This window comes from Desulforhopalus sp. IMCC35007 (assembly GCF_005116575.1).
Lineage (GTDB): Bacteria > Desulfobacterota > Desulfobulbia > Desulfobulbales > Desulfocapsaceae > Desulforhopalus_A.
This window is the reverse complement of the sequence record NZ_SWCN01000002.1, coordinates 115,343-173,013: the sequence shown is the minus strand read 5'-3', so window position 1 is coordinate 173,013 and position 57,671 is coordinate 115,343. Positions and strand designations below refer to the sequence as shown.

Annotated in this window: 52 protein-coding genes (2 of these 52 running past the window's edge); 34 read left to right on the top strand and 18 right to left on the bottom strand. The window is 46.6% G+C overall.

Features of this window, described 5'->3' with window-relative positions:
* The 6 genes in view from FCL48_RS02625 to FCL48_RS02600 are tightly spaced (at most 43 nt apart) and all read right to left on the bottom strand, a layout consistent with a single transcriptional unit that may run on beyond the window.
* A protein-coding gene (locus FCL48_RS02625) for a nitroreductase family protein (RefSeq protein ID WP_136870683.1) crosses the window boundary here: on the bottom strand, positions 1–751 show its 5' portion. The gene continues 77 nt to the left of window position 1, outside the view; 751 of the gene's 828 nt are visible here — the first part of the coding sequence; the start codon lies at positions 749–751; the stop codon falls past the left edge of the window.
* 17 nt (positions 752–768) lie between these two features.
* Positions 769–1,581 carry an enoyl-ACP reductase gene (locus tag FCL48_RS02620; RefSeq protein ID WP_136870682.1) on the bottom strand — a complete coding sequence of 271 codons (813 nt, stop codon included), beginning with the start codon at positions 1,579–1,581 and terminating at the stop codon, positions 769–771.
* A 43-nt stretch (positions 1,582–1,624) separates the two neighbouring features.
* Positions 1,625–2,524: a 1,4-dihydroxy-2-naphthoate polyprenyltransferase gene (locus tag FCL48_RS02615; RefSeq protein WP_136870681.1), complete on the bottom strand. Its 900-nt coding sequence runs from the start codon at positions 2,522–2,524 to the stop codon at positions 1,625–1,627.
* Between the two features lie 25 nt (positions 2,525–2,549).
* Positions 2,550–3,302 carry an ABC transporter permease gene (locus FCL48_RS02610; protein ID WP_136870680.1) on the bottom strand — a complete coding sequence of 251 codons (753 nt, stop codon included), beginning with the start codon at positions 3,300–3,302 and terminating at the stop codon, positions 2,550–2,552.
* Positions 3,299–4,105, bottom strand: a complete 807-nt coding sequence (locus FCL48_RS02605) for an ABC transporter ATP-binding protein (protein WP_136870679.1) — start codon at positions 4,103–4,105, stop codon at positions 3,299–3,301. Before FCL48_RS02605 ends, FCL48_RS02610 begins: the two co-directional genes overlap by 4 nt.
* 20 nt (positions 4,106–4,125) lie before the next feature.
* Positions 4,126–5,043 (bottom strand): ABC transporter substrate-binding protein, encoded by a 918-nt coding sequence (locus FCL48_RS02600; protein ID WP_169309046.1) that lies wholly within the window; start codon positions 5,041–5,043, stop codon positions 4,126–4,128.
* A 197-nt stretch (positions 5,044–5,240) separates the two neighbouring features.
* Between FCL48_RS02600 and FCL48_RS02595 the strand changes: the two genes are divergently transcribed.
* The 4 genes from FCL48_RS02595 (at position 5,241) to FCL48_RS02580 (ending at position 10,647) form a co-directional block, all read left to right on the top strand.
* Positions 5,241–6,914 (top strand): hydantoinase/oxoprolinase N-terminal domain-containing protein, encoded by a 1,674-nt coding sequence (locus FCL48_RS02595; protein WP_136870677.1) that lies wholly within the window; start codon positions 5,241–5,243, stop codon positions 6,912–6,914.
* Entirely contained in the window at positions 6,892–7,485 is a 594-nt protein-coding gene (locus FCL48_RS02590; protein ID WP_136870676.1) for a metallophosphoesterase, read from the top strand. Before FCL48_RS02595 ends, FCL48_RS02590 begins: the two co-directional genes overlap by 23 nt.
* Complete coding sequence (locus FCL48_RS02585) at positions 7,460–8,578, top strand: ParB N-terminal domain-containing protein (protein ID WP_136870675.1); 1,119 nt, start codon at positions 7,460–7,462, stop codon at positions 8,576–8,578. The genes FCL48_RS02590 and FCL48_RS02585 overlap by 26 nt, the downstream gene beginning before the upstream one ends.
* Positions 8,579–8,796: 218 nt before the next feature.
* Positions 8,797–10,647: an SLC13 family permease gene (locus FCL48_RS02580; protein ID WP_205747623.1), complete on the top strand. Its 1,851-nt coding sequence runs from the start codon at positions 8,797–8,799 to the stop codon at positions 10,645–10,647.
* 118 nt (positions 10,648–10,765) lie between these two features.
* On the opposite strand, the gene FCL48_RS02575 is transcribed toward FCL48_RS02580, so the two are convergent.
* Positions 10,766–11,719 carry a universal stress protein gene (locus FCL48_RS02575; RefSeq protein WP_136870674.1) on the bottom strand — a complete coding sequence of 318 codons (954 nt, stop codon included), beginning with the start codon at positions 11,717–11,719 and terminating at the stop codon, positions 10,766–10,768.
* A 117-nt stretch (positions 11,720–11,836) separates the two neighbouring features.
* Entirely contained in the window at positions 11,837–13,678 is a 1,842-nt protein-coding gene (locus tag FCL48_RS02570; RefSeq protein WP_240744722.1) for an ArsB/NhaD family transporter, read from the bottom strand.
* Positions 13,679–13,938: 260 nt separating this feature from the next.
* On the opposite strand from FCL48_RS02570, the gene FCL48_RS02565 reads away from it, so the two are divergent.
* From FCL48_RS02565 to FCL48_RS02520, 10 genes are all read left to right on the top strand, one after another.
* Positions 13,939–15,408 carry a HAMP domain-containing sensor histidine kinase gene (locus tag FCL48_RS02565; RefSeq protein WP_136870673.1) on the top strand — a complete coding sequence of 490 codons (1,470 nt, stop codon included), beginning with the start codon at positions 13,939–13,941 and terminating at the stop codon, positions 15,406–15,408.
* Positions 15,405–16,763 carry a sigma-54 dependent transcriptional regulator gene (locus FCL48_RS02560; RefSeq protein ID WP_136870672.1) on the top strand — a complete coding sequence of 453 codons (1,359 nt, stop codon included), beginning with the start codon at positions 15,405–15,407 and terminating at the stop codon, positions 16,761–16,763. Before FCL48_RS02565 ends, FCL48_RS02560 begins: the two co-directional genes overlap by 4 nt.
* 503 nt (positions 16,764–17,266) lie before the next feature.
* Positions 17,267–17,536 carry a hypothetical protein gene (locus FCL48_RS02555; RefSeq protein ID WP_136870671.1) on the top strand — a complete coding sequence of 90 codons (270 nt, stop codon included), beginning with the start codon at positions 17,267–17,269 and terminating at the stop codon, positions 17,534–17,536.
* Between the two features lie 229 nt (positions 17,537–17,765).
* Positions 17,766–19,676: a proton-conducting transporter membrane subunit gene (locus FCL48_RS02550; RefSeq protein ID WP_240744721.1), complete on the top strand. Its 1,911-nt coding sequence runs from the start codon at positions 17,766–17,768 to the stop codon at positions 19,674–19,676.
* A gap of 8 nt (positions 19,677–19,684) precedes the next feature.
* On the top strand, positions 19,685–20,602 hold the full coding sequence (locus tag FCL48_RS02545) for a respiratory chain complex I subunit 1 family protein (protein ID WP_136870669.1): 918 nt from the start codon (positions 19,685–19,687) through the stop codon (positions 20,600–20,602).
* Entirely contained in the window at positions 20,599–21,252 is a 654-nt protein-coding gene (locus tag FCL48_RS02540; protein ID WP_136870668.1) for a hydrogenase, read from the top strand. The genes FCL48_RS02545 and FCL48_RS02540 overlap by 4 nt, the downstream gene beginning before the upstream one ends.
* Before the next feature lie 4 nt (positions 21,253–21,256).
* Positions 21,257–22,684, top strand: coding sequence for a proton-conducting transporter membrane subunit (locus FCL48_RS02535; protein ID WP_136870667.1), 1,428 nt, complete (start codon positions 21,257–21,259; stop codon positions 22,682–22,684).
* Complete coding sequence (locus tag FCL48_RS02530; protein WP_136870666.1) at positions 22,677–24,197, top strand: hydrogenase; 1,521 nt, start codon at positions 22,677–22,679, stop codon at positions 24,195–24,197. Before FCL48_RS02535 ends, FCL48_RS02530 begins: the two co-directional genes overlap by 8 nt.
* A gap of 63 nt (positions 24,198–24,260) precedes the next feature.
* A complete protein-coding gene (locus tag FCL48_RS02525; protein ID WP_136870665.1) occupies positions 24,261–25,004 on the top strand; it encodes a hydrogenase in 744 nt (247 codons plus the stop codon).
* 246 nt (positions 25,005–25,250) lie between these two features.
* The gene (locus FCL48_RS02520; protein ID WP_136870664.1) at positions 25,251–26,093 is read left to right on the top strand and encodes an AAA family ATPase; all 843 of its coding nucleotides are present in this window, start codon (positions 25,251–25,253) and stop codon (positions 26,091–26,093) included.
* A gap of 722 nt (positions 26,094–26,815) precedes the next feature.
* Here FCL48_RS02520 and FCL48_RS02515 read toward each other — a convergent pair.
* Positions 26,816–27,939, bottom strand: a protein-coding gene (locus tag FCL48_RS02515; RefSeq protein WP_371418651.1) for an IS3 family transposase whose coding sequence is annotated in 2 segments (ribosomal slippage) — positions 26,816–27,657 and positions 27,657–27,939 — 1,125 coding nt in all. Because the reading frame shifts where the segments join, the coding sequence is not laid out codon by codon here.
* Positions 27,940–28,203: 264 nt separating this feature from the next.
* Here FCL48_RS02515 and FCL48_RS02510 point away from each other — a divergent pair.
* Positions 28,204–28,908 (top strand): DUF6639 family protein, encoded by a 705-nt coding sequence (locus tag FCL48_RS02510; RefSeq protein ID WP_136870662.1) that lies wholly within the window; start codon positions 28,204–28,206, stop codon positions 28,906–28,908.
* Positions 28,909–29,189: 281 nt separating this feature from the next.
* Here the strand turns inward: FCL48_RS02510 and FCL48_RS02505 are convergent, their stop codons facing one another.
* The gene (locus tag FCL48_RS02505) at positions 29,190–30,149 is read right to left on the bottom strand and encodes a succinylglutamate desuccinylase/aspartoacylase family protein (RefSeq protein WP_136870661.1); all 960 of its coding nucleotides are present in this window, start codon (positions 30,147–30,149) and stop codon (positions 29,190–29,192) included.
* Positions 30,150–30,546: 397 nt separating this feature from the next.
* Between FCL48_RS02505 and FCL48_RS02500 the strand changes: the two genes are divergently transcribed.
* Both FCL48_RS02500 and FCL48_RS02495 read left to right on the top strand, forming a co-directional pair.
* Positions 30,547–31,827: a CDP-alcohol phosphatidyltransferase family protein gene (locus FCL48_RS02500; RefSeq protein ID WP_136870660.1), complete on the top strand. Its 1,281-nt coding sequence runs from the start codon at positions 30,547–30,549 to the stop codon at positions 31,825–31,827.
* The gene (locus FCL48_RS02495; RefSeq protein WP_136870659.1) at positions 31,815–32,771 is read left to right on the top strand and encodes a homocysteine S-methyltransferase family protein; all 957 of its coding nucleotides are present in this window, start codon (positions 31,815–31,817) and stop codon (positions 32,769–32,771) included. Before FCL48_RS02500 ends, FCL48_RS02495 begins: the two co-directional genes overlap by 13 nt.
* Positions 32,772–32,813: 42 nt before the next feature.
* Here the strand turns inward: FCL48_RS02495 and FCL48_RS02490 are convergent, their stop codons facing one another.
* Positions 32,814–33,959, bottom strand: coding sequence for a glycosyltransferase family 10 domain-containing protein (locus tag FCL48_RS02490; RefSeq protein WP_205747622.1), 1,146 nt, complete (start codon positions 33,957–33,959; stop codon positions 32,814–32,816).
* Between the two features lie 353 nt (positions 33,960–34,312).
* Here FCL48_RS02490 and FCL48_RS02485 point away from each other — a divergent pair, with 353 nt between their 5' ends.
* Positions 34,313–36,088, top strand: a complete 1,776-nt coding sequence (locus tag FCL48_RS02485) for an SLC13 family permease (protein ID WP_136870658.1) — start codon at positions 34,313–34,315, stop codon at positions 36,086–36,088.
* 53 nt (positions 36,089–36,141) lie between these two features.
* Here FCL48_RS02485 and FCL48_RS02480 read toward each other — a convergent pair whose 3' ends face one another.
* Positions 36,142–36,987: a neutral zinc metallopeptidase gene (locus FCL48_RS02480; RefSeq protein WP_136870657.1), complete on the bottom strand. Its 846-nt coding sequence runs from the start codon at positions 36,985–36,987 to the stop codon at positions 36,142–36,144.
* Between the two features lie 27 nt (positions 36,988–37,014).
* Complete coding sequence (locus FCL48_RS02475; RefSeq protein ID WP_136870656.1) at positions 37,015–37,674, bottom strand: DUF2959 domain-containing protein; 660 nt, start codon at positions 37,672–37,674, stop codon at positions 37,015–37,017.
* A 193-nt stretch (positions 37,675–37,867) separates the two neighbouring features.
* On the opposite strand from FCL48_RS02475, the gene FCL48_RS02470 reads away from it, so the two are divergent.
* The 3 genes from FCL48_RS02470 to ybaK all read left to right on the top strand — a co-directional run bounded on the left by FCL48_RS02470 (position 37,868) and on the right by ybaK (position 41,479).
* On the top strand, positions 37,868–38,077 hold the full coding sequence (locus tag FCL48_RS02470) for a hypothetical protein (protein WP_136870655.1): 210 nt from the start codon (positions 37,868–37,870) through the stop codon (positions 38,075–38,077).
* A gap of 87 nt (positions 38,078–38,164) precedes the next feature.
* Complete coding sequence (locus FCL48_RS02465) at positions 38,165–40,999, top strand: PAS domain S-box protein (RefSeq protein ID WP_136870654.1); 2,835 nt, start codon at positions 38,165–38,167, stop codon at positions 40,997–40,999.
* 9 nt (positions 41,000–41,008) lie between these two features.
* Positions 41,009–41,479, top strand: coding sequence for a Cys-tRNA(Pro) deacylase (ybaK, locus tag FCL48_RS02460; protein WP_136870653.1), 471 nt, complete (start codon positions 41,009–41,011; stop codon positions 41,477–41,479).
* 66 nt (positions 41,480–41,545) lie between these two features.
* On the opposite strand, the gene FCL48_RS02455 is transcribed toward ybaK, so the two are convergent.
* Positions 41,546–42,778 (bottom strand): lytic murein transglycosylase, encoded by a 1,233-nt coding sequence (locus FCL48_RS02455; RefSeq protein ID WP_136870652.1) that lies wholly within the window; start codon positions 42,776–42,778, stop codon positions 41,546–41,548.
* A gap of 198 nt (positions 42,779–42,976) precedes the next feature.
* Here FCL48_RS02455 and FCL48_RS02450 point away from each other — a divergent pair, with 198 nt between their 5' ends.
* The gene (locus FCL48_RS02450; protein ID WP_136870651.1) at positions 42,977–43,435 is read left to right on the top strand and encodes a YqaA family protein; all 459 of its coding nucleotides are present in this window, start codon (positions 42,977–42,979) and stop codon (positions 43,433–43,435) included.
* A 99-nt stretch (positions 43,436–43,534) separates the two neighbouring features.
* On the top strand, positions 43,535–44,254 hold the full coding sequence (locus FCL48_RS02445; RefSeq protein ID WP_136870650.1) for a YkgJ family cysteine cluster protein: 720 nt from the start codon (positions 43,535–43,537) through the stop codon (positions 44,252–44,254).
* A gap of 231 nt (positions 44,255–44,485) precedes the next feature.
* On the opposite strand, the gene msrB is transcribed toward FCL48_RS02445, so the two are convergent.
* Positions 44,486–45,535: a peptide-methionine (R)-S-oxide reductase MsrB gene (msrB, locus tag FCL48_RS02440; protein ID WP_136870649.1), complete on the bottom strand. Its 1,050-nt coding sequence runs from the start codon at positions 45,533–45,535 to the stop codon at positions 44,486–44,488.
* A gap of 182 nt (positions 45,536–45,717) precedes the next feature.
* Here msrB and FCL48_RS02435 point away from each other — a divergent pair, with 182 nt between their 5' ends.
* Genes FCL48_RS02435 through lptC form a run of 4 tightly spaced genes read left to right on the top strand, consistent with a single transcriptional unit; the run spans position 45,718 to position 49,435 of the window.
* Complete coding sequence (locus FCL48_RS02435) at positions 45,718–47,373, top strand: CTP synthase (RefSeq protein WP_136870648.1); 1,656 nt, start codon at positions 45,718–45,720, stop codon at positions 47,371–47,373.
* A 6-nt stretch (positions 47,374–47,379) separates the two neighbouring features.
* The gene (kdsA, locus tag FCL48_RS02430; protein ID WP_136870647.1) at positions 47,380–48,219 is read left to right on the top strand and encodes a 3-deoxy-8-phosphooctulonate synthase; all 840 of its coding nucleotides are present in this window, start codon (positions 47,380–47,382) and stop codon (positions 48,217–48,219) included.
* Positions 48,219–48,857: an HAD family hydrolase gene (locus FCL48_RS02425; RefSeq protein ID WP_136870646.1), complete on the top strand. Its 639-nt coding sequence runs from the start codon at positions 48,219–48,221 to the stop codon at positions 48,855–48,857. The genes kdsA and FCL48_RS02425 overlap by 1 nt, the downstream gene beginning before the upstream one ends.
* On the top strand, positions 48,854–49,435 hold the full coding sequence (gene lptC / locus FCL48_RS02420; protein ID WP_136870645.1) for an LPS export ABC transporter periplasmic protein LptC: 582 nt from the start codon (positions 48,854–48,856) through the stop codon (positions 49,433–49,435). The genes FCL48_RS02425 and lptC overlap by 4 nt, the downstream gene beginning before the upstream one ends.
* Before the next feature lie 2 nt (positions 49,436–49,437).
* Here the strand turns inward: lptC and tsaA are convergent, their stop codons facing one another.
* Complete coding sequence (gene tsaA, locus FCL48_RS02415) at positions 49,438–50,160, bottom strand: tRNA (N6-threonylcarbamoyladenosine(37)-N6)-methyltransferase TrmO (RefSeq protein ID WP_240744720.1); 723 nt, start codon at positions 50,158–50,160, stop codon at positions 49,438–49,440.
* Positions 50,161–50,313: 153 nt separating this feature from the next.
* Here tsaA and cbiM point away from each other — a divergent pair, with 153 nt between their 5' ends.
* The 7 genes from cbiM (at position 50,314) to FCL48_RS02380 (ending at position 56,088) form a co-directional block, all read left to right on the top strand.
* Positions 50,314–50,916, top strand: a complete 603-nt coding sequence (cbiM, locus tag FCL48_RS02410; RefSeq protein ID WP_136870644.1) for a cobalt transporter CbiM — start codon at positions 50,314–50,316, stop codon at positions 50,914–50,916.
* 1 nt (position 50,917) lies between these two features.
* Complete coding sequence (locus FCL48_RS02405; protein ID WP_136870643.1) at positions 50,918–51,502, top strand: DUF4198 domain-containing protein; 585 nt, start codon at positions 50,918–50,920, stop codon at positions 51,500–51,502.
* Positions 51,503–51,516: 14 nt separating this feature from the next.
* The gene (locus tag FCL48_RS02400; RefSeq protein WP_136870844.1) at positions 51,517–52,308 is read left to right on the top strand and encodes a DUF4198 domain-containing protein; all 792 of its coding nucleotides are present in this window, start codon (positions 51,517–51,519) and stop codon (positions 52,306–52,308) included.
* Between the two features lie 76 nt (positions 52,309–52,384).
* Positions 52,385–53,134: a cobalt ECF transporter T component CbiQ gene (gene cbiQ, locus FCL48_RS02395; RefSeq protein ID WP_136870642.1), complete on the top strand. Its 750-nt coding sequence runs from the start codon at positions 52,385–52,387 to the stop codon at positions 53,132–53,134.
* A gap of 95 nt (positions 53,135–53,229) precedes the next feature.
* Positions 53,230–54,303, top strand: a complete 1,074-nt coding sequence (locus tag FCL48_RS02390) for a DUF933 domain-containing protein (protein ID WP_240744718.1) — start codon at positions 53,230–53,232, stop codon at positions 54,301–54,303.
* A 72-nt stretch (positions 54,304–54,375) separates the two neighbouring features.
* Positions 54,376–55,092: an energy-coupling factor ABC transporter ATP-binding protein gene (locus tag FCL48_RS02385; RefSeq protein WP_136870641.1), complete on the top strand. Its 717-nt coding sequence runs from the start codon at positions 54,376–54,378 to the stop codon at positions 55,090–55,092.
* A gap of 468 nt (positions 55,093–55,560) precedes the next feature.
* Positions 55,561–56,088: a hypothetical protein gene (locus FCL48_RS02380; protein WP_136870640.1), complete on the top strand. Its 528-nt coding sequence runs from the start codon at positions 55,561–55,563 to the stop codon at positions 56,086–56,088.
* Between the two features lie 54 nt (positions 56,089–56,142).
* Here the strand turns inward: FCL48_RS02380 and FCL48_RS02375 are convergent, their stop codons facing one another.
* On the bottom strand, positions 56,143–57,297 hold the full coding sequence (locus tag FCL48_RS02375) for a nucleotidyltransferase family protein (protein ID WP_136870639.1): 1,155 nt from the start codon (positions 57,295–57,297) through the stop codon (positions 56,143–56,145).
* Positions 57,266–57,671, bottom strand: the final stretch of a protein-coding gene (locus FCL48_RS02370; RefSeq protein ID WP_136870638.1) for a hypothetical protein. Its footprint extends 470 nt past the window's final position; only the last 406 of its 876 coding nucleotides appear in the window; its start codon lies beyond the right edge, outside the window — the gene reads right to left on this strand; its stop codon occupies positions 57,266–57,268. Before FCL48_RS02370 ends, FCL48_RS02375 begins: the two co-directional genes overlap by 32 nt.

The following is a 57,671-nucleotide window of genomic DNA, read 5'->3' as shown; positions in this document are numbered from 1 at the left end:
TAGCGTAACCAATTTCGTGGTTGTCGGGTATCCCCAGTCGTGTTTTGAGTGAAGGCACCAGTTCAGATATAACCAGGGTCAAAAGGCCATTCCATACAGTGCCAAGCCCACAGGCCTGGGCATACAACTCAAAAGTTGTAAGAGTAATAATTGAGTCCTGTAGTGGGGCGGCACTGTCAATACCTCCTGAAACGACAAGAAGATGGGGCGCACCACGGAACAAAATGTCCTTGCCCGACGTCTTCCAGGCCTCCATGATATCAATAAACATCTCCATCCCTTCTGGAAGCTTACCGGCATCAATAAGCCGCCCCAGACCTGCAAAGGCCTCCTCCCGGAGGTCAAAAATAATTCCTTTATCGTCCACCAGAGTATAGAGGAGATCACGGTCATTATGGCCGCTGGGAGAATGGGAGGCAACTGCCACCAATTTTTCAATGAGAGCGGGATCAACATTTTCGTCCTGATAATTGCGGATGGTCCGCCGTTTCTTAATCAGCAATTCGAGTTCTTTAGGGCCTGCAACGGCTGCATTTTTCAAAGAGATGCCCTCCTCAGGCCCATAGCCCAGGATAGAGACAGCACCTTCGCTGCAGACTGCAACGCAGTGCATACAACCGATACAAAACTGTTCAAGATCTGCAGCTATGGTTGGAAGGTTTGTTTCCATACTGATAATCATGGACGGACAGTCACTGGCACATTGGCCGCAACTGATACAGATTTCTTCATTAATAGTAAAATCGAGCATTATTTCCTCAAATATTTTTAGCTGACAGTTTTAGTAACGATTTCTTTATCAAAGTAATTTACAGACATCCCTGCATCTACCACAATGGTCTGGCAATTAATCCCTGATGATCTGGTGGATAACAGAAATACAGCAGTATCAGCGGCCTCCTGGGTGGTGAGCGCTTTTTTTCTCAAAATTGCCTTTTCAGCAAAGAGATAGCTGTCAATATAGCCTGGAATTCCAGCAGAAGCAGAGGTCTTAAGCAGTGCCGGGGCAACCGCATTAAAACGAACCCGTGAAAACTCGGAAAACGATTTGGCCAAAAAGCAGAGCGATGAATCAAGCGCCGCCTTGATCGGAGCCATATAACCATAATTTTCAGCGGCCATCTTTGTCGTTGAGATGGTAATAGTGACAACCGATGCATCTTCTGCCAGAAGATCCTTGAAATGGTTGGCAATACTGATAAAGGAAAAACAGGAGATATTGACCGCCTGGAGGAAATCAGCCTGTCTGGTTTCATGGAACGGCTTCATCCCTTGCGAATAATTTGCAAAGGCTATTGAATGAACAAGACCTGCGATCTTTTCATTTTTCCTACTGTCAAGGCTCTGTTCAATCTCATTTCTTACCCGGATGATATTTGCTTCCGTCTCCACATCACAGATAAAAACGGGAGAGTCAGGGAAGAGTTTTTTCGCATTTGCCACCCGCTCCTTGGAGCGTACCACATGGATAACCTCGGCCCCCTGCTCTACAAGGGTCTTACCAATTGCGCAGGCTACCGACTTTTTATTGGCCAGGCCAAAGATGACATACTTCTTGTTTTCTACTTGAAGAAAATTCATGTTTTTAATTTATATTCCCTCACGGGATTTGTATTCATTGAGGTTAGAACCTGTACACAAGCCCGAACGAAAACATCAGACTGTATATCAACGACAACCGCGCTGTACTGGCCAGCAGTTCATTGAGGTTACTACCAAGATCACATTCCACCTTTATCATAAGTGAGCGGGCCATAGGTAGTGTAGTCAGCGGTAAAAGGATAAAAGCATCTGCCATTCCCAGAATCAGCATAACGAGCGGAACAAGATAACTGGCCCAGAGAAGAGCCTTGTACTCCATGATCGTTTGAAAACGGCCGAGCATCACCGCAAGTGTTCTCTTTCCCGCCTTTTTGTCCGTATCGATATCTCTGAGATTATTGACAACCATAATAGCGGTAATAAGAAATCCGGGGGGAATGGCCGCCATAAGAGCTATTGTCGTCAAGACCTTTGCCTGAATATAGTATGTTGCACCTACCGCTACCAGACCAAAAAAGATGAAAACAAAAATTTCTCCAAGACCATTTGAGGCAAGAGGAAACGGCCCTCCACTGTATGCCAGTGCCGCCAGAACCGAGACTATCCCGACCAGAAGAATAGGAAAACCACCCACAACCCCTAAATACAAAAACACAAGTGCTGCAAGCACAAGGGAAACAATCATTCCCCGTTTCACTTCGCTCGGAGGTATCAGGCCGCTCTGGGTCACCCGGACCGGACCCTGGCGTTCGTCGGAATCAATGTTATTTTTAAAATCGAAATAATCGTTGGCAAGATTCACCCCGATCTGCAACAGCATGGCGCCCAAAAAACATCCGAGTGCCGGCAGAAAAAGAAATGCATCGTCTGCCATGGCAACTGCTGTGCCAACTGCAACCGGCCCCACCGCTGCGGGCAGGGTTTTGGGCCGAATAGCCATCCACCAGAGTTGAAATTTCCCGAATTGTTTGTGTTGCTGCATAACCTGAGACAACCTGTACAAATATTTATTGGATAAAAAGGTGCTTACTCACCTTACGTTCAATGGAGTAGATAGCAAAATAGAGCAGCACCCCAAGAAGCCCCATTCCCATAATCCCTGCATACATTTCCTTATACAGCAGTACCTGATAGGTTTCTATGACAATATAGTAGCCCAGACCATAACTGGTCAGCGATTGCTCTGCAATAAAGAGAACGGCAACAGCCGTTCCCACAGAAACCCGCAAGGCGGTTAATACCCCAGGTAGTGAGGCGGGAAGATAGACATAGCGAAAAAGAGCTCTTCGTCCCGCACCCAATGATTTTACCGAGAGAATGAGTTCTTTCCGGAGGCCCGACGCCTCGTCTCTTACCACCACCAGAATCTGGAAAAAAATGATTATTGCAATGAGGGTGATCTTTGAAAAATCACTAATCCCCATGAGAACATAGATAACCGGCAGGAAAATAATTTTTGGAATCGGATAGATTATGGCAATAAGCGGCCCCACCACCCGGTCGATTTTGGGCATCTGGCCAAGCAGCAGGCCAAGTGGTGCCGCAAATATTGTGGCAATCAGTACCGCAGCCAGCACCCGGCCCGAGGAGGCCAGAAAATGCAGTCCTAATTCCCCGCACATATCATGGAGAAAAAGAGGTACAACTTCAAGCGGGGATGGCAGTATCGGGAGATTGACGACAAGAGAAAGCAACTGCCAGAGGACAAACAGCATCAGCACACCTGCCAGGGTTGAAAAGAGTGATCCTTTATTTTTCATTCCCGTTCCTCTGCTACATTATCCCGCTTTGTAGCGAGCAGATCGTGCAATTCCCGGCATTTTTCCCGAAACTCTGTACTGTTTCTCTTTTCCATTGCCCCGAGAAGATGATTATCCACCACCTGGGGAGCACTATTGCAATTTTCCGAGAGGACCAGGATTTTTTCTCCAAGAACCACCGCCTCTTCGATGTCATGGGTCACGGTAAGTGAGGTCAGCCCGGACTGTTTGTGAAAACTGTTCATCACCTTCTGCAGCTCTTCTCGGATGGGGGCATCAAGGGCGGAAAAAGGTTCATCCATCAGCAGGAGGTCCGGTTCCAGCACCAGGGTCCTAGCTATTGCTGCCCTTTGTCTCTGCCCCCTTGAGAGCTGGCTCGGGTACATCTCTTTTAAATGCTCAATTCCAAGCCAGCTCAGCCAGTGGTGGATCCGCTCTTCATCTCTCTCATGGTCAAAACTGATCCCTGCCGGAGAATGTTTCCCATCGGGACCGTAAAATTGTCGAATCTTCTGACCAAGTTTCGTATTGTCATAAATGGTCGCCCAGGGCAGCAGTCCATGATCCTGCAGGACCAGACCGGTAGACGGACGTGGACGACGTATTTCCTCACCACCGACCAGAATCCTTCCTGAATCAGGCATTTTCAGCCCTGCCACTAAAAACAGCAGGGTTGTCTTGCCGCAACCCGAAGGTCCGATAACTGTCCAAGCTTCACCCTGACGAATGGTGAGGGAAAAATTGTCAAAAATAATTCGACCTCCGTCACCATGAGCAAAACAGAGGTTTTCAACTGCAATCATTGCATTACCACTGAGATCGATTACTGAGGCAAGAAATCTGAAACGACAGATTCTTCATAGATGAGTGGTGCTGAAATAAGGTTTTTTTCCATCATCCAGGCCATGACATCATCCCACTGCATCTTTGATGGAATTGCCTTTAGAGGCAGAGGTGGAGTGACAAATTTTTCCTGAATATTTTTAGGAACACGGATTTTTTTCAGCACCAACTCTTTAAAGGCGGCCGGATCAGTATTGATATCTTCTGCGGCACGGTTCCAGGCAACCATAAAGTTTTTCAGAAGTTCCGCCTTACTTTCAATCGCTTCGGTGGTAAACGTGATAACACTGGCGCTCACATCTCTTCTGCTGAGATCATTGATAACCTCAACGGCCCCTGCTTCCATGGCCGCAGCCCCCAGCGGGTCAGGAAGGGTTACAGCTTTCAGCTGTCCCTGGAGGAGTAACTGCAGTCGCTCAGGTAGAACGGGGACAGACTTGTAGACAATCTGCTCTTCTTTGAGTCCACCAAAGGTGAGAAGGCGGGTTGAAATATATTCAATCACCGTATTTTTAGAAATACCGATAGGGATATCGGCAAGATCTGCAACGGATGTGATCCCACTCCCCGGTGCGGCCAGGATTCTAAACAGCGGGCTCTCGCCAATGGGAGAACGGGCAACTGAAATGATTTTAACCTGGATTTTTTCTCTATTAAAATTAGCAGCCCCTGAGATCTCGTTGATCATGCCGTCTGCCTTACCGGCCTGCATCAACTGATCGCGCTCCACCGCACTGCCAACAGGAAGCGCTTCCACCTCCACGCCCAGTTCGTCAAAATAACCCTTTTCAAGAGCCACGTAGACCGGCAGCACATCCGGAACGGGCAACAGCGCCAGCCGGAGAACACCCTTATCAGTAGCGGCAAAAACTCCCATAGGAGCGCTAATACATATCATTGACAGACACAAACATAAAAATGACAGTTTTCTTAACATATCACTCTCTCATACTCTTGGTTTAAATTGCCCAATCTAGTAAATAGAGGGGGGTGTATAATATGGCACAGGATAGTATTTCCTTCCTGTTTACGCTATGCTCAAAACACATAGCCTCTTTCATAACGATAAACTGATTATTCCTGCAACCCAAAAACATGCAAAAATTTATAATTGGCATTGATACAGGTGGAACATACACCGATGCCGTCCTCATTGATACAAATACTCAAGCCATTGTGGCCACCAGCAAAAAACCAACCACCCACTATAAGCTCTCGGTGGCAACAGGAGAAGCCCTGGCCGAACTGCTGGCAACAAGTGGTGCCACTCCTGAACAGATTGTAAAAGTCGTGGTTTCTTCTACCCTTGCAACCAACGCAGTGGTCGAAAACAGGGGGGCCAGGGTCGCAGTTATCGTGATCGGTTTTGTAAAGCACTTCCGCCTCCCCGTGAAAGCCGTGGTTTTTGTCAAGGGAGGGCACAATATCATGGGTGAAGAAGAACAACCCCTGGAACTTGATTATCTGGTCCAACTCATAGAGGGACTGAAAAATGAAGTGGATGCCTACGGCATCTGCTCGGCTATGTCGATTAAAAATCCAGCCCATGAGATGGTGGCGGAAAAAGCGATCAGCATGCTCGATCCCAAGCCGGTCTTCTGCTCCCACCGAATCAGCAATCTTACCGGCATGGAACAACGGGCGGCCACCGCCGGTCTCCACGCCAAACTCATGCCAGTTATGGAGGAATTCATCAGCGGCGTCAGGCTCGCCATGGATGGGCTCAAACTCCACGCGCCTGTAATGGTCATAGGTGGTAATGGACAACCCATTGAAGCCCAAAAAGCCACACAGGAGGCGGGGCTCACCGTTGCAAGCGGTCCCGCCTGTACAGCACATTTTGGCGCAAGTCACTGCAAAACTTCCACTGGCTGTCTGGTGATAGATGTTGGCGGTACCACCACAGATATTGCCATGATTGAAGAGGGTCATCCCCTCATGAGCAAGGAAGGCTGTCAGATCGGCCAGTGGAAAACCCATGTGGAAGCAATCGACATGCATACCGGAGGCATAGGTGGTGACAGCCATGTCTTTCTTGACGATAAGGGGGCCATGTACGTAGGCCCGTCGAGAGTTACGCCACTTGCCATTGCCAAAGATCTTCCGGCCGTTGAAACATGGCTTGGTGCTGCGGAAAATAACAAACTGATTTCACTGTATCCCGGGGTACAGAACGCTCCATGTAAAAATGAACTGACAGGGCTTCTGGCCACAAGCGGCAGCCTCACTCCCGCAGCAATCCGTGAAAAAACCGGCCTTAGCGGAATACCGCTCGACAAACAACTCGAACAGCTCACACGGCAGCAGCTTATCTTTGAATGCGGTTTCACCCCCACAGATGCCCTGCACGTTCTCGGCACAATATCCATCGGTGACCGTCAGGTCGCCTGTAAGGGGGCCGAGATACTCGGTTCCATACGGGGTGTATCAAAAGAGCAGTTTGCCCTCCAGGTACTGGATAAAACCCGCGAACAGATCGAAAATCTAATTATTGATTACGTCGTTAAACATTTCTGGGGCGACACCCTTACCTCCTTTATCTCTACGAGAAATGATCATCCGGTTCTCGGAGTCGATTTTTCTCTGAAAACTCCCCTTATTGGGATTGGCGCCGCAGCTCAATACCTGTTACCCGAGGTTGCGAAAAATCTTAAAACTACTATCTTTTTTCCAGATTTCTGCGAAGTCGGCAATGCCATTGGTGCCGCAATGATTGGAATGAAAGAAATGAAGAAAATACGTACAGATGAAAGTTCTCTGTGTCGCTGATACTGTAACCCCGGCCCTGCTCGAACCAGGGATTGACGGTCCAGCCATTGAAAATATTGATCTCATTATCGCCTGTGGCGACCTGCCGCCGGAGTATCTGACCTCTCTTCGAAACCGTTATGATACTCCGCTCTACTACGTAATGGGAAATCATGATCTCCGTTACCAGAGTTCGCCTCCCGTTGGCTGCACCCATATCGACCGACGTATTGTCAGGTTTCGTGGGTTCAGTCTTTCCGGCTTTTCCGGCTCAAGGTGGTATAATGGCGCCGTAAACCAATATACAGAAAAACAGATGAGCCTGTTTGTACGAAAGATGCGTTTTGCACTCTGGCGAAATAAAGGTGTCGATATTGTCGTGACCCATGCACCTCCGCGGTTTATTCATGACGCCGAAGATCTGTGTCACCGCGGCTTTCGTATCTTTTGCTGGTTTATTGATAAATACAGGCCACGTTATTTTCTCCACGGCCACATCCATGCTCATTTTGAAAATGACTCAGAAAGAACCACTCTGATCAACTCAACTACGGTTATAAACTGTTATGGCTACTATATTCTCGAAATTTAAGCCCCTGGAGGCCCTGAAAAAACTGGTTACAGGCGAAAAGGAAGAGAAAGAGGAAAACGTACGCAGTTTCAATGCCAGACAGGAAACGGAAAAAGCTTATGAAGCGGTTGAACGGGGAACACTCATGGTACCCCTTGACAAGATTGTCGGCAGTGTCGGACGATACCACGACTTTGACAACCAGTTCAGAACCCAGCACAAGAGTAAGGATGAGCGTCTTCAAGGAATACTTAAGGCTATGCGGGAAGGCAAAAACCTCCCCCCCATTGCTCTTTACCAGATCAAAGAAGATTTCTTCATCCTCGATGGCCACCATAGATTCAAGGCTGCAAGAGAGCTTGGCCACACCCATATCCGTTCACGGATAGTGGAACTCCTTCCCAGTAAAAACACCTTTGAGAACAATCTGTACAACGAAAAAATTCAATTTCGTGATAAAGCGGGACTTAAAAACAGCCTGGAGATTACCGAGCCAGGTCAGTTTAGCCATCTGGAATGGCAGATAGAAGAACATCAGAGATATCTCAGTACCCTGAAAAAGCAGGTGGTTACCTTCAAAGAAGCAGCTCTGGACTGGTATAACTCAATTTATCGCCCACTTTTCACTCTGATTGATAACAGCCAGCTGGTACACTCCTTTCCCAGGCGCACTGTGGACGATCTCTATCTCTATATCTCTGTACATCAATGGGAAAAAGGAAAAAAGCGGAAATACGGGATAGATATAGATAAGCTCATTCCCACTGACATGGAGGCATTCAGATCGAAAATGGCAGAACACCAAGATCAGGAATACCCCGAAATGAAAAGGGAAATTATAGTGTTTGTCCTCCTCAACATTGAAGGTAAATATGAGATGCAGATTATCGAAAAACTCCTCGCTCTGGATGAAGTCCAAGAGGTCCATGCGATCCATGGTTCCATTGACATCTTGACCAAGATAATCCTCAAGCGCGATCTCCTCTCTTCCGATGCAGAGTTGATTTCCCAATTTATTCAGTCTACCATTCGCCAATGGAAAGGTGTTGTCTCTTCGCAAACATTGATCCCTGGAATATCAAGGGTAAAAGGGGATGACCGCTGCCACCTTTAAAGGGGGGGCCTCAGGGAAAATTCATGGGGCAGAGCGCACAAGGCATGAGGGCCTGGAATATCTATACAGCCTGAACAACTCAGGGTGAAAGAGAGTAAAGATCTCCAGTTAAGTAATACATTAAATATTTAATTTGATATTTCTCTGACCTGTGAGGTATGCTACAATACTGGCATCTCAGAGATATCTATACTTTTCCTTACCGTGGAGGGAGTGCAATGGAAACGGCGGCAATTACCACCGATATGATAATCGTTTTTTGTTTGCTGGGATTGGCAATTTTCCTCTTTGTGACAGATTTACTTCGTGTAGACCTTGTCGGCTTGCTTATGATGGTTCTTCTGCCTCTCACTGGAGTGCTGACAGCCGAACAGGCAATTGCCGGTCTCAGTTCCAACGCCGTTGTTTCAATCATTGCGGTCATGATCATTGGTGCTGGCCTGAATAAGACAGGGATTATGAATGCGGTCGCATCTCAGATCATTAAGCTCGTTGGACGCAGTGAAAACAGAATCATGTCCGTAATTTCACTCACTGTTGCCATAATCTCCAGTTTCATGCAGAATATCGGTGCCGCAGCTCTCTTTATGCCTGCCACCATGCGTATCAGCAGACAGCTCAACTTTCCTGCCAGCAAAATTCTTATGCCCATGGGTTTTTGTGCCATAATCGGGGGATGCCTGACGCTGGTTGGCTCCAGCCCTCTGATCATGCTCAACGATCTTATGGAAAGCTGGTGGCAAAATAATGGTGCCAGTGTCAACAATCAACCGTTTGTTGCCTTCAAATTATTTGCTGTAACGCCCATTGGAATCGCCCTGTTGACCGTGGCAATTATCTATTTCGCTCTTCTGGGAAAACGGTTGCTGCCTGACTCGGTATGCAGTCTCGACGATGACAGCTGCATGGATAAGCGACTCCAGGACATCTATGGTGAAGAGGTTGGGCAAAGCTATGAACTTGCGGTACCAGCCTTTTACCCCAGCCACAGTCTGGAGGAGTTGGAAATTCGCCCCAAATACCATGTTACCGTGGTTGGTATTGCCAAAAAAGACGGTTATCAGAAGGAATTCGCCCCCACCAAGGATTCAATTATCGAAGCAGGGGATGCCATCTGGGTTATCAGTGCTGAAAAAAATATCCAGAAGCTGAGTGCTGATCAGGGTTGGGTTATCAAACCCGAACATGAGGTTTTTGCCGAAGAAAATTATCCAGATGAGTCAGGAGTTGTCGAAGGCGTTGTCATTCCCCATTCCAACCTGAGCCAGCACACCATGGAAGAGCTGCAGTTTAGAAGACTCTATCAAGTTAATCCCCTGGCGATCGTTCGCGGGGATCACATCATAATGGATAAAATCAACGTCACAGAGCTGCAGCAGGGAGATACCATTCTCATGCAGGGTCGCTGGAAGCAGTTCCGGCTTCTCACCAGCCAAATGGATATTGCCCTGCTCGACGACATACAGGGTGAAGAACTCAAACCGGAACGAACCCGTTGTGCGGTCTTTTTCCTGCTGATGGCCCTTACACTGGCCCTGGTTTTTGAGGTAAAGCTTTCCATTGCCCTGCTGTCCGGGGCTCTTGGCATGATCCTGACTCGAATCATCCCCGCCGACCGGGCTTATGAAGCGGTTGACTGGAGAACTGTTTTTCTCCTTTCCGGCCTGATTCCCTTAGGAACCGCCTTTGAAATAACAGGAAGTGCTTCCTTTATTGCAACCAAGGTTCTGGCAGCCGTTGGTAATCCCAGTCCCCTGCTCCTGATGCTGGTGATCTCTGTTCTCACCGCCTTTTTTTCCCTGGTTGCTTCTAACGTCGGGGCTGTAGTAATGATGGTTCCACTCGCCATGAATATGGCCGCTGATATCGGTACCGATCCAATGGTGGCTGCTCTGGTTGTAGCGGTCTCTGCTTCCAACACCTTTATCCTGCCAACTCATCAGGTCAATGCGCTGATTATGCGGCCGGGCGGCTACCGAACCAAAGACTATATGCGTGCAGGCCTTGGCATGAGTGTTCTCTATACCGGGGTGTTGATGCTTTGCATCTCTTTCCTGTTCACCATTTAGTGATTTTTAACTTTTTTCTCCGCTTTTGTGGCAAAGATCAGGGTAGACTCCCAAAAATTTTTGTGAAGGTACTTATCCGTGCTTATTACCCGTTTATCCGGGTTAGGAAGAAAAACAATCAACTCACCAAAACGACGGTTGTTTTTCGGCACCGATGGATAACATCCCCGGAAACCGAACCGAGGAGTACCTCGGCTATCTTCATCCTGTTGCGTCTTCCGATAAAGAGCATGGTCGCACCGAACTCCCGGGCATGGGAGGCCAGGGTGGCACCTGGGCGACCAAACAAAAGCATGGTCACAATTTTTGATGTATCCACTCCCTGCCCTACCAGTATTTCTTCAGCCTCCTGAAGATGATGGTAGCCTTTATCACTGGCCTGCTTGCAGCTTATCTCATTCTCACCTAGAAAACACGAGGGGTCCCTGACATTGACCAGCAGGATCTCTTCAACATCGCTGCCGGAACGGTTTAAAAATATCGCCGCTTCCTCCACAGCGGCCAAAGCCGCCTCAGATCCATCAATTCCGATCATGATGCGGGACGCGGGGTGTTTTTCTGGAGGAAAGCCATCCTCTCCTACGATATAAATACTGGCATCAAGATGGTGGTTTAACACACCATTGAGTACGGTCTCGGCGACTTCATCCTGCTCTTTCTTTTTTCTGCGGGCAAGAATGAGGGTTGTATACCTTTCCTGCTCACATATTGAGATAATCCTTTTTACTGGATCGCCATCCTCGACACGCACCTTTGCCTGTAAACCACCTTCTTTTTCGAACAACAGGTTTTGCACCTTATCCAAAAGGGGACTGACAAAATTTTCGTAATGCTGGGTACGAAGTCGCTGCATGAGTTCAGAAGAAAGTACGCGACCTGCTCTGAAATCAATATTATTCAGGTGTGTGCTTAAAAATGACCCCCCTATGACATGGAGAAGGTCCAGCCGTTCAAGTTTTTTCTCCATTGTTCTGGAAATGAACTCAACAAGAGGTAAAGAATGAGAAAAAAGATCAAAATCTTTTACCGGGAAAAGCAATCGAGTCAAGGCAGGAATGGTTGTTTTTCTCATGGTGGGACTCCTATGTATTGATACCTCTTGTAACCCCGACAGGGGATAAGTACCTTCACAAAATTCATACTCAAACAACAAAAGATAATCACAGGCTTTAAATGAATTTCCAAGGTGCTAATAGACCAGCAGCAACCAGACATTTGCGACCGCGACACTGATCAGCATGAAGGGGAAAACCAGCTTCATGAAAGGGATAAAACCTATAGAGTGTCCAGCCGACTCGGATATTCCAAGAGTAACGACGTTTGCACTGGCACCAATCATCGTGCCGTTGCCACCAAAACAGGCTCCAAATGCCAAGGCCCACCACAAGACACCGCTTTCAGCGCCAGGTATAACCTGCGTGAGGTAGGCTACTATCGGCAGCATGGTGGCAGTAAAGGGAATGTTGTCAACAAACGCACTCATGATTGCAGACACCCACAGCACGAGACAGATTGAGACAACCAAATTCCCATGGGAAAGAGCAACAACCCCATCGGCTACGATATCAAGAAGCCCAGCCTCTTCCACCCCACCCACCAGAATAAAAAGAAACATAAAAAAGAGCAGCGTAGTCCATTCGATATCTTTTTCAATCACCTCAAGCATGTCAACTTTTCGTGTGAGAAGACCAAAAGTAAAGAGTAACGAGGCTCCGAAAAGAGCAGCGATACTGACCTCCATATGCCAGATACCATGGGTCAGAAACAAAAAGACCACAAAACCCATAACAACCAGGCCAACTCCTAAAAGTGTGGCGTCTGTAATTTTGTATTCCTGCCGTAAATTATCTATAAATTTTTGTATATCCGCAACTTGTCCTTTTTTAAATTCAGATCCCCATACAACTTTTGAGTAGGCAAAGAGAATAACCATTACAACAACGCAGACAGGCCCAAGATTTTCTGCAAATTGCAAAAAGGAGAGCCCGGCAAAGGAGCCGATCATAATGTTCGGTGGATCGCCGATAAGGGTTGCCGTTCCCCCGATATTTGAGGCAAGAATTTCAGGAATAAGCAAAGCAAGCGGAGAGATCCCCAGGGAAAGGGCTATCTCAATGGTAACCGGAGCCAGCAGCAACATGGTGGTAACATTATCAAGAAACGCCGAAGCCACAGCGGTAAAACTCATAAGGATTATGGCAAGCAAAAGAACATTTCCCCGTGCGAGTTGATAGCACTTAAACGCGCACCACTGAAAAATCCCGGTATGTTTGAGAATTCCGACAATTATCATCATCCCCATCAGGAGAAAAATGACGTTCATGTCTATCGCTCTGATGGCGCTGGCGTAGGAAAGGATGTGATATTCCGGATTAATGGTACCCAGGGTGTATGAGATAACAAGCATGATGGATGCCCCGAGCATAGCAGCCATGGTACGGTGCAGCAATTCAAAGGAGATGAGGATGTAGGCAAGGACAAATACTACTGTGGCAACCCAGAATCCCGGGCCAATTTTTCGTTCTATCTGCAGGTCGGCGTTGACGATAAATGTTGCGCCGTCGGTAAAACGATCACTGACGGGAATAAGGCTTGTCTTCTTTTCATAACCCGGTTTATACACCGTCATTTCCAAAAGACTATCAGCCGCCACAAGGTCCTTTTTAACCCAGAGGCGCCCCTGATACGTTCCATCACTCTCGGTTAGAATGATGTTTTCGGCTTGCAGGCTGACTACCTGCCGATCCATTGCTCTCTGATCACCTTCAGTCAATAATTGAACGGTAACATCTGAGACACCCCGGTGGTGGGAATTGACAATTTTACCAAAGACTTCAAGCTGTACCTGCCCTGTATGATCTTCTTGTTCACCAACCTGCTGGGCCATTACTGCAGGAGGAACAAAACAGAAAAGCAGGACCCCAAGAAAAAAAGCCAGCCAGACAATTTTTCTGCCATGTCCCTGCCCCCACAGGGAAAGCGGCTGAGCAATTCTGTTTCGGGCAAACCACTGTTTCATCGTCTGTTTCATGACCTCTCCCTAAGCCTCATTTTCCAGGTTGGAAAAAAGAAATACCAGCCACAGACTTCGTGTGTTATTTTCAGTGCTTTAGAGCGTTTTCATCTTTTCAGGTTGAGTATTCCACTTTAAGGATCTCCTGTAAAGTGCAATCCTCAGTATACCCCTGTGCTATGGTTTGCACCTTATCCTTATCGAGTAAAAGCTCTACACTGACCCTGTAATAATCTGTGAGATAATACATATTCATAAACCGACAGCCCGCCACTCACATGAAACTATTCTACTCTTTATATGGCTATTTGTTGCTCGGTATGATCGTCCTGATAGGTGTTGATGAATACCTCAGCTTTCATGCTGAAATTCAACAATATGAAGCCGATATGATTACCAATGCAGTTCAGGATGGCAGATCAATGGCCGGCATGATTGCACATACCTGGAGAGAAAATGGCGAATCAAAGGCCCTTGCACTGATAGAAGAGGCCAGTAAGTCCGGAATGATACATATTCGTTGGGTATGGCCCCATCTCCTTATCGATAAATTTGCCTATACAACCGAAGAAAAGGAACAACTGCAAAACGTTATCTCAGGTAAAACCGCCTCATTTAAAATGTCCCAAAAAGATGGTTCCCAACTTCGCTACACGTATGTACCTGTTGACGTCGGAAAGGACCACAAGGGTGCCCTTGAACTGCGTGAAACCCTTGTATCGTACAAAGAGTATTATAAAAATATGATGATACGGGCCCTTACGATCACCTCCCTTCTTGCTCTTGTCTGCGGTATGATTCTCTATTTTTTCATGAATAAAAAAATACGAATGCCTCTCAACAGTCTTATGCTGCAGGCAAAACGAATTGGTGAGGGAGATCTCAGCGCAAACAACAGCATAAGTGGAAATGATGAATTGGCAGAGATGGCACAAACCATGAATGACATGTGTTCACGACTCCTGATCGCCAAGGAAAAAATTAATTTCGAATACGATGCACGGGTAAAAGCCTTGGAGCAGTTGCGGCACACCGAACGACTTTCTTCCTTTGGAGTTCTTTCCGCCAGTATCGCCCACGAACTCGGGACGCCTTTGAACGTAATTGATGGCAGGGCCAAAATGATTCTCAATGAAGATTTACAGCAGGCAGAAATTCACGACTGCGCAAAAATCATTACCAACCAGTCTGAAAGAATGACTCAAATCATCAGACAACTTCTTGATTTTACCAGGCGTCCGGAACGACAAAGCTCATCTGAGAATGTCGCCTTCTTAATCAAGCAGATATTCCAGTTGCTCCACCCCATGGCCAGCAAGCAGCAGGTCACTTTACATCTGAGCAAAGATGAAGATACCGATATTCAGCTCAACGCCGACTTTTCTCAAATACAGCAGGTCCTGGTCAATCTGCTCATAAATGCTATTCAGGCAATGCCGGATGGGGGTAAAGTGGAAGTTACTCTTAGCAACGAAAGGATTTCCGCATCTGCCAACGAGGAGCCAGTGCAACAAAAATACCTTAAAATACGCATACAGGATGAGGGTGAAGGCATCTGTGAGGAAAATCTTCAGCATATCTTTACACCGTTTTTTACCACCAAAACCATTGGCACTGGGACCGGTTTGGGACTCTCGATTGCCCATGGAATTGTTGAAGAACACGGAGGATGGATCGATATCGAAAGCACCGTCCAGAATGGTGCCTGTTTTTCTGTCTACCTTCCCATGAGGGGGCAGGTTCGATGAAAGGAAAAATACTTATCATTGAAGATGACCAGGATATGTGCGATATGCTCAGTTTTGGGCTGAGTCGACGTGGCTACAGCGTATCGACATTTACCTCAGGTCGGGAAGGGCTCCAGGCTGTCCAGACCACACAGACCGATGTGGTTCTCACCGATATCCATCTGCCGGATAAAAATGGCCTGGAAATCTGTAATAGTATCGCAACGGACTATCCCAGCATACCGGTGATAATCATGACGGCCTTTGGCAGCATGGATACTGCAATCTCCGCCATCAGAGCCGGAGCATATGATTTTGTAACCAAACCTGTCGATATGGATATGCTTACCCTGTCTCTTGACAGAGCGGTGCGCTATCGAAACCTGCAGGAAACCGTTCAAAAGCTGCGCGATGAAGTCAAACACCCCCAGCATTTTGACGATCTCATCGGAAACAGCCCGGCCATGGAAGAGTTGTTCTCAAAACTAAGCCGCATCGCCGACTCGGAGGCTTCTCTTCTGATCACCGGGGAAAGCGGTTCAGGTAAAGAACTTACAACCAGGGCGGTACACATAAACAGCCGCCGTAAAGACAAACCACTGATCACGATCAACTGTGCGGCCTTACCCAGCCAGCTTCTGGAAAGCGAGTTTTTTGGTTATAAGAAGGGGGCTTTTACCGATGCCAAAGATCATCGCAAAGGCTTGTTTCTTGAAGCCGATGGTGGCACTCTCTTTCTTGACGAAGTTGGTGAAATTCCTCTTGATCTGCAGCCAAAGCTGCTGAGAGCTCTTGAAGAACGCTGCGTCAGACCGGTTGGTGGAGTGACAGAGTATCCCTTTGATATCCGCATAATTGCCGCGACTAATCGGGATCTTGAATCTGCCGTTGACGATGGCCTTTTCCGTGAAGATCTCTATTACAGACTCAATGTCATAAAAATCGAGATGCCGCCATTGCGCTCCAGAGGTGCAGATATTCTCATGCTGGCAGGTAAATTCATTGAACATTTTGCCAAAAGGCAAGATAAGGCAATAACCGGATTATCCGATGCCACAGCAGAAAAATTACTGGAATATTCCTGGCCCGGTAACGTACGTGAACTGCGAAACGCCATAGAACATGCCGTCGCTCTTACCCATTTTGATAGGCTAATGCCGGAGGATCTCCCGGAAAAAATCCGCCTGTTTCGAAAAAACTATATCCTTCTTGGGTCTGATGACCCCATGGAATTAATTTCCATGGAGGAAATGGAGCGCAGATATATTATGCATGTTTTGAAAACCACCGGTGGTAACAGAACTCTGACTGCACGTATTCTGCAGATGGACAGAAAGACGCTCTATCGTAAACTTCAGCTCTATGAGGCACAATAAGCGTTGGACCTGGGGTATTTTGCCTCAATGGGGCAAAATGCCTCAACCAACGTCTTCCTTTGTTCTCTTCTCTCCCCCCTGTGAAAATCTAAAAAGGGTCATTCCAGCAATCTCAGGAAAGCCGCTTATCCCTTAAAAGTGCAGGCAAGCTGTGGCATTATTTCTGAGTAGCTCACAACTCTCCCAGGAAGTCACCCGTTTGTATACGGCTCTTTTATTCAACATCAGGATACCTGCTGTCTTCATGAAATATCAGGGCGAGAACATTCTGGTTTCTTCTCACCTGGGGCATTGTGCCCCGAACTGGTTCAATTTTATCCCTCTACTTTTATTTTTACCAAGAAATCAGCAGCCTGCCCCTTGTCTAACACTTGTTTTATGGGATTTATTTCATAGAAATCAAACTGTTAAAAGACACACAACAATAACAACCTGAAGTGGCACTCCTTTTGCTTAAATGAATACTGGTTCATTTAGACTCACATTTGCTGAAAGGGTGGAACATGAAAATTATGATAGGTGTTACCAGAGAACCTGAAAAAATCAAAGATTACCTCTGCGAACATCGTGGACTGCATGGAACCCTCATTGAGATAGGCCCTTTTGTATCTCGCATGGAAGCGTTCAACTGGCTGGTGTATCTCAAAAGCCGGATTGGAAGTTTTCAGGAAATCTACCCGGAAACCAAGGCAAACGGTCAATCACTCTGGTACGGATTCACCTTTGAACAACCAGCACAGGTTAAAGGCAAAAACGGCAAACGTGCTCTCTGAACTGTACCCCCCTCTCCTTAAAAAAAAATCCCATTATTACAATTTTGAATATTACGATGATTCATTCCCCGCACAAAATCTGGAGGCGCCATGACCAAAGTACGCTGAAACCACTGTGTCCAGCACCAACACAACATTCTCCCTAGCACTTACGAAACAAACGAAACCCGATAAACGAGGAATGATGGATACCTTTTTACTTTCACTAACTGTTTTATTCGCCGGTGGCATGTTTGCATTAATTGCCCACCGACAGTTCAGCCTGATGAAAGCTGGTTATATCGCTATCACTGTCGCTGGCAGTCTGATGGGCTTATCTGCAATCTGGCCCACACTTCAGGGTGGATCTCCAGTCTCTTTTTCCACGACCTGGCTGCACCTGTTTACCCTCTCTTTTACCGTAGACTCCCTTTCTGCCTTTTTCCTGCTCCCCATTTTTGCAATATGCCCGCTGGCTGTTTTGTATAGCTTCCATTACATGGAAAATAGCGAGCAGTGCGGCCGGGTCGCAGCGAACTATTTTTTTCTGAACGTACTTGTCGTCTCCATGGCACTGGTTGCAAGCGCCGACAACCTTATCGGCTTTGCTCTGGTCTGGGAACTGATGTCTCTTTCTTCTTTTTTCCTCGTCATGTACGAGTACCAGAAAGAAGCCACACGAAAAGCCGGCTACATTTACTTCATCTTCACCCATGTCGGGGCCCTGTGTATCTTCGCAGCCTTCGCCCTCGCCTATAGTTCAACGGGAAGCTACGATTTCGCCAGTTTTGCCGATATGCCGGCCAAGGTCAAGGCCATCGTCTTTTTTCTGGCCCTTGCAGGTTTTGGATCAAAAGCCGGTATTTTCCCAATGCACATGTGGTTGCCCCATGCCCACCCGGCCGCTCCAAGTCATATTTCCGCGGTTATGTCAGGGGTCATGATCAAGATGGGGATCTATGGTATTTTCAGGCTTTACGCAAGCCTTGGGGTCACCGATCTTATCTTTGGGGAAGTGGTGCTCTGCCTGGGGATTATTTCCGGAATCCTCGGTGTTGTCTATGCCATAGGCAACCAGGATCTGAAAAAACTACTGGCATACTCCAGTGTGGAAAACATCGGTATCATCCTCATTGGCATGGGTATCGGTATGATCGGCGTTGCTTCCGGAAACATGGTTATGGCAAGTTTTGCTTTTGCCGGTGCCCTTCTCCATGTACTCAATCATTCTATTTTTAAGACCCTGCTGTTTCTTGGAGCAGGTGCTGTACTGCACAAAACCGGCGGAAAACATCTCGATCTTCTGGGCGGTCTGATGAAGAAAATGCCCACCACCGGTAAAACCTTTTTAATAGGTTCCGTATCCATATCCGGCCTGCCCCCAACAAACGGCTATGTCGGAGAATTTCTTATCTACTACGGTGCCTTTCATGGCCTGACCCTTGGTGGTTCCTCCTTTCTCTTTGTTATGCTGGCCATCATCTCCCTGGCTATAATCGGAGGTCTTGCGGTTGCCTGTTTTTCAAAGGTCGTAGGAATGGTGTTTTTAGGAGAGCCCCGAACGGAAAAAGCAGCAACTGCAACCGAGGCAGGTTTTTCTGTAACGCTTCCAATGATCGTTCTCGCAGCAGCCAGTATTTTTATTGGCCTTTTCCCCGAGCCTTTTATCAATCTGGTCTTTCTCGGGCTCAATGGCATCAAGTCACTCCAGCTCGTTGGCCCTGAAGAAGTAGCAATTGTGGCCGGAAATTTAGCCTTTATAGCCCGGTTATTTCTTGCCATCTTTCTTCTTAGTGTGGCTCTCAGAAAGCTCTTTTACCTCAAAAAAGAAATCGTCCGGGGAGCAACCTGGGGCTGTGGCTTTACCCAGCCCACGGTAAAAATACAGTACACCGGCACCTCCTATGGCATGAGTATTGTTGACTTTTTCCGTCCCTTCGTTCGTATCAGAACCAGTTACTCTGGTATCACCAGGATCTTTCCTGGTCGTACCACCTATGAATCGCGGATAGATGATATAGCGGAGATAACCCTCATGGACCGGATTGTCAGTCCTCTGCTCTATCTCCTTGGCAAGCTGCGCTGGATACAGCATGGACATATCCAGCTCTATATCGGCTATATCATTGTGACAATCATTGCACTCCTGCTGTTTATTTGAGGTAAGATATGGAAACTTTTATACCACTGGCCATAGCGATACTGGCCGCCCCGCTTTTCCCCGGTATCATATTAAAAGTAAAAGCTTTTTTTGCCGGAAAAAACGGACCGCCGCTGCTCATTAAATACTACACCCTGATTAAACTGCTCAAAAAAGGTTCGGTGTACAGCAACAGCACCACCTTCGTATTCAAACTCGGCCCCATCGTCTCCTTTGCATCTGCATTTATTGTGCTGTTGTTTTTTCCATTTGCAGGTGGAAGTCCCCTATTTTCCTTTCACGGCGATGTCATTGCCCTCTTTTATCTCATGGGTATAGGACGCTTTTTCACAGTCGCTGCTGCCTTAGATACCGCCTCCCCCTTTGAGGGGATGGGAGCGGCCAGGGAGGTGTTCTTTTCAACGCTGGCGGAGGTCACCATCTTTACTGTGCTGGTTCTTTTTTACCGGCTGACAGGCTCGCTCAGCTTTGCCGAGTATTTTACCGGTGAAAATCCGATTTCTCTCCTTAGCGCCTCCGGCGCCTTACTGCTCTTTGTCATCGTGGCCCTCTTTATGGTCATGCTCACAGAAAACTCCCGTGTACCGGTTGATGACCCGGCAACACACCTGGAGCTCACCATGATCCATGAGGTTATGGTCCTTGATCACAGTGGCCCGGACCTTGCCCTTATCGAACTCGGATCCTTTTATAAATTGTTTTTTTACGCCGCCTTCATAACCCACATTCTCTATCCGTTCACAGCTGCCAGCAGCCTCGTCAACGGCTTGATTTTTTATGCATTACTCTCTCTTATCTATGTTGCCATAGGCATAACAGAATCGATTATGGCCAGATTTAAGATGGATCTGGTTCCCAAATTCATTCTCACTTCTTTTGCTCTGGTCTTTTTTGCTGCCATCTTAACCATGGGAGTTTTGCAATGATAAATATTTCTCAGTCAATTCTAGTTATTACACTGCTTTCGGTGCTGTTGTCCCTGGGCTCAACAAGGCTTACCTCACTGGTAAAGATCATGGCTCTTCAGGGTGTAATGGTGTCGCTTACCCCGCTGTTTTTAAAAGACCATGGCTCATTTGGAAGCGGAGCGATCATCTTCTTTCAGATCATGATTTTAATCAAAGGCTTACTTATCCCGGGTCTATTGTACATGGCGGTCAAACGAATTGCCATTAAACGTGATATAGAACCCTTTATAGGCTATCACGCCTCAATCCTCTCAGGCCTTGCCATAATTCTGGTCTCGGTTTTTATCACCAACAGCCTGCGCCTTACACTGCCGGCCGGGCACGACATCGTGCTGATCACCGCCATTACCACCATGGCCTCAGGCTTTTTCCTGATGATGGCAAGAAGCAAGGCAATTACCCAGGTCATCGGCTACCTGATGCTGGAAAACGGCATCTACCTGATCGGTACTGCCCTGACCAAGCACAGCCATACCCTCTATGTGGTTGAATTCGGGGTCCTGCTTGATCTCCTGGTAGGCGTTATGATTATGGGAATCATCCTGCACAATATCAACAGTGCCTTCGATGATGTCGATACCACTTTACTTGGACGTTTAAAGGATTGAGAATATGATCGAATTTATCTTTATGCTGCCACTTGCGACGGGACTCACAGCACTTGCACTCCCGGCCTCCCTTGGCAGAATCATGCTGCTCATTACAGCCCTGTTGCATTTCCAACTGACCATTATGAGCTGGATGGGCAAGCTTACCCCGGCCTTTGCAAAATATTTCAGCGCCTCCCCTGAAGGCTTGCTGATTTTGATGGTAACGTCTTTTATCTTTGTCTGTATTTCCCTGTATGCTTTTTCCTACATGGAAGAGACAGAAATGGAGAACAAGCCGGTCTTCATCTGTTGCATGCTGCTTTTCCTCGGCACTATGTCCATGGTGACCCTGTCTGACCATCCCATCGTACTGTGGATTGCCATTGAGGCGACAACACTTGTCAGTGCTCCCCTTATCTTTATCCATCGCTCCAAAGAAGCCCTTGAGGCAACCTGGAAATATGTACTTATCTGTTCGGTGGGAATTGCCCTTGCCCTGCTCGGCTGCTTTTTTATAACCATGGCCATGGAGCTTGGTAATATCAACGCACCCCTCACCTTCACTTCCCTGAACACGGTCGCCACTCAGCTTGACCCGCTCTGGCTGAAAGTCGGGTTTATCTTTGTGGTCATCGGCTTTGGTACCAAAATGGGTCTGGCACCAATGCATACCTGGCTGCCGGATGCCCACAGCCAGGCACCAAGCCCCGCCTCGGCCCTGCTCTCCGGCGCCCTGCTCAACTGTGCTTTTTTAGGAATCTATAAGACCCATGTGCTGATGAATGTTGCAGGTCTTGGCGAGTTTTCAGGCAATGTACTCATCGGCTTTGGCCTGCTTTCCATGCTGGTGGGAGCGATTTTTATCATCGGCCAGCCCGATTATAAGAGGATGCTCGCCTACTCCAGTATTAAAAACATGGGGATCATCGCCTTTGGTGTTGGAATTGGTGGCTTTGCTGTTTACGGTGCCTTTCTTCATATCATTCATCATTCACTGTTGAAATCCTCACTGTTTCTCTCAGCGGGCAACATCCTGCTTGGTTTTGGCACCAAACAGGTCCAGCGTATTGGCGGGATTATCGGCTTTATGCCAAAGACCTTCATTTCTCTGTTTGCAGGATTTATTGGTATTGTCGGCCTGCCTCCCTTTGGCATGTTCATCAGTGAGGTCGTCATTATTATCGGCGCTTTTCAGGAGCATCGCTATATCTGCATTGGTATTTTTCTCTTTGCCCTTACCCTGGTTGCAGCGGGGACGGGACGCATTTTCATGTCCATGTGCTACGGTGAAACCACGGAAAAATTCCAGGTAAAAGAAAAAACGCTGCGCCTTCTTCCACCCTATGCCCTGATCCTCGCCTCGGTTGGTCTCTGCATATGGATGCCCGACGTTGTGTACGAAACTATTCTTCATTCCATCAAAATGATTGGAGGAACAATTCATGGATAACCTCCTGAAAATACAAAACGGCATAGCTGTCAGCCGCGCATCTATTCCAGAGCTACCCTACGATCAATTTTTCACAACACTCTCGGAGTTTGTCAGAAATGACGGTTTCATCGTCCAGTTCTTTGCCTATAAAGATGAAAGCAGTCACAAACTGCTGGCGGTTCTCCGTAACAGTGAACTGTATGTGGTTGGTACAAAGGTTGGAAGCTCCTTCCAGTCCCTGACAAGAAATGTCAGTGAAAAGTTCCATATGTTCGAGCGAGAAATTGCAGAACAGTTCGGTATCAAGCCCGACGGTCACCCCTGGCTGAAAATGGTCCGTTATCACCAGAACTATTCAGGTCAGAGCGATGTATTCGGCAATGACTATTCCCATGAAATTCCCGGCAACTACCCCTATTTCAAGGTGGAAGGTGACGCCATCCACGAAGTGGCTGTCGGCCCGGTCCACGCAGGCATCATCGAACCCGGACATTTTCGTTTTCAATGTGCAGGCGAGGAAGTCCTCCATCTGGAAATTCAGTTAGGCTACCAGCATCGGGGTGTGGAAAAGATGTTGCCCACCGTCGCCCAGAAAAGGTATCCGATCATCTGCGAATCCATTGCAGGCGACACCTCCATCGGCCATAACCTTTGCATGTGTCAGGCGGTGGAGGCACTGGCAGGGCTTAGTGTCGACCGGGGGGCACGTATTGTCCGGACCATAGCCCTTGAGCTCGAACGAATCTGCAATCATATCGGTGATCTTGGCGCACTCAGCGGTGACGTTGCCTTTAACCCGCCTGCCGCCTATTTTGGCAGGATCAGAGGAGAATTTCTCAATTTATTACAGGTACTCAGCGGCAATCGTTTTGGTAAAGGTCTGGTTCGTCCGGGCGGAACAACCCATGTCATGGGTGAGGAACAGCGCCATCTTCTGCGTGAGAAACTGACCGAAATCACCCCTGAGATTGAACATGTCTGTGATCTGCTTTTCACCGCCCATACGGTTCAGGCCCGATTTGAATATACTGGAACTGTAGCCCATGAAAGGGCCAAAGACCTGGGTCTGGTCGGCTATGCCGGCAGGGCCTGTAACCTCCCCTACGACGCAAGAGTAAGCTTTCCCTGCGAATGCTATGGAGAACTTCCGGCCAATACAAACTTTGTTACCAATGGTGATGTAAACAGCCGGGCAACCGTCCGCCGTGAGGAAATCATGCACTCCCTGCAGCTGATCTGTTTACTGATTGAAAAACATGAACAACTGGAAAGCGCTGAGTCAGCCGTACATATGCAGGATCACGAGCTCATCCCTGATTCCTTTGTCGTAACTATCAATGAGGGATGGCGAGGTGAAATCTCCCACTGTCTCATCACTGATACCAAAGGGAAGGTTCAGCGATATAAGATAAAAGACCCTTCTTTTCATAACTGGACAGGTCTTGCCATGTCTCTTCGCAATCAGGAAATATCTGATTTTCCTCTCTGCAATAAGAGCTTTAATCTCTCGTATTGTGGCTTTGACCTGTAGCACTGATCAGTGTTCTCATGAAAAATCAGTCTGACGACAAAGAAAAATAAACAAGGTTTGATTATGCTGAAAATAATTAAGAATAAAATGGAGCAGGGGTGTAAAACCTCCACATACCCCAAAGAGCCGATTGCGCTGTATCACAGATACCGGGGGATGCCCATAATCAATCAGGATTGCAACAATGACATTGTCAAACAATGTGCTGCAATCTGTCCTCAGGATGCCATAGATACCGCTGATAAAACCATTGACCTTGGGCGATGCAGTTTCTGTGGTCAGTGTGAAACCATAGGCGATGGTGCCTTTGTCCACTTTAGTGAGGATTTTGGCATTGGTGCTGCCACTCGATCTGATCTTATCACCGGCGGAACTCTTCCGGCCCTTGCAGACCACTCCAAACAGCATTTTAAAAAGCTCTTTGGCAGGTCACTGCAACTTCGTCAGGTGTCTGCCGGCGGCTGCAACTCCTGCGAGGCGGATACCAACGTTTTAACCACCCCGTTTTTCGATCTCGCCCGTTTTGGCATTGATTTTGTCGCATCACCACGACATGCCGATGGAATTCATGTTACGGGGCCCATCTCTAAAAATATGCGGCAGGCGCTGATGGACACCTACAACGCCGTCCCATCACCAAAGGTTGTTATTGCCAGTGGCTGCTGTTCCATCTCCGGAGGCCCCTTTCACGGCAGTGATGAGGTGGTGGGTGACCTGGGGAGCCTGCTGCCTGTGGATCTTTACATTCCAGGCTGTCCTCCACACCCCTTAACAACACTGCACGCTCTGCTTCAATATTTTAAGTGAAAGGTATCGTTTCCATGTAAAATATAATACGAACCCCGATGAATACCCTGGAGTGATCTCCTGGGTATTCATCGGTTCACACTACTCTCCGCATTTCTGGTAGTTTATCACAGAATTCCTTGAGTATGGCTCTAACTAGGTATATATTTGCCCCAGGCGAATATTTAAAGATTTTTGATAGGAACGTAACTATTCTACTCATAGTGTTATCTTTCTTTCAAATGACTCAAAATAAGGGAGTACATAATGGCTATTGTTACGATATCACGAGGCTCTTACAGCCGGGGCAAAGAGGTTGCGGAGGCTCTCGCAGAGAAACTTGGTTACCAATGCGTATCCAGAGATATTCTGCTGGAGGCATGTGACGAATTCTCCATTCCAGAATTCCGTCTCATCAAGGCCCTTCATGACGCACCGTCTGTCCTGGATCGCTTTAGCCATGGTCGGGAACGCTACATGAGTTACTTCAGAGCAGCTTTTCTCAATCATATGGTAAGGGACAATATTGTTTACCATGGGCTTTCCGGTCATTTTCTTCTCCAGGGTATCCAGCATGTCTTGAAAGTGAGAATTATCGCCAACATGGAAGACCGGATCAAAGAGGAGATGAAACGCGAAAATTCTTCCGAAGAAGAGGCACGTTACCTGCTCAAAAAAGATGATGATGAAAGGCGCAAGTGGGGTCTGAGTCTCTATGGTAAAGATACCTGGAATTGCAGTCTTTACGACCTTGTTTTAAATATCGATATCTTGAAAGTGGGAAAGGTTGTTGATATTCTCCAGGACGTTGTAAAAAGCGGTCTGTATGACGCAACCCCGGAATCATCTGAAATCCTTAAAAAACAAGCACTCCTTGCCAGTATCCATGCAATGATTGTCAATGATTCTCCCCGTGCAACTGTGAGTCTCAATGACGGAGTGGCAACACTCGGTAACCTGGAAGGCCGAATGCAAAATGACAAGGATGTCCGTGAAAAAACAGCCAAACGAATCATCGATAATTACCATTTGAAAGACGTGATTTTTGCTAAGGCAACAACACCGAAAAGAGACCACATCAATCCGTTCTACAATCTCGATTACAAATAGATGGTTGGAATCTTTTAAGCCTGAGCAAATACAGCCAGTGCAACAATGTAGATCATACTGAGCAAGGGCTTTGAAATGGTTCGAGAGAGCAAAAGGGGTGATCGTAAGATCCACCCCTTTTTGCTTTCCATTGCCGTAGATGACTCAATGGCCAAAGAGTCTTGAGATTTATAATGTTGCAAAGGAGCAGGAAGGAAGTGTTGAGGAACCTGCAAGAAGCCTAACACTCTACATAAAGTGACCAGCAAAGATAATCCGGAAACATCTCCGACAGGCCGCAAGTAAAAACATGTTAGGAATTTATCTCTCCGGAACCAGAGAATTACAGGAATAGTATAAACTTCGATATTTGCTTAAATTGTTAACGTTGCCCATGTGAATCTCTTAACTACGGCTACCCCCATTCTTAAACCACTGGCTGATAGATTTAAGGTGGAATCTGCAGTTCCTTTTTATAACGACTGTTAAGTCAGTTCTCCATTTTTTTATACCATCTTCTTTATACAAACAAAGAGCCATGTTACTGTTGTTCTGCTCACTCGGAGGATAGGGCAACGCTGAGGAGCGACCCGAGCACCGTAGTGAGTGACTTGAGAATGGGAGGCTGGGTGTGGAAACATACTCGGCCTTTCTTCTTTACGCTTCCCCATTCTTGAGTCCTTAATGCGTTAAACCAACTTTCGGCAAGCGAAGCGAGTCGGAAGCCTTGTTCCCCCCTCTCTTCAATGCGTAGTCTGTTTTGAAAATACCTCAAATGGTGTCTGCTTGTTCAACGAGGAATGTTTCCTTTCCTTGTTGTAATAATCAAAATACCGGCTAAGTCCTTGATACAATGTATGTCCATCGGAATAAGCTTTAGGATAAATATCTTCGTATTTTACAGTCCACCATAATCGTTCAATGAAAACGTTGTCTAGAGCTCGGCCACGACCATCCATGCTAATGGCAATGTTCTTATCAAGCAACACCTCTGTAAAAGCCTCAGAAGTGAACTGTGCCCCCTGATCGGTGTTGAATATTGTTGGTTTGCCCTGTGTCAATGCTTGCTCTAAGGCGGCTACACAGAAAAGGCTTTCCATGGTATTGGAAAGCTCCCAAGCAAGAACGTAGCGACTATACCAATCAATCACCGCCGCGAGGTACATGAACCCGCGTCGCATTGGGATGTAGGTGATATCCATACTCCACACCTGGTCCACCGCTGCAACATCCATATTACGCAGTAGGTATGGATAAATTTTATGTCCCGGTGCTGGTTTGCTTGTGTGAGGTCCTGGTGTTATGGCCTGAAGCCCCATAACTCGCATTAAGCGAGCCACCCGTTTATGATTAATCCAATACCCCTGATCTCGCAACCAATCAGTCATTCGCGGGTAACCAAACTCCGGATGCAGCAAATATTGTTCGTCGATCAGCCGCATCAACATGAGATTTTCCGCTGTTTCAATAGCAGGTGTATAGTAAACACAAGATCTTGATACGCCTGCCAAACTACATTGTCTTCTGATGGAATATTCAGGACTCACCTCCACCCAATTTTTTCGGGTTGATAGTGGCAGGCTCATAGCTTTTTTTCAAGCCATTTAATATCCATCTTCAGTCGTCCAATCTCCTCATAAAGTGGAGCTGTGAGTTCATCTTCTGTTTTTGACTTACTTGCCTTTCCACTAGAAAAGAGCTGTTCTGCGTTCATCTGCAGTTGCCTTTTCCAGGTGGAAATTTGGTTGGGATGAATCTTATGTTCTGCTGCTAGCTCAGAGAGTGTCTTGATTCCTTTTAAGGCTTCAATTGCGATCTTGGCTTTAAACTTATCCGAATGTGCTCTTCTTTTTCCTTTCATTTGCATCCTCTTTTAATACCAGTTTGGGAATGCAAATTCCACTTAAGAGGGTGGTCCTAATATTGGGGTTAAGCGCAAACTTCCGGGGAAAGTGTTTCCGGAAACTAGCAGTGGTAACCAGAAATTATTTCACTCAATATCATAACATTATAAAGATGCTTACGTTACATATTATAAACAAGTTACCACGGGGTGAAAAGAAACCCTGCTAAGGATGTTCAGAATGACCTAATCCCTCCTCTTCCCCCTAAAATCTAAGGAGAAAGCAGGATGACAAAAATACCATTTATCAGCTTCATGTTAGTCTTGTGGTGTGTTTTGGTCGTTATTCTCTGGTATGGGAGTGCCTTTGCAGAACCGGTAAAATGTGCCAATGGAAATGTTACTGTATACGCAGCAAAAAAGTGTGACATAGCTCATGCTTGCTTGGCGATTGATAAAACGTATGCGTTTCTTAGAACAGCTGGACTTAATAAACCTGTTTCAATAGATCTACACATTGTTAGCAAATTGATGGGACATGCTGATCCTGAAGTGTGTCTTGGTCACTACAATACGAGAACAAGAAAAACTCACATCCTCTCTTATGGTGCATGCAAATGTCGATTTATAAAAAACAGCTTCTGGGGGCTAACTTTCAACAGAGAGCTACACAATAGTTTTATTATCCATGAAGTTGCTCATGCTATTGCAGAAGCTCATTTTGAGCTAGAAACTCAAGGTCTCGCAGCGGGGGAGTATATCGCTTATACCACGCAGATCGCCTTAATGAGTGATCGTTTACGTGAAGATTTATTAACCAAAATAAGTAACGGAGGGTTTGAAAATCATCAGGAAATAACAAGTACCTTCCATGACTTATCGCCCTCTACTTTTGCTGTGAAAGCTTATCGCCACTTTCGCCGTAAAGAGAATGGTTCAATGTTTTATCAAAAACTTATCCACGGGGAAGTAATTTTAAACGGAGAAGAGTAAAACTAAAACTTCCTATTGATTAGGTAATTTGGGCACTTTTTCATTGAACTTAATAATGCCAGGTCGAAGGTAAACAGGTTTGACTTTCCTTCAAGCTTAAGGTGTTTCCTGTTTATTGTGTGATCATGCCCCGTAAACTTACCCAAAATGGAGCAGGTTGTAGTCAAAGATGCTTCCAGAAAATCAACAACATCAGTTACCCCATTTCAGGAAAGGATTTCAGAAATAAAAATAAGCTGGAGTAAAAACGATTGCTGACGAGGAGGTAGGCGGGGAGACAGTCAGGATCTCTGCTCCATTGCGACACGAAAAAGAGCAAAACCCACTTCCACCTGTTGACTATGGGCCCTGCCTAAAACCGTGCAGTCAAAAGGTGCCCGCACCAGGTGGATCTCACTGGAAAAGGGGTCAAATATCTCAGCCAGCACTGTCCCCTCGACAACCACTGTACCCAACTCAACACGATTGGCCAGAATGCCTGTAAACTCTGCTCTGATCCAGCCTCCGCCAAGATAGACGTGCTGGGAATCCGGTGTAAAACCTTTCTCTCCGATCATACCATACGATTTCAGCAGAGAAAGAAGTCCCTCCACACCGGTACAGACCTTGTCATACTCTATACCATGGGAACCCCCCACCTCCATAGTAAGAGCTGCGATACCGGCATCCGTTGCAGCCCGGCGCAGGGTGCCTGGAGCAGCACAACTTTGCATGACACCCAAATTACCAAATCCTGCAGACAGCTGTGCAACATCTTTACAGGAGAGATCAGCTCGAAGCTGCACCATATTTTCCCGTAGACTCGAGCCCGTATGGATATCAACAAGGCCGTCACAATGGACAATAATTCCTTTAAAGATCCCGTGGGCTACCCGGTGTGCATAACTCTCCAGGGAGTCTCCCGGAAAACATCGGTTCAAATCGATATGACCGGAGATATAACGGTTATGCAAAATAAAACCATCCAGATTGACAACAGGTATACCGACCACGGCACCGGCAAGCTTTGCAGGGTCAAGGCCGTCGACTATCTTTCTGATGATGGCAATCCCATTCAGCTCGTCTCCATGGATTGCCGCGGTAAGACAGAGCACCGGCCCCGGCTGGATACCGTTGACCAGATGAACCACCATGGATGCTGGTGCCTTGCCCTCTACATGGGGGTAGAGCCATTCGATATTCTGACGCGTTCCAGGTGGTACACAATAATCGAGAATTTTGAGATCTCGGCCGTCTGTCACAGATAAACATGCGCCTTTGGGTGCACTTCTTCTCTCCAAACCACTCTGTATTAACTCTGTATTGCCTTTTTCACTCAATTTGAGCCACTCCACCAAAAATAATCGATGCACCGGGTAAATGTATATAAATACCCTTAGCACATCCTCTTACATTTATACTGCATATATTCACATTTTATTGAGATTTTCCACGACGGAATAACTTGTAAAACCGATTACTGCAGGCAACTCAGGTAAAAATCGACAGTAAACTCTTTTAACAGTTGCCACCACAATCTTCCTGTAAAAATAGACTATTCAGGAGTAAGATGGTAAAGAACCATGTTGGAAAATGACCCGTTGTTATACAAAGCAAATGAATTCTTCCTTTCAGGAAACAGATATATAGAGAGAAAACATGGAACGATTTCTGGTGATCATAGCTTCTGCTGCCGTAGGAACCGGCTTTTACTACTGGATGGCTCAGATGGTAAAAAAGCAATCTATGCGGGATTATATCTTCTCCCATCAATGGCTCCTGCATCCAAACGCAATCTGCTACTGGCGGGCTGCCATGGCCATCGTTGGTTTTTTCCTCTATTTTTATTTCGGCTATCAGAGTATTGGAATCCTTATATTCACCGTTGCCGCCATCCTTGACGGGGTCGACGGCATTGTTGCCAGAAGCTGTGATCTCGTCACCCGGTGGGGAGAATGGCTTGACCCTTTTTGTGATAAACTCACCTACCTGCCACCGATGCTCGGCTTTGCCTATGCTGGTATCCTGAGCCCTAAGCTGGTCTGGATACTTATTTCCATCGAACTCGTCGGCCAGTTTTTTGCCCGGCATATCCTAAAACTGCTCAAAACTTCAGGGGCTGCCAACAATTTTGGCAAAATTAAAGCCATCATCTGCTTCGGCCTTGTTATTTTCTGCGCTCTGATAGAAAAAAACCCTTTTATTGTCGACATCGGGGATGAGGTGCTCATCGCCTGCATCATCCTTTCTGCAGCCTCACTCTTTTTTAAGTTTATTCCCAATAAACTCTATGCCGACATCCTCTCGACCTTAAATTTTTTCTGTGGGATTACAAGTCTTTACTTTACTTATCAGTGCTCTTTTGTCTGGGCCATTCTTGTCATTATCCTCGGCCAGCTTTTTGATCTTTTTGACGGCAGAATGGCCGTAAAACATGGGGGGACCAAGTATGGTCCATATCTCGATGACATTGCTGATTTTGTAAGCTTTGGACTGGCGCCCGCCTATATCATTTACCAGTCTGAAGGCATGTTCGGACTCATTTTCGGACTCATCTTCGTGGCCGGAGTCGCCTACAGACTTATCCGCTTTGTCACTGTGGATAAAAAGAAAAAGGACCTTCCTGAAGGCATCTTCAATGGGCTGCCCAGCCCTGCCGGAGCTTTAATCGTCCTCGGTGCTGCCCTGGTAGTACCACCAGATAATCTCTGGCTTATGGCCTTGCTTTCGGTCTTCCTTATGGTAAGCAATATCCGCTTTGCCCATCTTGGCCGGGTCGTCCTTAAACATCTGCCCAAGCCCCTGTTTTTTCTGATGAGTGCCACAATTATTGTCTGCATCGCTTTCATCCTCAAGACAAAAAGTGTACAGCTCTTTGGCTGTCTGATACTCTCTTCTGTTGTCGTTTATATGATAGCTGGACGGAAATGGCTGAAATAGGAGGAACCATGCTCTCTCAACTCGAAGAAAAACCTGTTCTGCTCCTTGATGGTGGCATGGGACGTGAATTGCACTTTCGCGGGGTAGAGGTTCCGGAGACGATCTGGTCAGCCGCCTCACTCCTCAGTGCCCCTGAGGTCGTACAACAGATTCACCAGGACTTTATAGAGGCTGGTGCCGATATCATCACCACAAATACCTACGGTGTTATCGCCTCCGATCTTACTCGAGTCGGCCTGGGAAAAAGATTTAAAGAACTCAATGAGCTTGCCTGCACCCTTGCAGCTCATGCAATTAAAAGTACAGGAAAAAAAGTGGCTATCGCAGGCTCTCTCCCCCCACTAAGGGGAAGTTACCGTCCAGATCTTGTCGGTCCTCTGGATGAAATAGAAGTCCTCTATGATGAACAGGCAGCAATCCTTACCCCCCATGTTGATCTCCTGATCTGTGAAACCATGTCAAGCGGCAGGGAGGCTCTTGCTGCTGCAAGAGCCGCATGTAAAACAGGAAAACCGGTATGGATAGCCTGGGCCCTCAGTGAAGACAGGCCAGCAACCCTGCGCAGCGGTGAAACCATAGAAGACGCCATACAGCTCGTTGCCGATCTCCCTGTTTCAGGATATCTTGGAGGATGCAGTGCGCCCGAATCTATCACCAGCCTCATACCTCGATTAGCCAGCACAGGAAAAAGATGGTTTGGCGGATACGCCAACACCTTTACCTCCATCCCAAAAGACTGGGAACTCAACGGGAACAAAGAATCAGACGGTCTCCTGAGATATAGAGACGATCTCACCCCGTTACAATATGGCAGACATGCAGCAGACTGGCTCGAAAAAGGGGCAACGGTTGTTGGAGGCTGCTGCGGCACAAGGCCCGCACATATTGCTGAAATACGCCGCCTGATTGATGCCTCCGGGCTTACAGGCTATCTCAACCCGTAAAATACCCATACTACCCCTGTACATTACAGCGGGTAGCTTTCTTTATAAGCCCCGGGGTTTGTTCCTCGATTTAAAGGTGAGACGGTGATAGGTTTTGGTTGCTACTTTTTCACTGAGACTTCTCAGCCCCGCCAGGGGGTTTTTTATCCGCATTGTTGAACGATTGCGAATAACCCTGCCCATGGTTTCCCTGCTTATCTTTGCATCCTGCTCGGCTATCTTACTGCTGAGAATGCCAAACAGGTTCTGCTCTTCGAGGACCCTGCGTCTTGCCTCGATAATATAGGGCAGACGATCTTCATATTCATTATTTGCCAGATGCGACTTGATGATCTCGCAGGATCGTTTGTAATCGTTGATATCAATGGCGATAAAACTCTCTTTAGGAAAGTAGTCCTGGGCGTTGGGAGCACCGTGATAAAACGGCAGCGTATAGCCAAGAAAAGCATCGGGCAGTTTTTCGGTTAAATGGTGATCATATACATGATTTTCAACGGCTATATGAAACTGATACGGATCAAGTACTTCAGCCTTGTCATTCATCGGGTTGACCCCGTGACCATAGATATCAAGTTCAGGAATCTCATCTTTGAGCCGCCAGGTAAAAGCGACCCGTGTGGAGTGCAGGGTCACATTCCCTGTACGCTGGGAACATACCGTTGAGAGTAACTTACTCTTTTGGGGCGGCCGCGCCTCTGCCATCTGATCCCAGGTTATATAGGAGCCGTCACCAAAGGGCAGACCGTAATGCCAGATCAGACCGGGATGGTGGTAAATGACGTTTGGATGGCGCATTGCCCATGGTTCCTGAAAAGTGATGACCGCCCCGAACTGCTTGAGATAATCCTTACCAAAGACTGTAATGGAAGAAGGTTCCCCGGTTATGAGCAGGGTTTTTTCTCTTGGACAAAGCAGTTTTTCTTCCGTAAAGAAATTCCCGCTTGGTGGCAGATCCTGATAGACAACCAGCCAGTCGTACGCCGTGCAATCAATATCAAAATCAAAAATGCAGTTTCCCCACTGTGGGAAAAGACCTGGAAATTGACGGAGAAAGCCTTCCGACGAGCGGCCCCGTCTCAGTCCCCTGTGCATAAACTTTACTCGAATAGTGGGTTCACCCCATTTTCCAAGCGATATATTCTGGTCCCCAAGCTTGCCGTCCAGATTATTAAATGAAAAAAATTTCATTAAAAAGGTGTCCTCGTAAAAAATACTCGTTTTTATTATAAAACCTAAATATTGCAAGTGGTTGGTGCATCATTTTGAAAAAATGATCCAATTTAAAAGCTCAAAACAGAGAATGCAATTTTTAGGTGCAATATCATTTTCCTGGCAGGTGTTGAGCCACCAGAAACAAATATGTCGCTCATGTCACTCTGGAAGCGTCAGAGCATCCTAGTGTAGAGGGGCCATAGCATCAACTTATTTCTAATGACCTGAGTCGGGTGGTACAGGTACTGTTACTAGACAAAGATTACAATCACCCCTAAAATAACAAGGAGCGATATTCTCCCATCAACCTGAAAACCCATCAAATTCATATGGATATCTGGATTATTTCTACGATACTGCTCATTACCCTCTACCTTCTCATCACTGAGAAAATTTCTGTTGACCTCACCGCCATCGGCATCATGGTACTTCTGGTTATCAGTAGAATTCTCACACCCAAAGAGGCGATCAGCGGTTTTGCCAACCCTGCACTCATCACTGTTGGGGCCATGTTTGTTGTCTCCAAAGGGATGATGCGCACTGGCGGAGTGGAATTTCTTGGCAGGAAAATCATTCAAATGGCCAAAGGCAATCATAAACTTGCCCTGATCATAATCCTGGTTTCCGTGGCAGTGGCCTCGGCTTTCATTAACAACACTCCCGTTGTGATACTTTTTATCCCGGTGGTTATGAGCATGTGCTGCGAATTTGGACTCAGCCCTTCCAAATTCCTCATCCCCGTTTCCTATGCCTCTATTCTGGCCGGTACCTGTACCCTAATCGGCACATCCACAAACATAATTATCAGTGATCTCAGTGTCACCAACGGATATGCCGGGCTTACCATGTTTGAGCTGTCGACTCTTGGGGTTCCCATTGCTGTTATTGGAATTATCCTCCTCTATTTCATCGCCCCCAAGGTGTTGCCGGATCTGGCCAACCCTACCTGCCAACTCAAAGACGGAGATCACAGGAAATATCTTGCTGAACTAAAAATCCCGGAAAAAAGTAACCTCATCGGCAAAAACCCTGATGAGTTATTTGCTGCTGGATATCCATCTATAAATGTCATTGAACTCATTAATAAATCAAACATTTATCACCCGGTACGGGATAAACGTATGACCTGCGAGGATGATATCCTGCTGGTAAAAGGCTCCCTCAACGACCTCGTGGCAATTCTCCGCAATGAACAGGTCGACCTGCCCACCTCGGAAAAAGATCTTGTTCTTGGTGCCCAGAAAGATGCGCCCATTGTAGTGGAACTTATCGTCTCTCCCCATTCCTCCCTGAGAGGACAAAAAATACAGCACACTGACCTGGCGCGTGACTCTGAGATACACATCATTGCCTTGAAGCGCTCCAATCTGCATATCTCCGAAAAACAGATTCACGATGTTCGACTCCAGACCGGAGACATCCTCCTTGTCTGGTGTCACGAATCAAAGCTTGAGTCAATCCGGTCAGATACACAATATATCGTTATCGAGGATGTTTACGAGGAACTGTTACACAAAAAAAAGGCTGCCTGGTCGATTCTCAATTTTATCGGCATGGTAGGTACAGCTACTTTGGGTCTTGCAGATATCATGACCTGTGCCCTTACCGCTGCATTTTTAATGATTATAACAGGTTGCCTGCAGATGCGTGATGCCTATAGAGCCCTGCAGGGGGATGTACTGCTTCTGATAGCAGGTACCATTGCCCTTGGTGTCGGGATGCAGAAAACAGGGGCAAGCCAATTCTACGCGGAAACGTTTATCAGCCTCTTTGCCGGATCTTCTCCGCTGATCGTTCTGGGGGCCATTATCCTGCTCACCTCCATCTGTACCCAGATTCTCAGCAATAACGCAACCGCCGTTCTGCTTCTGCCCATTGCAATCTCCACGGCACTTGGTATAGGGGTTGACCCGAAACCTTTTATCGTAGGGATCTGTTTTGGAGCGAGCGCCTGCTTTGCAACACCCGTTGGCTACCAGACCAATCTGATGGTCTACGGTCCCGGGGGCTACCGTTTTATGGACTATATGAAACTTGGGCTGCCTCTCAACGCCTTCGTGGTTATTACCTCGACCCTTTTTATTCCGTATATCTGGCCTTTTTAAGCAGAATAAAAGAAAGCGGCTACACAAGTGTGGCCGCTTTTGGGATTAACAGATTACTGGAAGGTATTACAGCTGTTAATGTTACCGCTCTGCAGCCCGGTACGGAACCACTGGACCCTTTGGGCAGAGCTGCCGTGGGTGAATGAATCCGGTACCACATAACCCCTTGCCTGTTTCTGCAGATGATCATCACCTATCATGCTGGCGGCGTTAAGAGCTTCTTCCACATCACCGGGCTCCAGAATATTTCGTACCCGGTTGGCATGATTGGCCCAGACCCCGGCGAGGCAATCCGCCTGGAGTTCCAGTTTCACAGATAGCTTGTTGTAGTCATTCTCTGAGATTGAGGCACGTCTTGCCTGAACCTTCCCGCTTATCCCCAGCAAATTTTGCACATGGTGGCCGATTTCATGGGCCACCACATAGGCCTGGGCAAAGTCCCCCGGGGCATTGAGCTTGTTCTTGAGTTCTTTATAAAAACCGAGGTCGATATAGACATTCCTGTCCGCCGGACAGTAAAATGGACCGGTAGCTGACTGGGCATAACCACAGGCAGATTTCACCGAACCTGTAAAGAGAATCAGTTTCGGTTTCTCATAGGTACTGCCCGCCTCCCTGAAAATTGTTTCCCAGGTGTCTTCTGTATCTGCCAGCACCACCGAAACAAAATCTGCTAGACGATCCTCTTGGGGATTAGCGACCCGCTCTGTCTGCTGCTGGGTTCCCCCATCCTGCAGAAGGTTTGAGTTGAGAATAATTGACGGATCAATACCAAAATACATGCCAACCAGGGCAAGCAGGACAATACCAATCCCGCCTCCTTTTATACCACCGCCAGAAATCCTGCGACCTCTCCTGTCCTCTACATTGCTGCTTCGTCGTCCTGTTTTCCAACGCATAGGTTTCTACCTCACACAGATAATCGGCTACTTTATATCGGCAATAAACTGATTTGACGACTCAATAGCGGTATTCATTTTTTTAACCAGACTATCGATCTCACCTTTTAAATTGGTAAACTCGCCCTGTAGTGAACCGATAGCCTGAGCGTTGAGATTATGCTTTAAGAACAAGACATTATCCCTAAATATCTTTAAAACAGGCTCCATGCTTGCTTCGGCCTGATGCATTGAGGCAATCATTTCCTTGTAGCGGTCTTTGGTTCGATCAAGCTGTTTTTTACTGGATCTGCGCAGTTCCTTATTCTGATATTCATCCAGTTCATCGGCCCATTCATCAAAGAGGTCACCTGCTACAGATTCAACCTTATCTATCCTCTCGGATACCTTGGTTGCTGCAGCGTCACTTTTTTCATACTCCTTACTGAGGCTGTCGTAGGCTTTCTTCAGATCCGTCTCTTCCAGCTTAACGACAGAATCGAATTGCTCGAGAGCCGATTTGAACTGTTGCTGTGCTTCGGCCTGCGAGTCCCTTGCCCCTTCAACCCGGTCAACCATGATATCTCTTTTATGTTTGCCAACTTTTTCCATGGCGCTGTAGTACGTGCTGGAACAGCTTACAAGCATTGAGGCACAACAGAGAACAATTGTAATTTTCAACAGAATATACGCCGACTTTTTACCCATCCCACATTCCTCCTCTCAGGGAATAATTTTTCTAATTTAAATTACAAACTTGAGTTTCAACCATTCATTCAGACGAGTGCAACACAAAAAATCCTCACGTTTCTCGCTTCATGGTACATTCGGTGATATAATAGTGAAAAAAGAAACAATCAGGTTTAATCTATAAGCATTTTCAACATAATAACAGCATAAAATGGATAACAATCCTTCTCAACCACCCAAAAAATCAACTCCATGTATCGGTTGTGGCGGATCTGGACAGACATCATTTTTCGGCGGGGCCAGCAGGTTTATGCTAACCTGGGAAGACTGCCCCGATTGCCATGGTACGGGAGTTGTTCTCGACGACCTTCCCAGTCCAGAAGAAGACCAGCCTGACCCGAATATATCCAAAGAGCTATAGAACGCGGCACACCTGCCACCTTAGTTTTTTCAATAACCGGTAGGGATATATAATGCATTGATATGTTTTTTCACTCTGGTTGAAACGATGCTGACAAAATCTTTACCTCTAAAATCCTTCTTTCCCGTTCTGCTTGGCCTTTTTCTTATCCTCTTGAATGGCTGCGGCAGGCTATCTCCTCAAATTTTTACCTCGGAAGAATTGCAGTGGCTGGCGGCACATACTGGCACGGTTGAGGTACTCTTTGGCTATGAGGCCCCGCCCAACGCCTACCATGACACCGATGGCTCCTACAAAGGGCTTCTCGTAGATTTTCTCAGCCTGATTGAAAAAAATATTGGCACAAGCTTTATCTTTCATAATTTTGCTGAGTGGGATGAGCTCATTGAATATTCCAAAATTCATCACAACTTTATTATTGTTGGTATCGCTCCAACAAGAGAAAGACAACAATACCTGAGTTTTACAGACCCATTTATAAAAGTACCCTACGTGATTGTCAGTCAGCGTTCTTCTGCCATAGAACATACCACAGATCTTCAGGGTAAAAGAATCTGCACCGTGGCCAATTACGCCATCAATGATTTTCTCGCAGAAAAATTCCCTGATTTTCACATAAGCCAGGTTGCCGATAACAGGGTAGGCTTACAGGGGGTATCCGCCGGAATCTATGACGCCATGGTCATCAACCAGATGTACGCCTCCTTTCTCATTGAAAACCAGGGCATCAGCAACCTGAAGATTACAGGAGAAAGCGGCTATCTGAACCGGCTTTCCGCTGCGGCTTCACTACAGGATCCCATCCTCTCGGCAATTCTGGAAAAAGCAGTGGACCAGATCCCCCCCCGGATAACACGCCAACTCTATCAGAAGTGGCTGGGGCATTCAGAAAATAGATTTGTTTCGCGTACCCTTCTGACTGCCCTGCTTGGGGTCATTCTCTGTATAACCACCCTGCTTGCTATTTTCTGGGGATGGAATATCAGTTTGAAAAAAAATGTGCGCCAGCGAACCAGAGACATACTTCAAAGCCGGAAAAATTATATAACAACACTCAATTCCATTGGTGATGGAGTAATAGCCACCGACGCCAAAGGTATCATCACAGGCATGAATCCCGTCGCGGAACGTCTTATTGGCTGCAGCATGGAAAAGGCCTTACATAAGCCCTTGGCAGCAGTTTTCAAAATTATTGACACCACGACCAGAGAGCCGCTGGATAATCCCGTTGCCGAGGTTGTAACCACCTCAAACACCATAAATCATCCACACCACCCGACTCTGCTTTCCTCAGACGGAACAGAGTATATCATTGACGATTCAGCAGCCCCCATAAAAGATGAACAAGGCAATATTTTTGGAGTTATCCTCGTTTTTCGAAATATCACCAGCCGTTATAGGATTCAGCAGAAACTCCGGGAAAACGAGCATCAACTGGCTCAATATATAGCCAAAGCACCTATTGGGGTAGCTGTCCTCAACCTCAGGCACCAATTCATCCACGTGAATAAGAAAATGTCTGAATTCAGTGGCTTTACAGAAGATGAACTCCTTCACAAAGAACTCAAAGAACTCCTCATCCACAGCTATCACGACGAACTGAGTCAAAAATTAACCAAGGCTTTACAATCCGGCAGCAGTAAGATTACCCCTGAATTTATCCATAAAAACGGTTCACGACTTTTTTCTTCCATAGAGATAGGCTTTATCAACAACGACAAATATCTCATTTTTTTCAACGATATACATCAGCAGAAACTCGCCGAAGAAGAACTTCTCAAGATGAATAAGCTCAGATCCATCGGCACCCTTGCTGGTGGTATTGCACACGATTTCAACAACATACTCATGGGTTTATTCGGCAATATAGAAATCGCAAAAGAGCTGACCGATCAGGACCATCAAGCCTATGAATACCTGGACCGGGCGGGTCGTTCACTGACCCGGGCCACCCGCCTGACCCAGCAGTTACTCACCTTTTCCAAAGGCGGAGAGCCGGTCAAGGAACATACACAACTCCTCACTCTTGTTAAAGAAACCATCAATTTTGATCTTGCCGGAAGCAATGTTCTCCCAGAAATACAAGCAGCTCCCGACCTCTGGCTTGCCAATGTTGATAAAGGCCAAATTGGCCAGGTTTTATCAAACCTCTTCCTTAATGCCAAACAGGCAATGCCCGGAGGAGGCCATATCGAGATCAAATTGAATAATGTTGCAGTGGACCAGAACTCTTCTCTTCCTCTTCAGGCTGGAGATTATGTGTGTGTTACGCTCGCCGATTCAGGAACAGGCATTGAGTCAAAACATCTGCAGAGAATCTTTGATCCATATTTTACCACCAAGCAGACCGGAAGCGGCCTGGGTCTGGCATCCACCTACTCCATCATGGTAAAACATAAGGGACACATCCAGGTGGATTCGATCCAGGGACAGGGAACAACTTTTACCCTCTACCTGCCTGCCATACGCAAAAGCACAGCATCCCAAAGTGCACCGGCAAACATCGTGCTCAATGATCTCACCAACTGTCGTATTCTGATCATGGATGACGAAAAGGAAATCCTTAAACTCACGCGCAAGATGGGTGAAAAATCGGGAGCACAGATAACCACAGTCGTCAGGGGTGAAGAGGCAATTTATGAGTACCAGGCGGCACTAACTTCAGGCAACCCATACGATGTGACAATACTTGATCTCACCGTACCAGGTGCAATGGGTGGCCAGGAAGCCGCTGCTCGCATCAAAGAGATAGACCCTAAAGCTCAGCTTATCGTCTCAAGCGGTTACGCTGAGGACCCGGTGCTCGCTCATTATAAAGAGTTTGGTTTTAGTGAGGTGTTGAGTAAACCCTATACAAAAATTGCTTTTTTGCAGGCAATTGCTAAAATAATTGCTCGACAAGTTACCCTCAACAAAAACTGAAAAAGAACTATGACACCTGCAATAAACGAAGCCAAAAAACAAAAAATACCGTTTACCGTCCATCAGTATTCTCACAATCCAGACCACTCATCATACGGGTTGGAAGCCGTCGAGGCCCTCGACATTGAGGCGTCCAGAGTTTTTAAGACACTGGTGGTTCAGCTTGACAATAAGACCTTAAGCGTCGCTGTCGTTCCTGTCTCAAACCAGCTGAACATGAAACTGTTTGCCAAGGCGGCAGAAGTGAAAAAGGCAGCCATGGCGGATGCGGCGCAGGTTGAAAAATCAACCGGATACGTTCTGGGAGGAGTCAGTCCGCTCGGACAGAAAAAAAGATTGCCGACAATTATCGATGCCTCTGCCGGCAACCATGAAACAATCTTTGTAAGCGGTGGAAAAAGGGGGCTTGAAATTGAATTGAAACCGGCTGACCTGTGTCGTCTCACCTCCGGCAGTTTTGCGGCAATAGTACAAGATTAACGGGAAAAATTTTATAACAGGCCCTGCTGGCCTGTCATAAAACAATGGGCTCTTTCAACTCTTCAACTATTTACGCACATGCTGCAAAAGCTCCACACTTGGCTCACCATCTACTTCAAGACCTTTGTCACGCTGATAATTACTGATGGCCTCCCGGCTTCCTGTGCCAAGATTGCCATCAATGGCACCGGAGTAGTAACCTTTTTGTAAAAGCAGCTTTTGCAACTCGATTTTTTCATCGACCACCAGTGACCCTGCGGGTCTGGGCCACCTGGCGGTCATCCCGGAAAACCCGTCAATCTTATCAGCCAGCATGCCAACGGCAAGGGCATAGGAATCTGAGCTGTTATAGCGTTTTATGACATAAAAATTTTTCATCACCAGAAATGCGGGTCCATGAATTCCTGCAAAATATTTCAAAACCGCCTTGTCATCCGGCCAGGCGAACTCTTTTCCATCAGGACGAGTAATTCCAAGCCTCTGCCACTCCTTGAGCAGTTTCGTTTCCCCTTCATAGGTATAATTCCCAGCCGGGACAACAACCTCATACCCCCATGTTTTTCCGGTTCTCCAGCCATTTTTATTGAGCAGGTTGGCAGCGGTTGCCAGGGCATCGGGAATTGAATTCCAGATATCCCTGCGGCCATTTCCATCCATATCCACTCCATAGGCAAGATAGCTCGTTGGAATAAACTGGGTGTGGCCCATTGCTCCAGCCCATGACCCCATAAATTGTTCCTTTTTCACATCTCCTGCCTGTAGTATCCTGAGTGCAGCCACCAGCTGGGTGCGGGCGAACTTAGCCCGTTTGGGATCCCCGTACCCAAGAGTCGCCAAAGCCCGGGGAACATAATGGAGACGATCCGTTTTTTGCAAAATATCCCCATAATTCGATTCCATGGACCATATAGCAAGCAATACGGATGGTCTAACACCAAATTTTTCTGAGACCGCCTGAAGGGTTCTACCGTAGTATCTCCCCATCTTCTCCCCTTTTGCAGCGGAGAGCGTATTAACCCGGGCATCAAGATAATCCCAGATTTTCGTGGTGAATTCAGGTTGGTAGGCCGCTTTTTCAAGAACCACAAGGTCAGGCTCGTTAACCCCTGCAAAAGCCTGGTCCCAGATCTTTTTTGTTACCCCCTCAGCTTTAGCTACTGGATAAAAATCCACTATCCACTTTTTAAATTCGTCGGCAGCCTGTACCCTGGTGGCAAGACTGAACGTGAGAAAGAATAAAATTAAAAACGCAGAAATTTTAAAGCGTTGCTGAAATAAAGATTGTATTTGAAATATCATGGCATTTTGATCTGATTTTTCTTTTATTAACAAGGCACTGACTACGTTTTTAAATATGTCAGATACCAGAACCGAAATTCTTTTCCCATCACTTTTATGCTAGTTGAATCCCGGACCTCATCTTTCTATTGTCCTTACTGTAAACTAAAATCACCACATCACATCCCTCAATTATCAAGGTGAAGTCGTACAATTTTTATGGATATTCTTTCATCACTTGGTTTGCTCCCCAGCCTGCCTCTTCTTTTTTTTCTCAGCTTTCTTGCAGCAACAGTCCTGCCAATGGGCTCCGAATGGCTGTTGGTAATAATGATTGCCCAGGGTTTTTCTCCAAAGGAAACGGTCATCGTTGCGAGTATAGGAAATTACCTGGGGAGCTGCACAACCTTTTTCATCGGCAGGTATGGTTCTGATTTTATAGTTGAAAAAATACTACGGATAGGTGACACCCAGCTTGCACGAGCTAAAAGATTTTATGCAAGGTATGGTGCCTGGTCGCTTTTAGCAAGCTGGTTTCCTATTATAGGCGACGCGCTCTGTCTTCTGGCCGGTATTTTTACCTTAAACCTGTTGCGATTTTCCATACTGGTTTTTCTTGGTAAATTTTCCAGATATGCTACTGTGGCATATCTTGCCCATAGTGCCCTTATTGGTTAAGCTCCGTGAAAGACTGCCCCGTTCAAACAGGGGTCAGGGGGGCGGGGTGGGTACATTTAACCTATTTTTACTGATGTACAGCAGACAAGGCTGCTTGCAATGAAACATAAAATTTTACACAGCATCTACACAATCTTTGAAGACTGGAGTTCAAAGTCAAACCCACATTTGGCCTGTTGCAAAGGCTGCAGTACCTGTTGCACCCAAAATGTGACGATCACCGCCCTGGAAGGGGAAGATATCCTCCGTTATGTCATCACCAAGAAAATGGTGGACAAATTTGCAACCGCACTCCTGCAATCAACGGATTTCAGCCGGCCCAAGTACACCACAAACGACTTTGCCAAGGCCTGCCTGGATGGTCGGGATCTTGATCCCGAGATCCAGAGCGACAACGGAGGCTGCCCATTTTTAGAAAATAATCTCTGCACCATCTACCCTGTCCGCCCTTTCAGCTGCAGGCTTTTTGTCTCAGATGTTACCTGCAGTCCCGGAAATCCAGCCCAGGTATCCGACCTCCACCTTGAGGCCTCAACTGCTGTAACCCAGGTCATCGAACACTTAGGGCAAAAGGAGTACTGGGGAAATATGTTTGATGTGCTTTTGGCTCTCCTGGACATAGGTGAATACCGGGAAATAGCGGATCGATTCAATCAAACCCTGATAATCCAGGCACGCATGTGTACCCTCACGGCAAAACCTCTGCCCGGTTTTCTCCTCAGTGAAGAAGAGGGTCCCAAGGTTGCTCAACTCCTGGAAACCATCTTTGAAACCGAGGTTGACCACAAACGTATTGAAGATATCCTCAACGGCAAATAAGCCTGCAGAGAAAAACGGCCCCCGGAAAAGTTGCTTCCAGAGGCCGTTTTTTTTAGTCACATTTATCAAAGTTCAGAAAATTCTCTTAAGGGTACCTTGAAAAATAAGAATATTTGTTCAAACTCGAGTTGTTTGAGGAATTTTACCACAGGCATATAATTGATATTCCGAGGATAAAATTCTGAGAACACCGATGAATTTGGGCAAATTGGCAATCTTTCAAGGTGGCCTTTATTCAAAGAGAGCCTTGAACTCCCCGTAACCTTCTTTTTCCAGCTCTTCAAGCGGAATAAATCTCAAAGAGGCTGAGTTGATACAGTACCGAAGGCCGGTTGGTGCCGGACCATCATCGAAGATATGACCCAGATGGGAATCACCGCCTGCACTCCTCGCCTCTGTTCTGACCATGAGAAACTTCACATCTTTTTTTTCTACAATGTTTTCCGCCACCAGAGGTTTGGTAAAACTTGGCCACCCGGTACCCGAGTCAAACTTGTCTCTGGAACTAAAGAGGGGCTCCCCGGAAACGACGTCAACATAGATACCATCTTTTTTATTGTTCCAGAATTCGTTGTCAAAAGGGCGTTCTGTCTCATCTTTTTGTGTTACATCGTACTGAATCTGACTCAGCTTTGCCTTCAACTCCTCATCCGAAGGTTTGGTATATTTTTTTATATTGGCCTTATCCTTCCAGGTATTCTCCAGAAAACCGGCCCGACCCGAGCCAACCTTGTACGCTTCATAATGCACACTGTTTTTCTTATAGTAATCCTGATGATACTCTTCAGCAGGGTAAAAGGGCATTAATGGAAGAATCGCAGTTACAATGGGTCGACTGAATATCCCAGAGGCTCCAAGTGCTTTTTTTGACTCGTTTGCAGCTTGTTTTTCCTCATCATCTCCGTAAAAAATTGCAGTTTTATAGTGATTTCCGCGATCGGCAAACTGACCGCCAGGGTCTGTCGGGTCAATATAACGCCAAAAGGTGTCCAACAACTGTGAATAGGATATCTTTTTCGGGTCATATGTCACCTGAACCGATTCAATATGAGAGGTGCTGCCACTGGATACCTGCTCATAGCTTGGATTTTTTTCTTCTCCACCGCTATAGCCCGCCTTTACATCAATAACACCTTCAAGGGCCTCAAATGGTGGTTCCATACACCAGAAACATCCACCACCAAATACAGCGGTTTTATACTGAACAGGATTCTTTTCGCCAACGGCTACAGCATAAAGGCATAACACGGATGCCAGGGTCAGCAGTATCAGGTATTGCATAATTTTCCTCCGTTAAATTTCATCTGCACAACTCACAAGATAGGCATGGGATTCTTTTTTATCAAGAGCATCCAAGCAAGCCACTAGTTACTCTGCTTAAGTGTTATGCTACCGTTATTTTTTTCCCTCTGGAAGTATATTTTCTATTTCAAATTCCATGGACCATTGCTATAGTGCCCACCATGAAAAAGACAAATAACACCAAACGAACCAAGTTTATTTTTGTAACAGGTGGCGTTCTCTCCTCACTGGGGAAAGGCCTGGCTTCTGCAGCGATTGGAGCTCTTCTTGAAAGTAGAGGTCTCACTGTAACCTTCCAGAAACTGGACCCTTATATCAACGTTGATCCTGGTACCATGAATCCCTTCCAGCATGGTGAAGTATACGTCACAGACGACGGTGCTGAAACCGATCTGGATATGGGTCACTACGAGCGCTACACCAATGCGGTCATGGCCCAAAAAAACAACTACACCTCCGGACGAATATACTATTCCGTCATTCAAAAGGAACGACGGGGAGAATATCTTGGCGGTACAGTCCAGGTTATCCCCCATATCACCGATGAAATAAAGGCAGCCGTCAGACAGCTTGACGGAACAGTCGATGTCGCGATAATTGAAATAGGTGGAACCGTCGGTGATATTGAAGGACTTCCTTTTATTGAAGCCATTCGCCAACTTCGGGGTGACCTCGGCCGTGAGTACACTCTTTTTATTCACCTCACCCTGGTACCATATATTAAAACTGCGGGTGAAGTAAAAACCAAACCAACCCAGCACTCCGTAAGAGAACTGCGGGCAGATGGTATTCAACCTGATATTTTAGTTTGTCGTACCGAAGTCCCTCTTGAAAGCTCTTTAAAAGATAAGATCGCTCTTTTTTGTAACGTTCCAAAAGATGCCGTCATTACCGCGATCGATGTCGACACGATTTACGAACTCCCCCTGCACCTGCACAAAGAAGGTTTAGACACAAAGATCCTCGAACTACTCAACATATGGACGGGGCAACCAAACATTACCCAGTGGGAAAAACTGGTTCACAATATCCAGAACCCTAAAAATGAAGTCACCATCGCCATTACTGGAAAATATGTCGATCTGACCGAATCCTATAAAAGCCTGCATGAAGCCCTGGTTCATGGAGGGCTTGCCAATGGCACCAAGGTTAATCTTACCTATATCAGTGCTGAGGACCTTGAGTCCAAAAATGTTGCAAATCTTCTCGATTCCTGTGATGGAATTCTTGTGCCGGGTGGTTTTGGTGTACGGGGCGTGGAAGGAAAAATTAAAGCCATCAACTATGCCCGTCTCAACAAAATTCCTTTTTTTGGTATTTGTCTTGGTATGCAGCTTGCCGTGGTTGAATTCACCCGGGATATGCTGGGTCTTGCCAAAGCCAACTCCATTGAAATGGATGAAAAGACACCGGATCCTGTCATCTATCTCATTAAAGAGTGGTACGATTACCGAACACAGGAAATACAGCATCGTGACCAAGATTCTGATTTAGGCGGAACCCTGCGCCTTGGAGCCTATCCATGTCTCCTCAAAGAAGGTACCAACGCGTACAAGGCCTATCAGGCAGATGAGATCAGTGAGAGACATCGCCATCGCTTTGAATTCAACAACGACTATCGTCAACGACTGGAAGAAAAAGGCCTGGTTATTTCCGGAACATCTCCAGACAATAACCTGGTCGAAATTATAGAGATTGAAGATCACCCATGGTTTTTGGGTTGTCAATTCCATCCTGAGTTCAAATCCAAGCCAATGAAGCCACATCCTCTTTTTCGAGACTTCATCAGTGCAGCTCTGAAACACAAAGAGAGATAGACGCTCATGACAAATATTGCAGTCAACATAGATACGCCTGCCGGTCCACCAATTACCGTTGGAACAGACCAACCGCTGCTTCTCATTGGCGGCCCCTGTGCGCTTGAGTCGGAAGAGCTGGCCCGCACTGTTGCCGGGAAAATGATAGAGATCTGTGCAAGACTGGGAATCTCTTATGTTTTCAAGGCATCTTTTGATAAAGCCAACAGAACCTCTCTCAGCTCCTACCGGGGGCCTGGACTGAAGGATGGTCTGGCAACCCTTGCAAGAATTCGTAAAGATCTTGGGGTACCCGTCATCTCTGACGTCCACGACATCAGCCAGGTACCTGCAGCAGCTGAGGTTCTTGACATTATCCAGATTCCTGCATTTCTCTGTCGTCAAACCGACCTGCTGGTAGCAGCAGCAGAGACGGGCAAACCCGTGAACGTGAAAAAAGGGCAGTTTGTCTCACCCTGGGATATGAAAAATGCGGTGAACAAACTACGCGCTGCAGGGAGTACAAAGACCATGCTGGTTGAACGTGGTGCCTGCTTTGGTTATAACAACCTGGTTGTTGATATGCGCTCGTTGCCGGTTATGCGTTCTCTTGGCTGTCCGGTGATCTTTGATGCCACCCACTCGGTACAACTTCCAGGTGGGGCTGGCGGCGCGTCCAGCGGTCAACGTGAATTTATTGCACCACTGACCAGGGCCGCTGTAGCCGTTGGCATTGATGGTCTTTTTATGGAAATCCACCCAAACCCCGACAAGGCCCTTTGTGATGGCCCAAATTCTATTCCCTTAGATGAGGTCGAAGCACTCCTGCAGCGGCTAGTTCGCATCCGTGAGGCCACCTGTTCGTAATGCCTGGAAACTGTTCCGACTCCCCGGAAGGTTATCCTTCTGACTGTCAGGTTCTGGAAGGATACCGGACAAGGGTCAGGGAAAAACAGATTATGGAAAAAAGCCCCGACTACCAGCGTGCGCTGGCTAAAGCAAAAGAGATCCGACTCCTGCTCCTTGATGTGGATGGGGTACTCACCGATGGAACCCTCCTCTACACCGACAGTACTGCTGAAAGCAAGGCTTTCAACACTCAGGATGGTTTTGGTCTTCGCCTTCTTCTGGATGCTGGTATTGATGTCGGAATCATTACTGCCCGTAAATCCGAAGTTGTGGCAAGAAGAGCAAGAGAATTGAAAATGACCTACGTTTACCAGGGCATGGGTAATAAAAACGAGGCATTCAAAGAGATCATGAAAAGTTCCGGCTTTAAACCCTATGAGATTGCCTATATGGGGGATGACTGGCTCGATCTTGTCCTGCTGGTACAGGTGGGTCTTGCTTTAACTCCTGCCAATGGGGTACCCGAGGTAAAAGAGGTAGCCCATTTTATCACAGAACGGCAAGGCGGTCACGGTGCCGTTCGTGATGCTTGTAACCTTATTCTTAATGCGAAAGGTCTCACCGGGCAACTCCTGCAATCCTATAAGAGCAGATGAAACTTAACCGCAACATTATCTGGATCATTCCACTTTTTTTCATCATCACCTACCCTCTCTGGTCCATCCCCGTAGGTAATTTTCTCACACCAAGGGGTGGTTTTGACCCCGATATTAAACATCCACCGCCGAAAAACGCACAAAACTTTACCCTTGATAAAGTCAAAATTACTCAAAATCAAAACGGTAAAAAAACTGCATTTATTGTCGCAGACAAGGCCAGAACAGGCGATGTTCCTGACCTCCTGTTCATGGATAACGTGGATGCAGATATCTTTGATGAGGCGGGAAATATAACAAAAATTGTTGCCAAAAATGGTGAGTACAACACCGTTACAAAATTACTCACTCTCATCAATGACGTTGTTGTCAACAAAACTCAGGAGAAACAGTTTTTATATACAGATCTTCTCCATTACGACAACGAAAAACGAACCGTTCATTGCCCTGGCCCAACGCGTCTGGTAGCGGAAGGCGCCATCATTAACGGGGGACGGCTGAACTACGATATAAAAACCCAGACCTACGTCATTGATAAAAGAGTCCACTGTATTCTCGATGGTTTCATCAAACCATAACTCTATTTTGATTTGATTTTCTCACAGCTCTCCACCAAATAACTGCAATCAACAACAGACCAGCGAATATTCACATCCCAAAGTAGCATTCCAAATTGTGCTTTGCCGTTTTTCTGTGTCGCAGGGCGCGGGTCCTGACGAATCATCTGTTCAATGAGGATACGGATATTTCTCGCCGTTTCCTTCTCATAAGTCTTGCAGAAATCAAGGGCCTGGGAAGAGAAAGTTACAACCACTTCCGGTACCTCCCCTTTTGCATAACCGCACTCAGCTGTAACAATACTGTCACTGTAAGGCACATATGGTTTGATATCGATCACAGGGGTCTGATCAAGAAGGTCTACCCCGGAGAGGCGAAGAAAACATCCCTGTTTTCCTTTCACAACACCTTCGAGCCGTACGACTGAGAGTCCAAGATGATTGGGTCTGTGGGGGCTTCTAGTGGCAAATACCCCGATCCTTTTTTTTCCACCGAGCCACGGTGGCCGAACGGTATGTTTCCACCCTTCAGCGACACATCCATGGAAAAGAAAATGAATCCACACATGGGAAAACTGCTCAAGTCCCCGGGTCATTTCCTCGCGGTTATAGGGGGCAAACAGCTCAAGCTCGGCGGTTGCCGCAGAGACCATTCCAGGTTGTCTGGGGATTCCAAATTTTTCAGTAAAACAGGAGTGAATGAGCCCAATGGGGTGAACATCAATCATCTTATCGTTTTTATTCATTATATTTCCATACGCTATTACCACACCCCACCCGTAATACTTTATAAAAAAAAGTGTTACAAGTGCATTGACACGCCGTTTGGATCACGGTAAGGTAACACAAACATGTAAATCGTGTTACATTAATTCTTATCATAACAGAACTGGATAATTATGCATATCTCTGAAGGTGTACTTAGCTCCCCTGTACTGTTTACTGGCGGTGCCATTACCGCAGTTGGCACAGCTGTTGGCCTGAAGAGTCTTGATTATGATAAGATAATGACCGTGGCCATGCTGACCGCAACATTTTTTGTCGCCTCTCTCATCCACGTCCCCATCGGACCTGGGAATGTTCATCTCATCCTGGGTGGCCTGATGGGAATTGTGCTTGGATGGGGCTGTTTTCCGGCTATTCTCACCGCCCTTTTTCTCCAGGCCATATTCTTCCATTACGGGGGCCTCACCGTCATCGGGGTCAACACGAGCACCATGGCCCTGCCCGCACTGTTCTGCTACTACATTTTTCGTCCATGGATTAAAAATAATGGTAACAAGAGAAAGATTGCCGCCTTCTGCTGCGGTTTCTTCTCAATACTCTTTTCTTCACTTATCATGGCACTCGCTTTGGCCACAACCGACACAGGATTTCTTGGAGTTGCCAAACTGGTGATCGCAGCCCATCTGCCACTTATGGTGATAGAAGGTATTATCACTATGTTTACTGTCCTGTTTTTGAGCAAAGTACAACCAGAGTTTCTCGGCATAGGAGATTGATATGCAAGCAAGAACACTAATAACCGCTTTAGTTTTTGCCATCTTCCTCTCAGCGCATCCTTGTCTTGCCCATAAAGTCAGAATCTTTGCCTGGAATGAGGGGGACACTATCCACACAGAATCCAAGTTCAGTGGAGGAAAGCCGGCGCAACATGCTACAATCACTGTAATAGACAGCAATACTGGTTCTGAATTGCTCAATGGTGAAACAGATGCACAAGGGCTCTTCCAGTTCCCTTTTCCTGATTCCGATACAACCATCAAGGCCCTGGATATTATCGTCAACAGTGGTGACGGCCATAAAAACAGCTGGCATTTCGAACGCGAGCCATCCTCTGAAAAACAAATCATCAGCACTGTTGAAAACAGCGTCCCAGAGCCCCAATCCTTACCTACTCCACCGTACAATGAAGAGCAACTCACCCGCCTCATGGAAAGAGTGCTCGAAGAAAAGCTTGCTCCCATCCGTCGACAACTTGCAGAAAATGAAGAACGGTCTCCAGGTATTCAGGATATTCTTGGAGGTGTCGGATATATCCTGGGTCTTGCGGGAATTGCTGCCTATATGAAATCAAAAAAGAGATAAGGAGAGCCATGAAAATGAAAGTTTTTCCACAACTAAACCACCTTGCGCTAGCTCTAGTTTTTTGCTTTGTTGTCAGTGCACCTGTGCAGGCACATTTTGGCATGATCATCTCGGATTATCCTATCATCAGCCAGGAAAACAAGGAGGCAGCCTTAACCCTGAGTTTTGCCCACCCTTTTGAAAACCATACCATGGAGCTGGTCAAGCCCAAGACGTTCTTTGTCGTTGTAAACGGAGAACAACAAGACCTTACAGGCACCTTGAAAGAGATACAGCTCAACAATCACAAGGCCTGGAGTACATCCTTTTCCTTTCAACGTCCAGGAGTGTATCAGTTTATCATGGAGCCCCAGCCATATTGGGAGCCCAGCGAAGATCTCTCCATTATTCACTATACCAAAACCATTATTCCAGCATACGGAGATGATGAGGGCTGGGACACTCCTGCAGGACTGCCAACAGAAATCATCCCTCTACTGCGCCCTTTTGGCAACTATGCAGGTAACAGTTTTACAGGGCAGGTTCTGGTCAAGGGAATACCTGCAGCAAATGCTGAGGTGGAGGTAGAGTACTACAATCCCGCCAATACCTATAAAGCGCCCACAGATTATCATGTTACCCAGCTTGTCAAAACCGATGCAAACGGTGTGTTCAGTTTTACCTGTCCTCTTGCCGGTTGGTGGGGGTTCGCTGCCTTGACTGAAGCGGATTACACCATCAAAAATCCTCAGGGTGAAGAAAAAGGCGTTGAACTTGGTGCCGTTCTCTGGACCTATTTTCATTCTATTGACCAAACAACAAACTGATTGAGCACTTGGAAAGAGATAACCGTTCTGTATCTCCTGCTCAGCGACGACTCATTTATTCATTGGGAGAGCCACTATGATGGATGAAGATTTTGCACAGGGAACGTCTTTGCTTCATCACATTGATTCAAGAATAAAAATAGTCGTCGCGTTTTTCCTGGTAGGGATAATAGCCGTTACCGATAATTTCACCGTAATCGCGCTGGCACTGGCTGTTAGCCTGGTCCTCCTCACAGTTGCCCGCTTACCTGTCACCCTTGTTGCCAAACGACTCGTTGCGGCCAACAGCTTTATCTTCTTTCTGTGGCTTACACTGCCTCTGACCTATGGAGGGGAACTTGTCTATCAGACAAGTCTGTTTTCCATCAGCCATGAAGGGATCATCCTTTCCGCCCTGATCACCCTGAAAACCAATACCATTGTCCTTACTATCATAGCTTTGCTTGCAACCTCCACCATAGCAAGCCTGGGGCATGCCCTGGAAGGTTTACGCCTTCCGGGCAGGCTCTGTTTCCTGCTGCTTTTTTCCTATCGCTATATCTTTGTTATCCATCAGGAATACCTGAGACTTTCACGTGCGGCAAAGATGCGCTGCTTCCAACCGGCCACAAATATCCACACCTACAAAACCGTTGCATATCTCTTTGGAATGACACTGGTTAAAAGTTATAACCGTGGTGCACGCATACATCAGGCAATGCTCCTGAGGGGTTTTAACGGTCATCTCATCCCACTTACAAGCCATAGAATGAACCGTAATGATATTGTTTTTCTTTTTATGGGCCTCACGGCCTCGGCAGCTCTCGTTTTTCTCCACTTTACCTAATCTCCAGCATATGGTACTTCCACAGTACACGGTAACGAATAAGTTATACGTGTGATACCACTATTTCGTTTCCCCATAAGCCACTTTCGAGGTTGATGATGAAAATTGGAATTATTGGTCTTCCCCAGGCCGGAAAAAAAACTCTCTTTCAGGTTCTTACCGGCAATGAAATCCAGGACCGTGGAGGCAGCCCCAAGGCCCTGCCGGGATCAGCCGACATCCAGGATCTGCGCTTTGATAAACTGGTTTCCATGTACCAGCCAGCAAAACAGGCAAGAGCCCGGATCGATTTGATGTTGTTGCCCAAAATGGAAAAAGAAAATATCGCCAAAGGTGATATTTTCAGCGATATCGCCGATGTTGACGGTCTCTGTCATGTTGTACGTGCCTTTGAAGATGACAGTATCTACCATTCTGAAGGTTCCCTTGACCCGATGCGCGACGTAGAAATGGTCTATGCCGAACTGATCATGCACGACCAGATCTTTGTGGAAAAGAGGATAGAGCGGCTTGAAAAAGCTATCAAAAAGATCAAGGACGAAAAGCAGGAAAAGGAACTGGTCCTGATGAAAAAGTTCCAGGAGCACCTGGAAAATGAACTTCCCTTGCGCCTGTTAGACCTCACAGATGAAGAGCGTAATCTTATCCTCAGTTACCCATTCATCACCCTCAAAGAGCTCATCATCGCATTTAATGTTTCTGAGGACATGCTGGGCGACACCAGTCTGCTTGCAGATGCACGCCCCTTTTGCGAGAGACAGAAGGTCGAAGCGATGCTTGTCTGCGCCCAGGTTGAATCAGAAATTGCTCTTTTAGACTCAGAGGAAGAAAGGCAGGAGTTTTTAGCAGACCTCGGTATCGAAACACCCGCTCTTACTATAATGACCGGACTCTGCCTCAAGGCACTAGGCCTTATCTCCTTTTTTACCGTCGGAAGCGATGAAGTGAAACAATGGCTGGTGAAAAAAAACTCCGTCGCCCCGGTTGCAGCCGGTGTCATTCACTCTGACCTGCAACGTGGATTTATCAGGGCTGAACAGATGAGCTACGCCGAACTCATGGAGTTTGGTGGGGAGGCCGAGTTGAAAAAAGCCGGAAAAACCTACCTACAGGGTAAAGATTATATTGTGGCAGACGGCGACATTCTCAATATTCGCTTTAAGGTATAGCTGTCGCGTGCCACCCGTCCTGCATTGAGATAAAAGCCTGCAGATAAATACAAGATACAACAACGGAAGACCATGCTAGAACTTCGTAATGTCAGTTACACCTACCCGCAGGCAAAAAGTCCGATATTACACAATCTCTCTTTTTGTGTGGAAAATGAACATGCCGGTATAATTGGTCCGAACGGCTGCGGCAAAACCACCTTGCTTCACCTCATGGTCGGACTGCTCAAGCCGACAGAAGGTGAATTGTTCTTCCAGGGTGAACCGGTAACCACGAAACTCGACATGTACAACCTGCGGCGGCAGGTCGGTTTTCTGTTCCAAAGCTCTGATGATCAACTCTTTTCACCAACAGTCATCGAAGATGTCGCCTTTGGGCCGCTTAATCTCGGTTTTGCTCCTGCTGAAGCGCGGGCAATTGCGGAAAACACTCTCAAAAATCTTGGCTTGACAGGCTTTGAAGATCGTATCACCCACAAACTCTCCGGTGGTGAAAAAAAACTCGTGGCACTGGCCACCATACTTGCCATGCGTCCCAAAATACTTCTATTAGACGAGCCAACCAATAACCTTGACCCAAAAACCACCAGCCGTTTAATTGAAATTCTACAAAATCTTGAGCTCCGTCAGGTGATAATATCCCACGACTGGGATTTTCTCAGCCATACCACCACAACTCTCTACAAAATTGATCACGGCCATATCCATAAATGTGAAGAAGGTCATATCCATGTCCATCGTCATATCCATAAGGCAGGAGATCATCCACATGTGCATAATCTCAAGTAACAATATTATGACTATCGTCCTCAGGTCAGTCCTCCACCGTTTAGGTTTATGAAATTATTGAAATTTATCTCAAATTAACAGACATTCTAAAAATCTTCGTGGTGTATGAGATCAAACTGTTCTCCTGTTTAACCTAACTACAAAAAAATGTAACAAAATAGCTGGGCTCTCAATCGTTCGAACGAATATTGACAGATAACCTATCACTTAAAAAGTGCTAAATTTATGCCATTCTCTCGGATTTTATTATATTTTCAACAGTAATTTTCGTCACTTTCTACCACAAAATCACCTTTTTTTACGTTTCTCCTTGATATATCAACAAAAAAAAATTTAAATATGGTTATTAACAGAATAAATGTTTCGTACAATGTCGAAATGTTTAATCAGAGACGCTTCGTGAATGAAGTAAAAGCTTGGGGGGGGGAACAATCCAAGCTCCTAAAAATCATTTCAAGGACTATCTACATGCCATCTACAAATGAGCACAACATTGGGTATGCTTCGAAAAAGCATGACCGAAGAAAAGTTTTAAAAAAGATGACTATAGGTGCAGGAGTCATGGCTGGCTACAGCCTTCTCCCTGAAAAATGGACAACTCCGATAATTGGTCAAATTGCACTTCCAGCCCATGCAACAACAAGCGGAACAACGGCTATAGATGCAACAGATGTTACTTCGGGTACTTACAATACAACAGAAACATTCAGTCTCAGCAAATCACCCGACGACAGACGCTACACCTGGCTCAGCAAAACAGGGTCTGCTTATGGTGGCGAAATCAAATTTGTCTTCGATGGTGGAGATGAACTGGTAGTACCAGACGCCTCAGTTACCCACGGTGCGGACGGTAGCACCAGTAATCATTATCAGGCTTACTACTTTTGCGGTACTGATTTTGCCCCCGGCACTCCAGAGTACAACGGCAAACTGGCGTCGGTGTTTGCCGCTCCTGGCAGTTCAGCTTCCTCTGTAACACTTCACTACAACAAATAGGTTTGCTGTATTTGTTCTAAAATAAAGATTCTGTTGTTATCGACAGAATCTTTATCACCTTCCTTTACTCCCTTCTTCGTTTTTTTCCTTCATCGACTTTCTTATATATATTTTCACCCAGCGGAGCAGGTGAAGGGGATGGCTCACAATTCTGTACCAGAATAAGGAAAAAACCCTTGTATTCTTACCATAATACAGCATCGTCCACCACTGGCCAGGATATACAGTTTTGAAAAAAACATTCATAAATTCAGGTCTTGCAATTCCAGATAAGGTACAGAGGGGCCATCCGCTGTATGGCTCCCCAACATCCGAGATTCTCCTCTTTGTTTTGAAGGATTTTTTCAACAGCACATCATTATTCCAGGGTGTTATGTAATGAAAAAGAGGTAAAGCATTGAGCAGACGGGGATAACGTCCGGCTAACGTATCCCAGTTGATTTCAGACAATCTGTTTTCCACTACAGTCACGATATCGGCAACCGAAATCAACCTGTAAGGTTCATAGGTCAGAGGTGCCCGGAAGCCATGTTGAAAAAGATGCCACAGCATATCTTCGTCGGCCAAGGTAAAAGCCTCAGTATCACCAACCTCAAATCTTTTCCTGTTCTGATAGAGCCCCTCAAAGTCCAGCTGTTGGTAATAGGGTGGATCATCGGGAAAAAGTCCATGGTGGAGTTCAACACAGATTCGCATCCCTTCACGGTTTTTAAATAGTGGTGGAAGATGATAATAATCTTCTGGAAGTGGGTCGTCGCCGGAATGAAAACCAGTGGTCACCAACAGTGAATGGGCGCGGCCTACATCCTCTTTTGCAAGGAGAAGATCAATATCTCGCATGGGCCGTAAACCGATGTCTGGGTAGACCGTCTGGCAAAGAGCTGCCCCTTTGAGAACAAGACAGCGAATCCCATTGGATTCAAGCACAGGCAGGATCTCCTGCAAACAACCCATTAACAGAGAATTTGCCTGCTTATGGCGAAGCTTGAGCAACCGGAGACCTCGGATAAAATCACCCGGAAGATCGGCTTGTATCCGGGTCAGGTGCATATAGAGAAGCGGAGCCATGCCATGATGCTCGGCAGTGAAAAGCAGTTGATCCCAGTGCGTAAAACCTTTACACAGCCGGGCCAGTTCCTGCTCCTGAAAGTAATGTGATTCTCCCCTGGCACAGAGGTTAAGAAGGGATGTTGTTCTGTGATCGTTCATGGAAAAATTCAGGAAAGGCGTTGTTCAAGGCTTCATACAGCACGTCAAAGCTGCTGTACTTTAAGCGATAGATCGGGGTGGTTCTTGCTATACCAGCCAGGCGTTCTACGCCGTGATCCTTAAAATTCCTGGCATTTACATAACACTCCATCAATTGTGCACACCCCAATGCACCGCCTATGCGAGTTATTTCCGTCATCGAACCTGCAACATATTGTGGAAAAATGATAAGCGCTAAAGGAGGAGTCACCTGAATAAAGTGTGGATTCATCAAGCGGTGGGCAAGCATGATGCCACCCGGTCCAGCCACGGCACTCTCTTTATTAAAATCGACAAATGATTTCAATACCTTTAAGGAACCCGCCTTTAATGAA

Coding starts and splice junctions, on each gene's coding strand:
- FCL48_RS02620 (WP_136870682.1), bottom strand. CDS start 1,581: ATGAATTTTCTTCAAGTAGAAAACAAGAAGTATGTCATCTTTGGCCTG.
- FCL48_RS02615 (WP_136870681.1), bottom strand. CDS start 2,524: ATGCAGCAACACAAACAATTCGGGAAATTTCAACTCTGGTGGATGGCT.
- FCL48_RS02610 (WP_136870680.1), bottom strand. CDS start 3,302: ATGAAAAATAAAGGATCACTCTTTTCAACCCTGGCAGGTGTGCTGATG.
- FCL48_RS02605 (WP_136870679.1), bottom strand. CDS start 4,105: ATGATTGCAGTTGAAAACCTCTGTTTTGCTCATGGTGACGGAGGTCGA.
- FCL48_RS02600 (WP_169309046.1), bottom strand. CDS start 5,043: ATGATATGTATTAGCGCTCCTATGGGAGTTTTTGCCGCTACTGATAAG.
- FCL48_RS02595 (WP_136870677.1), top strand. CDS start 5,241: ATGCAAAAATTTATAATTGGCATTGATACAGGTGGAACATACACCGAT.
- FCL48_RS02590 (WP_136870676.1), top strand. CDS start 6,892: ATGAAAGTTCTCTGTGTCGCTGATACTGTAACCCCGGCCCTGCTCGAA.
- FCL48_RS02585 (WP_136870675.1), top strand. CDS start 7,460: ATGGCTACTATATTCTCGAAATTTAAGCCCCTGGAGGCCCTGAAAAAA.
- FCL48_RS02580 (WP_205747623.1), top strand. CDS start 8,797: ATGGAAACGGCGGCAATTACCACCGATATGATAATCGTTTTTTGTTTG.
- FCL48_RS02575 (WP_136870674.1), bottom strand. CDS start 11,719: ATGAGAAAAACAACCATTCCTGCCTTGACTCGATTGCTTTTCCCGGTA.
- FCL48_RS02570 (WP_240744722.1), bottom strand. CDS start 13,678: ATGAAACAGACGATGAAACAGTGGTTTGCCCGAAACAGAATTGCTCAG.
- FCL48_RS02565 (WP_136870673.1), top strand. CDS start 13,939: ATGAAACTATTCTACTCTTTATATGGCTATTTGTTGCTCGGTATGATC.
- FCL48_RS02560 (WP_136870672.1), top strand. CDS start 15,405: ATGAAAGGAAAAATACTTATCATTGAAGATGACCAGGATATGTGCGAT.
- FCL48_RS02555 (WP_136870671.1), top strand. CDS start 17,267: ATGAAAATTATGATAGGTGTTACCAGAGAACCTGAAAAAATCAAAGAT.
- FCL48_RS02550 (WP_240744721.1), top strand. CDS start 17,766: ATGTTTGCATTAATTGCCCACCGACAGTTCAGCCTGATGAAAGCTGGT.
- FCL48_RS02545 (WP_136870669.1), top strand. CDS start 19,685: ATGGAAACTTTTATACCACTGGCCATAGCGATACTGGCCGCCCCGCTT.
- FCL48_RS02540 (WP_136870668.1), top strand. CDS start 20,599: ATGATAAATATTTCTCAGTCAATTCTAGTTATTACACTGCTTTCGGTG.
- FCL48_RS02535 (WP_136870667.1), top strand. CDS start 21,257: ATGATCGAATTTATCTTTATGCTGCCACTTGCGACGGGACTCACAGCA.
- FCL48_RS02530 (WP_136870666.1), top strand. CDS start 22,677: ATGGATAACCTCCTGAAAATACAAAACGGCATAGCTGTCAGCCGCGCA.
- FCL48_RS02525 (WP_136870665.1), top strand. CDS start 24,261: ATGCTGAAAATAATTAAGAATAAAATGGAGCAGGGGTGTAAAACCTCC.
- FCL48_RS02520 (WP_136870664.1), top strand. CDS start 25,251: ATGGCTATTGTTACGATATCACGAGGCTCTTACAGCCGGGGCAAAGAG.
- FCL48_RS02510 (WP_136870662.1), top strand. CDS start 28,204: ATGACAAAAATACCATTTATCAGCTTCATGTTAGTCTTGTGGTGTGTT.
- FCL48_RS02500 (WP_136870660.1), top strand. CDS start 30,547: ATGGAACGATTTCTGGTGATCATAGCTTCTGCTGCCGTAGGAACCGGC.
- FCL48_RS02495 (WP_136870659.1), top strand. CDS start 31,815: ATGGCTGAAATAGGAGGAACCATGCTCTCTCAACTCGAAGAAAAACCT.
- FCL48_RS02490 (WP_205747622.1), bottom strand. CDS start 33,959: ATGAAATTTTTTTCATTTAATAATCTGGACGGCAAGCTTGGGGACCAG.
- FCL48_RS02485 (WP_136870658.1), top strand. CDS start 34,313: ATGGATATCTGGATTATTTCTACGATACTGCTCATTACCCTCTACCTT.
- FCL48_RS02480 (WP_136870657.1), bottom strand. CDS start 36,987: ATGCGTTGGAAAACAGGACGACGAAGCAGCAATGTAGAGGACAGGAGA.
- FCL48_RS02475 (WP_136870656.1), bottom strand. CDS start 37,674: ATGGGTAAAAAGTCGGCGTATATTCTGTTGAAAATTACAATTGTTCTC.
- FCL48_RS02470 (WP_136870655.1), top strand. CDS start 37,868: ATGGATAACAATCCTTCTCAACCACCCAAAAAATCAACTCCATGTATC.
- FCL48_RS02465 (WP_136870654.1), top strand. CDS start 38,165: ATGCTGACAAAATCTTTACCTCTAAAATCCTTCTTTCCCGTTCTGCTT.
- ybaK (WP_136870653.1), top strand. CDS start 41,009: ATGACACCTGCAATAAACGAAGCCAAAAAACAAAAAATACCGTTTACC.
- FCL48_RS02455 (WP_136870652.1), bottom strand. CDS start 42,778: ATGATATTTCAAATACAATCTTTATTTCAGCAACGCTTTAAAATTTCT.
- FCL48_RS02450 (WP_136870651.1), top strand. CDS start 42,977: ATGGATATTCTTTCATCACTTGGTTTGCTCCCCAGCCTGCCTCTTCTT.
- FCL48_RS02445 (WP_136870650.1), top strand. CDS start 43,535: ATGAAACATAAAATTTTACACAGCATCTACACAATCTTTGAAGACTGG.
- msrB (WP_136870649.1), bottom strand. CDS start 45,535: ATGCAATACCTGATACTGCTGACCCTGGCATCCGTGTTATGCCTTTAT.
- FCL48_RS02435 (WP_136870648.1), top strand. CDS start 45,718: ATGAAAAAGACAAATAACACCAAACGAACCAAGTTTATTTTTGTAACA.
- kdsA (WP_136870647.1), top strand. CDS start 47,380: ATGACAAATATTGCAGTCAACATAGATACGCCTGCCGGTCCACCAATT.
- FCL48_RS02425 (WP_136870646.1), top strand. CDS start 48,219: ATGCCTGGAAACTGTTCCGACTCCCCGGAAGGTTATCCTTCTGACTGT.
- lptC (WP_136870645.1), top strand. CDS start 48,854: ATGAAACTTAACCGCAACATTATCTGGATCATTCCACTTTTTTTCATC.
- tsaA (WP_240744720.1), bottom strand. CDS start 50,160: ATGAATAAAAACGATAAGATGATTGATGTTCACCCCATTGGGCTCATT.
- cbiM (WP_136870644.1), top strand. CDS start 50,314: ATGCATATCTCTGAAGGTGTACTTAGCTCCCCTGTACTGTTTACTGGC.
- FCL48_RS02405 (WP_136870643.1), top strand. CDS start 50,918: ATGCAAGCAAGAACACTAATAACCGCTTTAGTTTTTGCCATCTTCCTC.
- FCL48_RS02400 (WP_136870844.1), top strand. CDS start 51,517: ATGAAAGTTTTTCCACAACTAAACCACCTTGCGCTAGCTCTAGTTTTT.
- cbiQ (WP_136870642.1), top strand. CDS start 52,385: ATGATGGATGAAGATTTTGCACAGGGAACGTCTTTGCTTCATCACATT.
- FCL48_RS02390 (WP_240744718.1), top strand. CDS start 53,230: ATGATGAAAATTGGAATTATTGGTCTTCCCCAGGCCGGAAAAAAAACT.
- FCL48_RS02385 (WP_136870641.1), top strand. CDS start 54,376: ATGCTAGAACTTCGTAATGTCAGTTACACCTACCCGCAGGCAAAAAGT.
- FCL48_RS02380 (WP_136870640.1), top strand. CDS start 55,561: ATGCCATCTACAAATGAGCACAACATTGGGTATGCTTCGAAAAAGCAT.
- FCL48_RS02375 (WP_136870639.1), bottom strand. CDS start 57,297: ATGAACGATCACAGAACAACATCCCTTCTTAACCTCTGTGCCAGGGGA.